At 34.4% G+C, this 57671-nt stretch carries 70 protein-coding genes; 26 read left to right on the forward strand and 44 right to left on the reverse strand.

Going from position 1 to position 57671, the window contains the following annotated elements; translation table 11 throughout:
• Positions 1-447: hypothetical protein (locus tag CO726_RS32600; protein WP_245916737.1), on the forward strand; the 447-nt coding region annotated here is incomplete at its 5' end.
• A gap of 103 nt (positions 448-550) precedes the next feature.
• Here CO726_RS32600 and CO726_RS24315 read toward each other — a convergent pair.
• Complete coding sequence (locus CO726_RS24315; RefSeq protein ID WP_245916739.1) at positions 551-1012, reverse strand: hypothetical protein; 462 nt, start codon at positions 1010-1012, stop codon at positions 551-553.
• Positions 1013-1241: 229 nt separating this feature from the next.
• Here CO726_RS24315 and CO726_RS31915 point away from each other — a divergent pair, with 229 nt between their 5' ends.
• Positions 1242-1415, forward strand: a complete 174-nt coding sequence (locus CO726_RS31915; RefSeq protein WP_169513073.1) for a hypothetical protein — start codon at positions 1242-1244, stop codon at positions 1413-1415.
• 118 nt (positions 1416-1533) lie between these two features.
• Entirely contained in the window at positions 1534-2238 is a 705-nt protein-coding gene (locus CO726_RS24320; protein ID WP_099685943.1) for a hypothetical protein, read from the forward strand.
• A 254-nt stretch (positions 2239-2492) separates the two neighbouring features.
• On the opposite strand, the gene CO726_RS24325 is transcribed toward CO726_RS24320, so the two are convergent.
• On the reverse strand, positions 2493-3407 hold the full coding sequence (locus CO726_RS24325) for an Rpn family recombination-promoting nuclease/putative transposase (protein ID WP_099685944.1): 915 nt from the start codon (positions 3405-3407) through the stop codon (positions 2493-2495).
• A gap of 545 nt (positions 3408-3952) precedes the next feature.
• Here CO726_RS24325 and CO726_RS24330 point away from each other — a divergent pair.
• Positions 3953-4819 (forward strand): TIR domain-containing protein, encoded by an 867-nt coding sequence (locus CO726_RS24330; protein WP_098502024.1) that lies wholly within the window; start codon positions 3953-3955, stop codon positions 4817-4819.
• A gap of 135 nt (positions 4820-4954) precedes the next feature.
• Positions 4955-5692, forward strand: coding sequence for a hypothetical protein (locus CO726_RS24335; RefSeq protein WP_099685945.1), 738 nt, complete (start codon positions 4955-4957; stop codon positions 5690-5692).
• Between the two features lie 719 nt (positions 5693-6411).
• Here CO726_RS24335 and CO726_RS24340 read toward each other — a convergent pair.
• The gene (locus CO726_RS24340) at positions 6412-6957 is read right to left on the reverse strand and encodes a hypothetical protein (RefSeq protein WP_099685946.1); all 546 of its coding nucleotides are present in this window, start codon (positions 6955-6957) and stop codon (positions 6412-6414) included.
• Between the two features lie 14 nt (positions 6958-6971).
• Positions 6972-9683 carry an S-layer homology domain-containing protein gene (locus CO726_RS24345; RefSeq protein ID WP_099685947.1) on the reverse strand — a complete coding sequence of 904 codons (2712 nt, stop codon included), beginning with the start codon at positions 9681-9683 and terminating at the stop codon, positions 6972-6974.
• Positions 9684-10305: 622 nt separating this feature from the next.
• Here CO726_RS24345 and CO726_RS24350 point away from each other — a divergent pair.
• From CO726_RS24350 to CO726_RS24375, 6 genes are all read left to right on the forward strand, one after another.
• The gene (locus tag CO726_RS24350) at positions 10306-10875 is read left to right on the forward strand and encodes a recombinase family protein (RefSeq protein ID WP_088667687.1); all 570 of its coding nucleotides are present in this window, start codon (positions 10306-10308) and stop codon (positions 10873-10875) included.
• Between the two features lie 46 nt (positions 10876-10921).
• The gene (locus tag CO726_RS24355) at positions 10922-11773 is read left to right on the forward strand and encodes a MerR family transcriptional regulator (protein ID WP_099685948.1); all 852 of its coding nucleotides are present in this window, start codon (positions 10922-10924) and stop codon (positions 11771-11773) included.
• Positions 11774-11866: 93 nt separating this feature from the next.
• Entirely contained in the window at positions 11867-12877 is a 1011-nt protein-coding gene (locus CO726_RS24360; protein ID WP_088667689.1) for a C45 family autoproteolytic acyltransferase/hydrolase, read from the forward strand.
• 29 nt (positions 12878-12906) lie between these two features.
• The gene (locus CO726_RS24365) at positions 12907-14016 is read left to right on the forward strand and encodes a C45 family autoproteolytic acyltransferase/hydrolase (protein ID WP_099685949.1); all 1110 of its coding nucleotides are present in this window, start codon (positions 12907-12909) and stop codon (positions 14014-14016) included.
• Positions 14017-14251: 235 nt separating this feature from the next.
• On the forward strand, positions 14252-14554 hold the full coding sequence (locus CO726_RS24370; protein WP_088667691.1) for a MazG-like family protein: 303 nt from the start codon (positions 14252-14254) through the stop codon (positions 14552-14554).
• Positions 14555-14716: 162 nt separating this feature from the next.
• Complete coding sequence (locus CO726_RS24375) at positions 14717-15289, forward strand: hypothetical protein (protein WP_245916741.1); 573 nt, start codon at positions 14717-14719, stop codon at positions 15287-15289.
• Positions 15290-15393: 104 nt separating this feature from the next.
• Here CO726_RS24375 and CO726_RS31920 read toward each other — a convergent pair whose 3' ends face one another.
• From CO726_RS31920 to CO726_RS24490, 23 genes are all read right to left on the reverse strand, one after another.
• Positions 15394-15537: a hypothetical protein gene (locus tag CO726_RS31920; protein WP_169513074.1), complete on the reverse strand. Its 144-nt coding sequence runs from the start codon at positions 15535-15537 to the stop codon at positions 15394-15396.
• 35 nt (positions 15538-15572) lie between these two features.
• Complete coding sequence (locus CO726_RS24380) at positions 15573-15785, reverse strand: hypothetical protein (RefSeq protein WP_099685950.1); 213 nt, start codon at positions 15783-15785, stop codon at positions 15573-15575.
• A 31-nt stretch (positions 15786-15816) separates the two neighbouring features.
• Positions 15817-16137, reverse strand: coding sequence for a hypothetical protein (locus CO726_RS24385; RefSeq protein ID WP_099685951.1), 321 nt, complete (start codon positions 16135-16137; stop codon positions 15817-15819).
• 127 nt (positions 16138-16264) lie between these two features.
• Positions 16265-16561, reverse strand: coding sequence for a hypothetical protein (locus CO726_RS24390; RefSeq protein ID WP_099685952.1), 297 nt, complete (start codon positions 16559-16561; stop codon positions 16265-16267).
• Positions 16562-16585: 24 nt separating this feature from the next.
• Entirely contained in the window at positions 16586-16906 is a 321-nt protein-coding gene (locus tag CO726_RS24395; protein WP_169513075.1) for a hypothetical protein, read from the reverse strand.
• Between the two features lie 18 nt (positions 16907-16924).
• The gene (locus CO726_RS24400) at positions 16925-17509 is read right to left on the reverse strand and encodes a hypothetical protein (RefSeq protein ID WP_099685954.1); all 585 of its coding nucleotides are present in this window, start codon (positions 17507-17509) and stop codon (positions 16925-16927) included.
• Positions 17510-17533: 24 nt separating this feature from the next.
• Entirely contained in the window at positions 17534-18661 is a 1128-nt protein-coding gene (locus CO726_RS24405) for a peptidoglycan DD-metalloendopeptidase family protein (protein WP_099685955.1), read from the reverse strand.
• A gap of 27 nt (positions 18662-18688) precedes the next feature.
• The gene (locus tag CO726_RS24410; RefSeq protein ID WP_099685956.1) at positions 18689-19087 is read right to left on the reverse strand and encodes a hypothetical protein; all 399 of its coding nucleotides are present in this window, start codon (positions 19085-19087) and stop codon (positions 18689-18691) included.
• A 56-nt stretch (positions 19088-19143) separates the two neighbouring features.
• Positions 19144-21864: a CD3337/EF1877 family mobilome membrane protein gene (locus CO726_RS24415; RefSeq protein ID WP_099685957.1), complete on the reverse strand. Its 2721-nt coding sequence runs from the start codon at positions 21862-21864 to the stop codon at positions 19144-19146.
• Positions 21861-22370: a hypothetical protein gene (locus tag CO726_RS24420; protein ID WP_000736220.1), complete on the reverse strand. Its 510-nt coding sequence runs from the start codon at positions 22368-22370 to the stop codon at positions 21861-21863. Before CO726_RS24420 ends, CO726_RS24415 begins: the two co-directional genes overlap by 4 nt.
• 58 nt (positions 22371-22428) lie before the next feature.
• Positions 22429-24999, reverse strand: a complete 2571-nt coding sequence (locus CO726_RS24425; protein WP_000920939.1) for an ATP-binding protein — start codon at positions 24997-24999, stop codon at positions 22429-22431.
• Positions 24959-25510 carry a TcpE family conjugal transfer membrane protein gene (locus CO726_RS24430; protein ID WP_000659660.1) on the reverse strand — a complete coding sequence of 184 codons (552 nt, stop codon included), beginning with the start codon at positions 25508-25510 and terminating at the stop codon, positions 24959-24961. The genes CO726_RS24425 and CO726_RS24430 overlap by 41 nt, the downstream gene beginning before the upstream one ends.
• 27 nt (positions 25511-25537) lie before the next feature.
• On the reverse strand, positions 25538-25789 hold the full coding sequence (locus CO726_RS24435; RefSeq protein WP_000281809.1) for a TcpD family membrane protein: 252 nt from the start codon (positions 25787-25789) through the stop codon (positions 25538-25540).
• A 9-nt stretch (positions 25790-25798) separates the two neighbouring features.
• Entirely contained in the window at positions 25799-26776 is a 978-nt protein-coding gene (locus CO726_RS24440) for a conjugal transfer protein (RefSeq protein ID WP_000939642.1), read from the reverse strand.
• A gap of 13 nt (positions 26777-26789) precedes the next feature.
• Positions 26790-27044, reverse strand: coding sequence for a hypothetical protein (locus CO726_RS24445; protein WP_099685958.1), 255 nt, complete (start codon positions 27042-27044; stop codon positions 26790-26792).
• A gap of 2 nt (positions 27045-27046) precedes the next feature.
• Positions 27047-27262 carry a hypothetical protein gene (locus tag CO726_RS24450; protein WP_000488222.1) on the reverse strand — a complete coding sequence of 72 codons (216 nt, stop codon included), beginning with the start codon at positions 27260-27262 and terminating at the stop codon, positions 27047-27049.
• A 4-nt stretch (positions 27263-27266) separates the two neighbouring features.
• Positions 27267-28109, reverse strand: coding sequence for a replication-relaxation family protein (locus CO726_RS24455; RefSeq protein WP_099685959.1), 843 nt, complete (start codon positions 28107-28109; stop codon positions 27267-27269).
• 5 nt (positions 28110-28114) lie between these two features.
• Positions 28115-30895, reverse strand: a complete 2781-nt coding sequence (locus CO726_RS24460; protein ID WP_000951348.1) for an ATP-binding protein — start codon at positions 30893-30895, stop codon at positions 28115-28117.
• A 32-nt stretch (positions 30896-30927) separates the two neighbouring features.
• Complete coding sequence (locus CO726_RS24465; protein ID WP_000517907.1) at positions 30928-31167, reverse strand: hypothetical protein; 240 nt, start codon at positions 31165-31167, stop codon at positions 30928-30930.
• Between the two features lie 59 nt (positions 31168-31226).
• Positions 31227-31409, reverse strand: coding sequence for a hypothetical protein (locus CO726_RS24470; protein WP_000802605.1), 183 nt, complete (start codon positions 31407-31409; stop codon positions 31227-31229).
• 77 nt (positions 31410-31486) lie between these two features.
• A complete protein-coding gene (locus CO726_RS24475; protein WP_000334852.1) occupies positions 31487-31672 on the reverse strand; it encodes a hypothetical protein in 186 nt (61 codons plus the stop codon).
• A gap of 34 nt (positions 31673-31706) precedes the next feature.
• A complete protein-coding gene (locus CO726_RS24485) occupies positions 31707-34268 on the reverse strand; it encodes a SpaA isopeptide-forming pilin-related protein (protein ID WP_000243349.1) in 2562 nt (853 codons plus the stop codon).
• A 165-nt stretch (positions 34269-34433) separates the two neighbouring features.
• Positions 34434-34670, reverse strand: coding sequence for a helix-turn-helix domain-containing protein (locus tag CO726_RS24490; RefSeq protein ID WP_000881199.1), 237 nt, complete (start codon positions 34668-34670; stop codon positions 34434-34436).
• Between the two features lie 123 nt (positions 34671-34793).
• Between CO726_RS24490 and CO726_RS24495 the strand changes: the two genes are divergently transcribed.
• Entirely contained in the window at positions 34794-35429 is a 636-nt protein-coding gene (locus CO726_RS24495; protein ID WP_000185547.1) for a helix-turn-helix domain-containing protein, read from the forward strand.
• A gap of 469 nt (positions 35430-35898) precedes the next feature.
• Here CO726_RS24495 and CO726_RS24500 read toward each other — a convergent pair whose 3' ends face one another.
• Positions 35899-37065: an AimR family lysis-lysogeny pheromone receptor gene (locus CO726_RS24500; protein WP_099685960.1), complete on the reverse strand. Its 1167-nt coding sequence runs from the start codon at positions 37063-37065 to the stop codon at positions 35899-35901.
• A gap of 443 nt (positions 37066-37508) precedes the next feature.
• Between CO726_RS24500 and CO726_RS24505 the strand changes: the two genes are divergently transcribed.
• From CO726_RS24505 to CO726_RS24545, 9 genes are all read left to right on the forward strand, one after another.
• The gene (locus CO726_RS24505) at positions 37509-38510 is read left to right on the forward strand and encodes a hypothetical protein (RefSeq protein ID WP_016123816.1); all 1002 of its coding nucleotides are present in this window, start codon (positions 37509-37511) and stop codon (positions 38508-38510) included.
• 1077 nt (positions 38511-39587) lie between these two features.
• Complete coding sequence (locus tag CO726_RS24510; RefSeq protein ID WP_099685961.1) at positions 39588-40514, forward strand: tyrosine-type recombinase/integrase; 927 nt, start codon at positions 39588-39590, stop codon at positions 40512-40514.
• Positions 40515-40590: 76 nt separating this feature from the next.
• Positions 40591-41238, forward strand: a complete 648-nt coding sequence (locus tag CO726_RS24515; RefSeq protein ID WP_099685962.1) for an AbiU2 domain-containing protein — start codon at positions 40591-40593, stop codon at positions 41236-41238.
• 184 nt (positions 41239-41422) lie between these two features.
• Positions 41423-41866 carry a molecular chaperone DnaJ gene (locus CO726_RS24520; RefSeq protein WP_099685963.1) on the forward strand — a complete coding sequence of 148 codons (444 nt, stop codon included), beginning with the start codon at positions 41423-41425 and terminating at the stop codon, positions 41864-41866.
• A gap of 45 nt (positions 41867-41911) precedes the next feature.
• Positions 41912-42337: a hypothetical protein gene (locus CO726_RS24525; RefSeq protein ID WP_099685964.1), complete on the forward strand. Its 426-nt coding sequence runs from the start codon at positions 41912-41914 to the stop codon at positions 42335-42337.
• Positions 42321-42602 (forward strand): helix-turn-helix domain-containing protein, encoded by a 282-nt coding sequence (locus tag CO726_RS24530; RefSeq protein ID WP_001189043.1) that lies wholly within the window; start codon positions 42321-42323, stop codon positions 42600-42602. The genes CO726_RS24525 and CO726_RS24530 overlap by 17 nt, the downstream gene beginning before the upstream one ends.
• A 229-nt stretch (positions 42603-42831) precedes the next feature.
• Entirely contained in the window at positions 42832-43992 is a 1161-nt protein-coding gene (locus tag CO726_RS24535) for a ParM/StbA family protein (protein WP_098164928.1), read from the forward strand.
• Positions 43992-44375, forward strand: a complete 384-nt coding sequence (locus tag CO726_RS24540) for a hypothetical protein (protein ID WP_073541895.1) — start codon at positions 43992-43994, stop codon at positions 44373-44375. Before CO726_RS24535 ends, CO726_RS24540 begins: the two co-directional genes overlap by 1 nt.
• 111 nt (positions 44376-44486) lie before the next feature.
• Entirely contained in the window at positions 44487-45044 is a 558-nt protein-coding gene (locus tag CO726_RS24545) for a MerR family transcriptional regulator (RefSeq protein WP_016123810.1), read from the forward strand.
• An 18-nt stretch (positions 45045-45062) separates the two neighbouring features.
• On the opposite strand, the gene CO726_RS24550 is transcribed toward CO726_RS24545, so the two are convergent.
• Positions 45063-45533, reverse strand: a complete 471-nt coding sequence (locus CO726_RS24550; RefSeq protein WP_016123807.1) for an endonuclease domain-containing protein — start codon at positions 45531-45533, stop codon at positions 45063-45065.
• A gap of 378 nt (positions 45534-45911) precedes the next feature.
• Between CO726_RS24550 and CO726_RS24555 the strand changes: the two genes are divergently transcribed.
• Positions 45912-46133: a helix-turn-helix domain-containing protein gene (locus tag CO726_RS24555; protein ID WP_000466107.1), complete on the forward strand. Its 222-nt coding sequence runs from the start codon at positions 45912-45914 to the stop codon at positions 46131-46133.
• A 28-nt stretch (positions 46134-46161) separates the two neighbouring features.
• Here CO726_RS24555 and CO726_RS24560 read toward each other — a convergent pair whose 3' ends face one another.
• The 4 genes from CO726_RS24560 to CO726_RS24575 are packed head-to-tail and all read right to left on the reverse strand — an operon-like array spanning position 46162 to position 48725.
• Positions 46162-46815, reverse strand: coding sequence for a replication-relaxation family protein (locus tag CO726_RS24560; protein ID WP_099685965.1), 654 nt, complete (start codon positions 46813-46815; stop codon positions 46162-46164).
• Entirely contained in the window at positions 46799-47962 is a 1164-nt protein-coding gene (locus CO726_RS24565) for an FtsK/SpoIIIE domain-containing protein (protein ID WP_099685966.1), read from the reverse strand. The genes CO726_RS24560 and CO726_RS24565 overlap by 17 nt, the downstream gene beginning before the upstream one ends.
• 12 nt (positions 47963-47974) lie before the next feature.
• Complete coding sequence (locus CO726_RS24570) at positions 47975-48298, reverse strand: hypothetical protein (RefSeq protein WP_099685967.1); 324 nt, start codon at positions 48296-48298, stop codon at positions 47975-47977.
• Between the two features lie 10 nt (positions 48299-48308).
• Positions 48309-48725: a hypothetical protein gene (locus tag CO726_RS24575; RefSeq protein WP_016123544.1), complete on the reverse strand. Its 417-nt coding sequence runs from the start codon at positions 48723-48725 to the stop codon at positions 48309-48311.
• Positions 48726-49065: 340 nt separating this feature from the next.
• Between CO726_RS24575 and CO726_RS24580 the strand changes: the two genes are divergently transcribed.
• The 4 genes from CO726_RS24580 to CO726_RS24590 all read left to right on the forward strand — a co-directional run bounded on the left by CO726_RS24580 (position 49066) and on the right by CO726_RS24590 (position 50835).
• Complete coding sequence (locus tag CO726_RS24580; RefSeq protein WP_099685968.1) at positions 49066-50136, forward strand: hypothetical protein; 1071 nt, start codon at positions 49066-49068, stop codon at positions 50134-50136.
• A complete protein-coding gene (locus CO726_RS32870) occupies positions 50117-50242 on the forward strand; it encodes a hypothetical protein (protein WP_281259853.1) in 126 nt (41 codons plus the stop codon). Before CO726_RS24580 ends, CO726_RS32870 begins: the two co-directional genes overlap by 20 nt.
• Positions 50242-50427, forward strand: a complete 186-nt coding sequence (gene hfq / locus CO726_RS24585; protein ID WP_072192572.1) for an RNA chaperone Hfq — start codon at positions 50242-50244, stop codon at positions 50425-50427. The genes CO726_RS32870 and hfq overlap by 1 nt, the downstream gene beginning before the upstream one ends.
• A 213-nt stretch (positions 50428-50640) precedes the next feature.
• Positions 50641-50835, forward strand: a complete 195-nt coding sequence (locus tag CO726_RS24590) for an aspartyl-phosphate phosphatase Spo0E family protein (protein ID WP_000367563.1) — start codon at positions 50641-50643, stop codon at positions 50833-50835.
• A 581-nt stretch (positions 50836-51416) separates the two neighbouring features.
• Here CO726_RS24590 and CO726_RS24595 read toward each other — a convergent pair.
• From CO726_RS24595 to CO726_RS24635, 11 genes are all read right to left on the reverse strand, one after another.
• Positions 51417-51773, reverse strand: a complete 357-nt coding sequence (locus tag CO726_RS24595; RefSeq protein ID WP_099685969.1) for a hypothetical protein — start codon at positions 51771-51773, stop codon at positions 51417-51419.
• 55 nt (positions 51774-51828) lie between these two features.
• Positions 51829-52332 carry a hypothetical protein gene (locus tag CO726_RS24600; RefSeq protein ID WP_099685976.1) on the reverse strand — a complete coding sequence of 168 codons (504 nt, stop codon included), beginning with the start codon at positions 52330-52332 and terminating at the stop codon, positions 51829-51831.
• A gap of 94 nt (positions 52333-52426) precedes the next feature.
• Positions 52427-52570, reverse strand: a complete 144-nt coding sequence (locus tag CO726_RS31925; RefSeq protein ID WP_000690452.1) for a hypothetical protein — start codon at positions 52568-52570, stop codon at positions 52427-52429.
• Between the two features lie 45 nt (positions 52571-52615).
• Positions 52616-52783, reverse strand: a complete 168-nt coding sequence (locus CO726_RS31930) for a hypothetical protein (RefSeq protein WP_169513076.1) — start codon at positions 52781-52783, stop codon at positions 52616-52618.
• A gap of 159 nt (positions 52784-52942) precedes the next feature.
• The gene (locus tag CO726_RS24605; protein WP_099685970.1) at positions 52943-53182 is read right to left on the reverse strand and encodes a DUF3961 domain-containing protein; all 240 of its coding nucleotides are present in this window, start codon (positions 53180-53182) and stop codon (positions 52943-52945) included.
• Positions 53183-53272: 90 nt separating this feature from the next.
• Positions 53273-53509 (reverse strand): helix-turn-helix domain-containing protein, encoded by a 237-nt coding sequence (locus CO726_RS24610; RefSeq protein ID WP_000643706.1) that lies wholly within the window; start codon positions 53507-53509, stop codon positions 53273-53275.
• 270 nt (positions 53510-53779) lie between these two features.
• Positions 53780-54214: a NucA/NucB deoxyribonuclease domain-containing protein gene (locus tag CO726_RS24615; protein WP_001009562.1), complete on the reverse strand. Its 435-nt coding sequence runs from the start codon at positions 54212-54214 to the stop codon at positions 53780-53782.
• A gap of 22 nt (positions 54215-54236) precedes the next feature.
• Positions 54237-54488 carry a YueH family protein gene (locus CO726_RS24620; RefSeq protein WP_099685971.1) on the reverse strand — a complete coding sequence of 84 codons (252 nt, stop codon included), beginning with the start codon at positions 54486-54488 and terminating at the stop codon, positions 54237-54239.
• Positions 54489-54505: 17 nt separating this feature from the next.
• Positions 54506-55078: a tyrosine-type recombinase/integrase gene (locus tag CO726_RS24625; protein ID WP_016123529.1), complete on the reverse strand. Its 573-nt coding sequence runs from the start codon at positions 55076-55078 to the stop codon at positions 54506-54508.
• Between the two features lie 479 nt (positions 55079-55557).
• On the reverse strand, positions 55558-56871 hold the full coding sequence (locus CO726_RS24630) for an SMODS domain-containing nucleotidyltransferase (RefSeq protein WP_099685972.1): 1314 nt from the start codon (positions 56869-56871) through the stop codon (positions 55558-55560).
• A complete protein-coding gene (locus CO726_RS24635) occupies positions 56871-57461 on the reverse strand; it encodes an SLATT domain-containing protein (protein ID WP_099685973.1) in 591 nt (196 codons plus the stop codon). The genes CO726_RS24630 and CO726_RS24635 overlap by 1 nt, the downstream gene beginning before the upstream one ends.
• Between the last annotated feature and the right edge of the window lie 210 nt (positions 57462-57671).

Below are 57671 nucleotides of genomic sequence, written 5' to 3' on the forward strand. Positions count from 1 at the left end.
AAAGGCTTATTTCCTTCATTACATACAATGGAGGACGCATCACAACGTTTTAATTCATTTCAATCAAGAGAGGAGTCACAACCTATGGGATTAGCGAAAGGCTTATTTCCTTCATTACATACAATGGGGGACGCATCACAACATTTTAATTCATTTCAATCAAGAGAGGAGTCACAACCTATGGGATTAGCGAAAGGCTTATTTCTTTCATTACATACAATGGAGGACGCATCACAACATTTTAATTCATTTCAATCAAGAGAGGAGTCACAACCTATGGGATTAGCGAAAGGCTTATTTCCTTCATTACATACAATGGAGGACGCATCACAACGTTTTAATTCATTCCAACAGCAAGAAAAAGAGAAGAATAATAACAGGGGAGATTTCATTAATAAAATCCTTAATAATTGTCACTATAGACACTCTACTTTTCATTTGAAGTGATTAGCAAATACATAATTATTAGCGAAACAAGTCTATAAAACATAAGGTACAAACTAAAGGGAAACACCTTTTGTCATAGTAAGGTGCTTCCCTTAAATTTAATTTATGATTTAGCATAATAACAGGGCTTACATTGCTTTCTCCAACGATTTTCGGCATTTAGCCACCTTTTTTTATGACAAGAAGGACATTCGATACGTACTTTATCTAATTCCCACTTTAAAGTATTTCCATTGAAGTTGTATTTTTCATTTTCATTTGAAGGATCGGGAATTTGATTTTTACCAACTTCCACTATACAATTTTGACAGTAAAGTTTATTATGTAATTTTTTTAATGTAACAAAAGAAATACCTTTGAGATCACCTTCTATTGCATTACAAGCACTACAAATACGACCATTTAATTTATTTTGATAAAGCTCTAAACTATTTTTACAAGCTTCTTCATCATAATCATCATAGTAGCGAACTCCTGGTATGACCGTTGAACAATGATAACAACTTAAATCTTTTGTTCCTCCTGGATGGGTAAATTCATAATCTCCTAGTCCTTTTCTACCCATCTTATATTCAGAGCTTCCCACTACTCTAAGTATATTTTCAAAACCGCAATGAGTACATACTACAGGAAATCGTTTTGTTCTACAGTCCGAACAATCACAGGGGCTACCCCAATCACAATTTGGCATAAAATATCAACTTCTTTCCTAATCAAATTTCTAGTATTTGTATAATTAAAATATACACCCCTTTGGTAAAATGTTCTATTATTAATACACAGGTGGAATTACAATGAAAAATAATAAAAAACAAACATCATATTATATAAGAGAATATACATTGCGGAATAAAAGTACAAAATCCATAAAAGTGGAACCCTGGCGCTCTTTTAAAGAGAAAATGAGGGTGCTTGGTATTACGGATAATGACATTTTTCAAATTCAACTGATAAAAAAACATATATAACTTTAGCATACAAAATTCGTAGAATGCTGGTTGCCCCCTATATAAAATTAGTCAATTACAATTCCTAATTGATACAATGGTTCTAATAAGGGTAAAAAATTATTTATAGGAGGTTACTATGTACGATTTAACAATAGGGCTAGAATATGACAGGGCTTTAGATTTAAGTCCGAGATACCGATATGATTTTGTAGGGATTGATTATCAAAACGATTATATTTATGGATTCATTTTCGCCTTTCGTACGATAAAAAAAGGGAACGGAACAGGTAATGTATTAATTGATTTAGTTCACAACTCTAACATCAATGCTCTCCAAGCTCATATACATGGCGATTGTCATTTCCATACCTTCGAATACAGAATGTCTATGAACAATGAATCAATTAAAATTACAGACCACATTTCTTTAGAGAAAGTAAAAAATACAACAAATGATGAATATTATGCACTTATAAAAGAACAAAAATATCGATTACTCAATAATGGTCTTAATAATCCAAAGCATAAAAATTTATCCTTAGTTAAACATCTACTATTTACAGAATATAATCAGCACGTAGCAAATGTAGATACTCTCGAATTAGCGCCAATTTTCAAGTTACAACAAGAGCATATATGGAATAACTCTAAGTATTCAGATTATATGAACGTGTCACAATTGGCTAAATTTGATAATACTCTAAAGCACTCCACAGAATGGAAACAAACTGAAAAAATTATCCAAGATAAAATGGAACATTTAAAAAAACAAAAGGAAGACATACTAACTAAGCTTTTAGAATGGAACGATTTAGAGAACTCTCGTTTGATTGAATCGTGAGAAAAACTACCTTACAAGAATTGTTTTTTTGTACTTTATTCACTATAAATCATGCAACAAGTTTGCGCTTTGCTATCCCTTATCAAAATCATTTTATGATATACTCTTACAGAGAACGTAACAGTGACAAGTCTCTTCTATGTGTAATATCTTGTCACTGATTTTTTCTCTTGTGTCTTCTTCTTGCATCGTAAAAAAAGAGCCACAATCCCAGCCATTGGGGATTGTGGCTCTTTTACTATCTTAATTGTTTATTATGAATTTCTTTTCAAAATAAGCTCAACTTCTTCTATGCTTAATTTACTTGCTTTTGCAATCGTTTCAATTGGTACACCAAGTTCATGCATACCTTTAATCATTTGTATTTTCCCTTGCTGAACCCCTTCTTGAATCCCTTCTTGAATTCCTTCTTTTTTCCCTTCATTACGAGCATGAGCAAACTTTGCAGCTTCATCCATCAACGCTTTCTCCCTTGCTTCATATGCTTGTCGGAAAGAAGAATCTTGACTCATACGTTCCCATTTATTCATCGCTTTTTGTAAAATTGGGTCTTGGTTCATCGCAATATCCTCCAATGTTTGGGTTAATTGTTCGTCCTCATTCGCTGGTAGTAATAACAACCAACGAACAAATGAATCTTCCCAGGGATTTACTTGTTCATTCCTCCACTGTTGCATGAGTTTTGGAATCTCTACGATGTGAACTTCAATATCACTACTTAATACCTTCTGTTGTTGCTGATTCCATAGGATTCCGGTTGTATGGAATGCCTCGTATTCAGGAAACATAACGAAATTTAACAAATTGATCGTAATTGTTTTATGAAGAGAGCTGTATGGCATCCCCTTTTGAAGTTGGGATGTGTATAGCCTTCCCCAGTAATATAAACTTCTCTTAATCATGTCATGATTGTTATTCAACTGTATTTCGACATTTACCTTTGTACCTGTATCTAATGTAGCAGAAATATCTAAAATCGATAATTTATCTTCTTCATGTTCTCGGTGCAAGTGTGGGTCTTCTAATTGCAAAGAAACAATAGGAGATTCTAAAGAACCTTGCAACATAGCGTTTAAAAATGCAATAAGTATATCTTCATTTCCACTTGTGCCAAATAATTGTTTAAAAGCAAAATCAATGCGTAAATTCACTAATTGTTGGTTGGACATGGGTTTTCCTCTCCCCATCTCATAAGATGTTTTTCTTTTATTGTACATAAAAGAGTGATGCGCATGCAAACAAGCTCTTTTGTGAATATACATAAAAGCCTGCTTATAGGGGTACGGCCACACGCCCATCAACTTAACGCGAATTTCGTACGCTAAGGAATTTTTCATTTAAAAAGCTTGGTTTTTCCGTACGTTAAGAAGGTTCTATAAACGGTATTTGATGTTTGTTATGATACTTTGTTTTTGGTAATAAGTTTTGGGACTGGATTTTAAACATACTTCAGTCGGTCTTGATAGATATAAATAATGTTCCTTAAACGGCCATTTTTGGTTATGTAGAAGTGAGTTTCTTATATTCCTAAAAAACCGAGGACATCTATAAAACAAAATTACTACATACGGTAGTCAATATACTTTTATATAGTATAGTAGAAGATAATTTAGTTTTTATTTAAAACAAGAGGTATAATGGTGAAAATAAGGAGATTAGGTATACAAGCCTGTCTGGCACGGTATCATCATTTTATATAGAAGGAGATAAAAAAGTGTCTGTCAATATTATTATGAGTCAAGTTAAACGTTTAGAGAGTGATGTGGCAAGCTTAAATAAAAAGTTATCCACTGAACGTGCTAAGGAAGCAAAGGCTATAGATAAAGCGGCGAAAGCACAAAAAAAATTAATAAGTTCTAAAAATGCAACAACTTTAAGAAGCGCTCAAAGAGATCTGCAAAGTGCCATGAGTGCAGAGCAAAAATCGAAGGAAGAACAAGCAAAGTTATCGAAGCAGATAGCAAATAAAACGAAGAGCCTATCTACAAAGCGGACTAGCTTAGCAAAGGAACAAACAAAACAACGTGAAAATCACCAAAAAGAGTTGGAAAAACTTCAGAAGGAATCAATTGCTATTCAGAAAGCTCAAATTAAAGAACAGTTAGAAGTTATAAATAGCTCTACATTTGAAGAAAAGGAATATGATGTCTTTATATCTCATGCATCTGAAGATAAAGAATCTTTCGTTAAACCTTTGACAATTGCATTAAAAAAAGCTGGAATTAAAACGTGGTATGATGCTGATCAAATAGGCTGGGGGCAAAGTATTCGACAGAGTATTGATAAAGGATTGATTAAGTCTAGATTTTGTATGATCATATTATCTCAAAATTTCTTAGATAAATATTGGACTAATTATGAACTTAACGGTATTTTTCAAAAGGATTCTAGCACACAAGACTCTATCATTTTACCAATTTGGCATAATGTTACACGAGATGAAATTCAAAAAAGAAATCTTACACTTACAGATAGATTAGCATTAAATACCGCCATTCATAGTACAGAGGATATTGTGAATGCCATGTTGAACTTACTTCAACCATTTCAAGAGGAAATAGAAATAATGGATTCTATATAGGATAAGTGACAAGGTAGCTGTCATAGACCGTAAATTACATTAGGAATTCTTGGTAATACATGAAGATAAACATAGAAAATCTGCTATGTTAACAAGCAGCTCTTCTATGTTAGATAAAGAAAAGAGGTATTCAGGATGATTAAAAAAATCATCAAAGTGATTATTAGTTTAGTGGTATTAATAGGGATAACATTTTTTTTATCTATAAAAGATCTTCAAGCGATTGAAACGACTTATATACCGACACTGTGGAAAAATATAACCTTTATATCTGGAATCATGTTTGCATTTTTACCGTTTCTATTATTGATATTGATGATTATCTTGTTTAGTACAAAAAAGTGGGCATTTCGTGTAGAGAAATTAACAATAGGTGGTTTCAATGTCCTTTTTGATAACCCAGAACATCTATTTAAACGACAAATAGGAACATTTTTAGATACAAAAAGAACCCTATTTAGAGTAGATTTACAATATGATAACTTTGATGAAATCCTAACATCTTATTTTGAAACTTATAAATTATTAAGAGATGAAATGAAAATTTTGGATGATACGAAGAAAAAGAAAAGAAAAAAGACCACGGAATCTATTACAGGTTATAATTTATCAAATGAAATAATAAAAGAATTAAACGATTTTTTAACAAAACATCAAAGTAATTATAGAAGATGGTATAAGTACATGGAACTGCATGAAGAGGAAGATTACTACACTATGCCAATTGGAGATTTACAAAAAAAATATTCTAATTATGAAGAATTATGTAGTGATTTTCAACGTGTAAATAGGTTCTTTGTAGAAAGAGTGGCACCTTATTTTAATCTCGACATAGAAAAATGGGGATGCGATATCTCTAAATCGCCAAAATAGTTAGACGAAAAATGTTGTATTTTTAATTTTTAAGTACCATTTATTGATACAACAGGAGAAGCTATTGACTATGCTTTAGGTTATCTAAATACGCCAAAGTGTATAGGGTGTAAACATTTTTCCTTCCGTGAATATACCCAACTTTCTCAGCAATCCCAAGATGTAAATGATAAAGAAAATGCATTAGATTAGTAATAAGTGATATATATGTTGCAATGCAATAAAAGCCACAATCTCTTAACGTTAGAATTGTGGCTTTTTTGACACCATACATAATTAACAGATTAGTTGCGTGTCATAGAAACTGAAAGATTACCTACTGTAAGAAAAACTCACGTTTAGTATACAAAATACGAACAAAAATTCCAATCCCTAAATTCATAAAATAAAAAGGGAAATTAGCTTAATTCATAAGAAAATTAAGTATTATGTCAAAAAGTATAGTTTTTAGTAACCTATTCACTTACTACTTTGCGGTCTACAACAAGAATTCTGTGACTAAGCTATGTAGGCTATTAAAAAAGTACATTCTTTTTTTTAGCACTACAGAAACAAATATATTTTAACCCCGTCCTAAAATTAGAACGGGGTTATGCTTGGTTTAGATGTTAAAATTTAATAACTTTATTGTCTTTTTACACAAAATGCATATTTGGCTTTAAGCTCCAAATATACTCCCCCTGTAAGGGCAATAGTATGAAATTAATATGTCTACTATATTATTCTGGACATAGATCAAGTACATCATGAAACATAGCATATTCTACAGTCACCTGAGGGCCAAAGAAAGTTACACCCTCTGGGAATTTAAGGTCCATTACAACTTCATTTACTTCCGCATAGGATAATTGTGTATAATTGTTCGATGTTAAAGATTGAATGACTTGTTGTTCGAATTCCAATTGTTGAATCGTATAGGCCTGTGTGCTTTCTCCATCTAAAGTAGACATGAGTGACGTATCATCAGGACAGTCAACTGAAAATTCATGCTGTAAGTAAAATACAGGTGCCAATTTTGAAATTAATACCGTACTACTATAGTTTATTTGTAAATTATCTTTTCTATAAGGTTCAAATTTAAATATAAATTTTTCCGATGGCCAAATATCATCATTATAGAAAGGTATTGTTTGAATACATGCATTATTAACAAATACAGTTAATTCTTTGGGTAATTCAATTCTGTTTTCACACGTAGATAAATATTCATTTTCGTCACCATTCACATAAAAATGTTGTATTGTTTTTTTAACTAACTCATTCATAAATGAATCCTTTCTTACCCCATTATCAAATCATGTCCCCCGGATTTGTCCGCAGGTTTTGTTGAGTTTAAATTGAAATCTACTTCCCCCTGGTGTTTTCCTTTTTTATTAAGTACTTCAAATCTTCCATGTTGTGTATCTACAGCATAAATATTTTTTGTTTTTGAATCAACATATACATCTCTTTTATTAAGTTTACTTAATTTACTGTTCTTTTCCCAACCGTTTTGCTTTGCAATGCCTTTTGAGGCTATTTTTATTTCAGCAGCTTTTTCATTTATATTCATTTTTGCGATTTTTTTATCAAAGGCTGCTACATCGAAAGAACCTTTAGATACATTTTTTGTTACATTACCAAGTTTCTGTGCATTTTTCTCAAGATCGCCTAGTGTACCAAATGTACGGCCAATTATTCTTGTTGTACCGCCAGTAACTGCAGCAAGCGTTCCTGTTACAAATTCACTTGGACCATATTTTTCATGAGTAAACATATCCTCGCCCGTAAAGAGCTGGATACCTTGTTTTAGTTCTCCAAATCCAGGAGTAATATCAAGCATGAATGAAGTTTGTTGAGCAGAACGTTTTTCTTCTTCTAAATACTCCTTCATTTTTTCAGGTGGCACACCAAAATCACGTAAAGTGTCTTTAAGTCCATCCATATTCCCCATTTTTTGTGCAGCTGCTGGTATATCAATCTTGTAACTTGCAATTTTATTAGCAGTACCTAAAAGATTATTCGTCGCGTCTATACCTGACATAATATCTGTGTGAAGTGTTGGGAAAGCTTGTTGTGCTTCTTTAATATGCGTAGAAACACTTCTTGTTAAATCTTCGGCCATCAATGCTTGCTTATGTAATGATTTAGCTGCTGTATCAACTGATTTAGCAAATTTATCTACACTTTTATTAAAAGTGTGTAAATCTTTAGCCATTGATTTGTATGCAGGTATTCTACCCTTAAAATCTTCACGCCAATCCTTTATCTCTGTAGCAGTATCTTTTAAACCGTTAGCTTGTTTTTTAAGCTCTTCTTGTGGTAAGGAATTCAAGAATTTTTCTATCGGTTCAATATATGCTTCTCCTACTTCTACTGGAAAACCATTATACATATTAAGTGACGCTGCAATTACATCCATGTATTCTGCACTGTATTCTGCTAATTGTTTTTTAGTTTCTGGTAACAGATTCTTGGCAGCCTGTACATTTTTAATAATATCCCCAGAGTCCTTATTGGCTTTATCTAAAACCATAATACTATCTTTTAATAGCATCAATTTATGTATTTTACTAAAATCATTTTCCATCATTTGCAGATTCGTTAGGATAGACTGATATTTTTCTTGCACATTTGGATCAGCTTCTTTTGCGTTTATGTTCTCAACAAAGCTCTTTATGTGTGATCCTTTTAATGTTGTCAGGAATTCATTCATGCTGTGTGCCAATTCACTTGATTCGAGTACAGCCGCATCAACATTTTTCGCCTGATTGGCATCAGCTAATCGTTTAGAGTGTATTTGAATTAATTCTAGACCAAATTTTAAATCGTCTACACCTTGACTAATCTCATCCATTTTATCTGATAAAGATTGGTCAAACACAACTACAAATAGTTTTTTTACAACGTATGTCTTCCCGTTGTAATTTACTCTAAACCATAAGGGACCATCTTCCCCCACTACTTCAAGAGTTTCATCGTCTCCAACTTGAATAGGATTATATCCTTTTAAAACTGTTCTTGAACCGTATATATTATGATCAAAAGAATTGATTTTCACCCATCCTTTGACCATTTTTCCTGTTCTATCGAATTGAAATTGTTTACCTTTGTAGGTTACATCACCTTTTTGAATTGCCCCATCATCATTTGCGAAGTACCAATGTGTTGCCTGCGGAAACCAGCCTTTCTGGGCAGCACCAGTTGTTCTATCAAAGTAATAGTCCTTCCCGTTTACAGTATTCCATCCCACTGCTAAATTACCATTTTGATCGAAGAGATATGTATCGTCTCCTGAACGCAATAATCCAGTATGTTTCACGCCTGGTTTGTCATAATAGTATTTCTTTTCTCCGTCTACAACCCAGCCAACCGCATCATTATTTTTTATATCTGATGTTGCCATGATTGTCCTATATAAGAACACAGAAAATTGCTCTCTTGTGACAAGTCCATTTGGATTAAAATTGCCATCACCAGTACCATTTGTGATTTTATTTCCAGCTAATATTTTGACATATTCGTTAGCCCAATGACCTTTCATATCCGTAAAGTCAAAATTCCCTTGCGGTTTTAAATCGAATGTTCTGACAAGCACTGCAGCCATTTCAGCACGCGTCATATTATTTTTCGGATTAAATTGTTTCTCTACATTTACGCTAAATATGCCCCGTGCAGTAAGTGCCAAAATTTCCTTTTTAAAATTGCTGTCACCAATATCAACAAATGGATTATTTGTACTATCTTGCGGTTTCAAATATCGATACAAGAAAGCAGCAAGATGTTCGCGAATAATAGGATCCGTAGCACCGAAATACCCATTTCCGTATCCTGTTATAATCTTATTCTCAGCCATATACATCATTTCTTTATATGCCCAGTGAGTTTTAGGAACGTCAATAAATGATGATAAATTTCCTTGATTATTTTGTTCTGCATACGCTGTTCCTACTGTACTGAATAATAAAATACATATCACAGAACTTAAAAATAATTTCTTAATTGTATTCATAATAGATCTCCTATTCAATTTTTAAAAATATAATTGCAAAATCAGCACTTATTTTATCCTTCATTTACGGCGTTTTATATAATTATTAAATTTCTATTCATACTGATATTTCGTATAAGGACAACCTAAGTCATTCTGTCTAAACAATAATTAATTCATAAGATGTTTCATTTTTTAAATGTAGTAGCCCGTTTATGGAACCTTCTTAATATACAGTAAAACCAAGTTTTTTAATTTGAAAATCCCTTAGTGTAAAATTCGCATTATGTTGACGAGATCCATAATAATACCAATCCCCTTTCTCTTTGACGCGGCCTATTTGATTTAAAACTTCGACTTCCTCTGTAAACATTGGTGCATAGGTAGAAAATAATTAAAATAATGATAATATAAGTCCTATGATTTTCTTCATACTCGCATCTCCTTATCAATTCGTAAAAAACCTTTTAATTATATATTAGGTTTCATTTGTATTTAAATAAAAAAATATAAATATGCATAATTACATATTACCTTCTCAATAGAGTGTACCCTATTGAGAAGAAATCATTTCCTTGATATTATTAGTCTCATAGACTCTCAATAACACTTATCAAAAATATGTACAAAAAGAGGGATGAAAATGGTCTATGGATACGCACGTGTAAGTGCACAAGATCAAAATTTAGATACACAAATTGAACAACTTATAAAATATGGAGTAGATAAAATCATAAAAGAGAAAATTAGTGGAGTAACAAAACAAAAGCCGGAGTTAGACACTTTACTTTCAAAATTAACTACTGGGGATACCTTAGTCGTAACTAGAATGGATCGTTTAGGTAGAAATACCATTCAACTGTTACAGTTAGTAGAACAATTTCGGGAAAAGGATGTTCACTTTGCAATTTTAAATTTAGGAATTGATACAAGAACTCCAACGGGTAAGTTCTTCTTAACTGTCATGGCTGCCTTTAGTGAATTAGATCGTGAAATGATTAAAGAAAAACAACATGCGGGAATAAAGCTAGCAAAACAAAAAGGAGTATATAGAGGAAGAGTGAAGAAATACACAGATAAACATCCTGGCATGAACCATGCCATTGAATTACGTCAAACTACCGATAAAACTATAAAAGAGATATGTACAATTACAGGGATCAGTCAGGCTGCGTTTTATCGTAGACTAAAGGAAATTGAACAAGATATTTAGATCCTGATTTATAATAAATATTTTATAATCGTAAAGGGAGAATATAATGTACTCTATAGGCAAATTTTCTGAAATATGTAATATTCCTGTTAAAACATTACGCTACTATAGCGACATTGGATTACTAAAACCTTCTTACATAGATCCTGTAACAAACTATCGGTATTATGACTACGAAAAAATTCAAATTATGAAAAAAATTATGCTTCTAAAAAGCTGTCAATTTCCCTTAACTACGATTAAGGAATTTATTGAAAACCCTGATCAAGTACAATGGAAAAGCATATTAGAGCATAAAATATATGAGCTTGAGGATCAAAAAGGACAAATCTCCAAACAAATAGAAGAGATGAATCGGTTAAAAATACAAATAGAAAAGAAAGCATCTATAATTCCTGGGCCGGTTATATCTAGCTGTTATATTGAAAATCGAGAGGGAATAACAGTTTATTCTGTTCGTGAGAAAATAAAGATAAAATTTATAGATAAGTTGGTTAAAAAATTATTTGATCGAGTTTATGCTTTTAATCTTGTGATAAATGGAAAACTAATGGCTATCTTTCATGATAGAGATTTGAATCAAAAGGAGGCAGACGTAGAACTTCTTCTTCCAGTAAAAGATACGAATAAAATAGACAATTGTAGGATTTTAGACAAAGGGATGTACGCATGTCTGACTGTTAAAGGTCCCTATTCAGAGTTGGATGTAGGATATGAAATATTGAAAAATTGGATACTAGAACAGAATCTAATCCAGAGCGGAAAAGCAATAGAGATTTATGAAAAAGGTATTGTTCCTTCTAATATTAATTTAAGAGACATACGACCAGATTTAAACAGACATCCATCAGAGTTTATTACGAAAATATGTATTCCAGTTATCAAGAACTATAGTTAAGTAACAGTTATTTATATCGAAACAGGGTAAACTCTCCACTTACTGGAGGGTTTATTCTATATATATACAAAAGTATAAACGGAGGGAGTTACTATGTATCATCCGAGATTAAAAGGAAATGTTTATCAGGCAGGAAAGCATTATGCAGAAATCCTTTATAAAAATGGGTTTCGATTTCCAAAAATAACAGAGAAAAAATTAAAATTTGGGGAGTTATGCAAACCTATTCTTACTGAATTTGACCCTTCTATTGTTAAGGAAATACAAGGATTTGCTGATGGCTGCCATTCTTCTTTTGAAGAAGTAAGTGCATTTCTATTAAGTATAGGTGTATTTGAATTGGCTGGTCAATGTAGCATCTTTTCAGCATTCAATGGAGGAGAAATGATTGTTGGACGCAATTATGATATGCTCTTAAATTTAAAGAAAATAACAGAGTCCTCATTAGTTTGTTTTGAAGGCAAAAATAAATATGTAGGTCATTCAGATTGTTTTATTGGAAAAGTTGATGGTATAAATCAACATGGTTTATTTGTAGGAATTACATCGGTTCCTCATGAGGAAATTAAGCCAGGATTGAATTTTTATTTTGCTGTTAAATATATTTTAGAAAACTGTTGTACCGTGGAAGAAGGAATAGAAGTGTTAAAAAGATTCCCAAGTTCGGTAGCTAATAACTACTTGTTAGCAGATCCATTAGGGAATATGGCTGTTGTAGAAGTTACCCCTAATGACTATCAAGTGCGTCTTCCCACCAATAATTATATTCATTGTACCAATCACCATGAAAGTACATCAGTATCTGAAAGCTGGAATTGGAGCAAATCAAAAGAACGTTTTGAAACATTAGATATACGTCTTAAAGAAAACGTCAATAAAATGACTCTTTCCATTGCGCAATCAATTATGTCAGAAACAAAGGGACATGTTTGTTTAAATTTAAAAGAACATAATTTTGGTACGCTCTTCTCTGTTGTAGCAAACTTAAATACATTAGATATAAACAGAGCTGAGGGACAACCAAACAGAGCAAAATATATATCGGATAGACGGTTGATAGATGTCGTTTCAATAGGGACACCTTATGTATTACCACGATATTAATCAATAAATTGGACTGGAGAGAGACAAATATGAAAGATTCAATTCAAGGTTATTTTTCTTTTCTTGAAGGCAACAGCCACGAGATTGGTAGAAGGCAAGGAGAAGAAATAAAAAAGATTCCTAATGTAATGAATGTAGTTTTATTATCCGAACCAATAGATGAGGCGAAATTTAAGGATATGGAAAAATTAATGAACCAGTATTGTCCCGGTTTAATCGAGGAATTACAAGGGTTTGCAGATTCACTAAATGTAAAGCCTAGTTATCTTAATTTCTTTGATGAAGCTTTGCTACAACCAGGTGGATGTAGTTTGGGTGCTGTTTTACCGTCTAAAACAAATGATAGTAAAACCTATGTCCTTAGAAACTACGACTTGTCACCAGCAATATCTGATATGAGACTCTGTACAACAAAAGTAAAGGGTAAATACAGTCATACCGGATTCTCCGTTTCTTATTTTGGTCGAAGTGAAGGCTTAAATGAAAAGGGGTTCTGTGTAGCTTTTGCCTCTTGCGGTATGCCAGTTGGAAAACATCTAGGAATGAAAAAGCCTATCATAAAAGGACTACAATTTATGGTAATAGTCAGAGCTTTACTTGAAAATTGTAAAGACGTTGAGGAAGGAATTTCTTATTTAGAGGATATGCCTATTGGAACAAATATGAATTTGCTTCTGGCAGATGCCAATGGTAACGCAGCTTTAATAGAAACTTATGATGGAAAAAAGGTTGTAGAAAGAGGCGATAAAAAATCAGGATTTTTTATTGCAACCAATCATGCTGTAATGCCAGAAATAATTAAGTTAGAAAGCGGAAAATTAGAACAATCTGAAATGCGTTATAATTTTTTGAAAGACAACTTAGAAAGTAATAATTTTATTACAAAGAATGAATTACAACAATTAATGTTAAAGGAATACCCTAAGGGTGTAACAGTACACAATTTTGAAGAAAATTTCGGAACTGTTCATTCTATACTATTTAATCTTAATGACAAACAATTAGATATTTCTTTCGGTTCCCCTATAAATAATAAAATCTATAAATTAAAAGTAGGGGAAACCTTGCCTTTTAACGAATTAGAAATTTTTATTAAGAACAATAACTATGGGCCAAACTTTTGGAAACTAGTCAAATAATACTTCCAATATCAGAAGTAATGGATAACTCTAAGCATCCTTTTCTAAATAACCTAATACTAATTAAAATAACAAACGATTCCTTTCAAATAAGAAAGCAGTTCTTTAGTGAATATTATAATATTTATAGGATGCGGAGAGATTATCAAGCCCTTTGTAACTAAGAAAGCATGTTCAAAAAAATTAGGGAATCTAGTTTTGGATTATAAAGAATCCTTGTGGAAGGAATTAAAAAATGAAAATATCTGAATTACAAAGAAATGTTAGAGAGTTTAGTAAAAATAAAGGTTTTGAGCATTCAACGATTGAAGAAAGAACCTTATTTTTGGTTACAGAAATAGGAGAAGTAGCTCAAGAAGTTTTAAAAATCTCTTCCAAACCTGATGCTGATAATATTAATGAACTAAAAGAACATTTGAGTTTTGAAATATACGATGCGGTATGGAATCTTTTTGATCTTGCCAACAAGCTCGATATTGATTTAGAAGAGGCGTTTAGAAAAAAGAGTGAGATAAATAAATATAGAAATTGGGATTAATAATTTTAAAAGTTTAAATGGAATCCGGTTTTCGTTTTGAAGGCCGGATAATTTACGAACATTTTCTTATCGTTGTAAATCCGCATTTTCCTGACGCTACCCCTTGTAGGGATTGATTATCAGAACGAATATATTTACGGATGTATTTTCGTTTTTCGTACGATGAAAAAAGGGAATGGAACAGGTAATGTATTAATTGATTTAGTTCACAACTCTAACATTAATGCTCTCCAAGCTCATATACATGGCGATTGCCATTTCCATACCTTCGAATACAGAATGTCTATGAGTAATGATCCAATTAAAATTACAGATCACATTTCTTTAGAGAAGGTCAAAAATACAACAAATGATGAATATTACGCACTTATAAAAGACCAAAAATATCGATTACTCAATAACGCTAGTAATCACCAGTCTAAAAATGTATCCTTTGTTAGACATCTACTATTTACAGAATATAATCAGCACATAGAAAATGTAGATACTCTCGAATTAGCTCCCATTTTCAAGTTACAACAAGAGCATATAGGGTGTAACTCTAGATATTTAGATTATATGAATGTGTCACAATTGACTAAATTTGATGATACTCTAAAACGCTCCATAGAATGGAATCAAGCCCAAAAAATTATCCAAGATAAAATGGAACATTTGAAAAAAGAAAAGAATGAAATACTAACTAAACTTTTAGAATGGAACGATTTAGAGAACTCTCGTTTGATTGAATCGTAAGACAAAACATTTTATGATGAACGGAATAATCAATAACAGTTATTTACATAAAAGAAAAAAGAGAAAGTCCTGCTATAAAAGCAGGACTTTTCGATTTATTACTTTCAATAAGGAAGAGGGCTTACTTCTTCATTTTCATGTCGATGATCGCATTTTCTGCAAAAAAGAATCCAATTTGGATATTCGTCATACATCGGGATCATTTCAACTTCCTTTTCTTCTCTTTGGACACATACTGGACATAGCATATTCATTTCCTCCTTTTTATGCACGATATTGATTTTCACTTTTGTAAGACTGTATATTGAACTCCCTCTGAAACAAATAAACTTGCGGAATTCACTTTTATAGTACATTTTCCTAATCGCCGCTTTACCTCTGATTGCAATTTCTCACTTGCTTCCTCTAAGGATTGTGCTGGAATAATCGTAGATTGTGAGTCTGTTACCTTACCACTATACATCACTGAAAAATTCAATTCGTATTGATGTATCAAGATTTCTCCACTCCCTTTCTCCTAGATTTCCTCACAGATCATTCTTATTTGTTGCTTGCTCCTGTAGTTTTTGAAGACGGATACGCATTTGCGGTACATACCAACTTTTTCTTAATCGGATAATCGTAATTCCTGCAATTAAAATCAAAAAGGCTTGTAGTAAAGTATCTTGTGTTTCCCACATCGTACACAAATAAAGAAGACTTCCAGAACAAACATAATACATGGCCAATAACAAATTTATATTCGCGATTTTGATTTGTTTCTTTACAATCGCGGCTATTCCTGCCAAAACAAGCGTACAAACTCCTATACTTATCAAAATATATGCAATAACTTTAAAAAGAATCATCCTAACACCCCTTTTTCTCTAAAAACTCATTTAAACCACTTAAAAGACCGAATAAAAGACGTAACCTCATTCGATACCAAATGTATTAATAACTTCTTCAAAATCAATTACAAGCGAATCTGAAACGTCATTTTTTCTGAAAGGGAAACTTTTTGTGTTGAAAATCATATATACTTTGTTTTCCGACACATCCAACTGAAAAGCCTGTAAAAAAAGTTGCACCAATGATTTTCAATCCCCATTGCCACGTGTTTTCTTGTAAAAAATGATGCGATACATAGAGGCATACCCCTGTACAAATAATGATCCAAATTCCATATTCATCATATTTTCTTTGTTCTAATTTTTGCTCGTGGAACGGATACACCTGGATAAACAAAAAGGCTATCAGCAAAACTGACAGCCCAATTCCCAATACAATCATTCTTATCGCCCCATTTCCACTCGATTAAACCTCTTTATAACGCTTCTGTAACAATTGCTGTACACGCGCCGCATACATTCTAAAATAGGGAATATTTTGTGCGGCAACCTTTCCAAAATCCATTTGCATTAATGTTTCTTCTAACAGTTTGAACTCAAATTCTAGGAATTTATCATGTTGTTTCTGAATCGAATACGGGATATTATGCAAGGCATCCGCAATTTCTCGCACATATGTCACACTGGATTCATCTTGGTTTGAATAGGAAAATACATTTCGAATCAATACAAACGTTTCTTGCAATATTTCATACCCGATATGATGCAACACATTTTGATTCACCAACTCACCTCATTCCTTTCCCTATGGTCCTTCAATTCCTGTATTGATTTGGAACTCATAATTTTCTACAAACCATTTGTCACCTTCTAATACTAAATTTAATTTCATTGTGTGTTTTTCTTGTTGTTCTGTTCCATCAACCGTTACAAGATAATCATATTTAACCGTTACATCCGCTTTATTATCAGCGGTTTTAATGTAGTACATATCTGTTATCTTCGCTTTCGTTTGAATATGCATAGAGCCATCATCTTGTATATGGTTATGTCCATCATCTGGCGCGTTTAATAATTTATTTCGTGCTTCTCCTGTTATCATTTCTTTGATTTTCTCAAATCCTGGCTTTTCTTTTTGTTTGTTATCATTCTGTATTAACAACTCTACAAATTGTTTTGCTACTTCTTGCCCTTTATCTTGAGTATTTTCTGTTAAAACTGTCACGCGCTTTTCCAATGCTCGATTCTCTGTTTTCAGCTCTTTTACCTGTTCCGTCCATTTCTTTTCCGTTTGCTCGACTTTATGCTGTAAAGTGCGATTTTGATTCCATAACCATACACTGATACCCACTAATACAAGTATGACAAAACCAACGATTCCCTGTTTCATCCCTAATCCTCCCTTTTTTTCTGCTTATTTCGGCAAATAAGGTGCTGGGTCCACTTGCCCGAATTTAAAGGCTGTTTTAATTTCGAAATGCAAGTGTGGCCCTGTTACTTGCCCTGTTCTACCACAAACGCCTACCTGTTGACCGACTCCAATGTTTTGCCCTTTCTGTACGGTAATGGATGACATATGACCGTATAGACTCCAATATCCATTCCCATGATTGATTACAACTACGTTTCCATACCCCCCGAAGCCACTCCCGCCTGCGCCAAATTCCGCCAACTCTACAACGCCACCTTTCGACGCGGCAATTGCGGTGACACCGTCCTGGCAAGAATAATCGATGCCTTTATGAATAGTGCCCCAGCGTGGCCCAAACGGGCTTGTAATCGTTGTTTGAGCGATAGGACGAATAAATCCTTGTGAGCTTGCTGATCCCGTATCTACAACGCCGCCTGGCTTTCCCGCTTCACAATTAAAAGTAAGGCCGCCCATTTGCGCCACAAACTTTGTTACTAATACAGGCCATAAACCATTTGTACCATGTGGATCATTTGCGGCTCCTGGCGGTGCGTATTTTGCTCCTATTGCTTCTATAGTTGTTATCCCCATACCGATATAATTTTTATATAGGTTTCGCGCCATAGCGTTGATTCCTTCCTCCAAAGTGGCGAACTTCATGAATCCTTTCATTTGTGAACTACTAGGGTCCATAAGGCCACCAGGGTTGTTATAGTTCTTTACTGCATTAGAAGTACCATTACCCGTTTCCAATCTTGCAATGGCCGCTAGTAAAACGGGATCAATTTGGTTTTGTGTTCCTGCATTTAAAAAGGCTTGTGCTTTCCCTGTAAAAACGCCGCCCAGGTGGGGTTGTAGTTCTTCTGGTGACACTGTTTTTCCACCTGGACGACAAACCGTCATTCCATTACTTGGGATGGTTGCTGGTGCTTCCTCTTCTTTTTTACCAATGCCTTGCCCCAAAACAATAAATAAAAGAAATCCAATACAGACGAACAATCCTATCGTGAAAGTAGAACTCCCAAAAAGAAATGTCAGTAACCAGGATTTCTTTTTCTTCTTCTTTTTTTGTTCTTGTGTAATCTCTTCTTGTACCGTTTTATCTACAACTTCTTTTATTTCTGGTCTCATATCATCCCTCCCCCCTTACGCCATGTATCAAGATTGATTGGAATATTTTCGAACAATCAGCCCATATGTAAGGGCCAACAGAATAGGTATAATCGCAAAAACATGAAATAGTAACGTTAAAACAGTAGATTGCTGGTCTTGTATAAAATGTAGTAATCCAAAATGACCGATTCCTACAAACCAAATGAAAAAGGCTAGTTTCGCTCTATCATCAATACGGAAACGTAACTCATTATGGATAATTTGAAGAGTTAGAAGAATGAGCGCGTACCAGATAAGTAACCCTAAACCAATCCATCCCAATAAATCTGTCGGCCATTCTCTCTGTATGAAAAGAATGATTATGTTCATCCATCCGAAACACCCGATACAAAGAAAAATACTGATACTCACCATTTTCAAACACGTTAATCCCCAGTGTTTCATAGCTATATCGCTCCTTTTTTCGTAAAAAAATAGTAAAGTCCTAAAAGTCTAGGACTCTACTCATCTTTTTTTGGTGGCTCCAAATCATCTAAGTTATCTAAGTTTTGCGGATCAGTAGAAGGCATCCAGTTTTCACTTCCAGCGGCTACAGCTCCATATTGTATATCTGGTGTATCGATTGTTTCCGCTTCTCCTTGAATCGGTTCATTTTTACTTACTTCTTTCTCATTTACTCGTGTTAAATCAGAAGAGGAAACGGATTCCGTCGGGATAAATACGTCAGAAGGATTTGTTACTTGTACAGTTGACTCGACATCTATATTGGGATTTTTTGCAACAATTTCCCCCGCTTCGGTTACTTCGGCAGGTATAGCATCTGGAATTTCTGCGCTTGTTGTTTCTGGTGTGTGAGGTACAATAACACCTTCTTCATTTACATCTGCTCGAATTGTATCTGGTATTAAAGGTTCATTTGCCTCTGTTTCAATTGGTGTTGAGATTTCTTGTTGTGGAATATGTGTTGAAGTTTCCTGTTCTGGTTGTATTTCTTCTCTTGAAATGTCCATCGGAATTTCTTCTGTTGGAATGTCTTGTTGTGGGATATCGGATGGTATTTCTTCAAATGTTTCATGATCTGGTGACACTTCCTCTAATGGAAGTTCTTGTGTTGGCACTTCTGTTTGAATCTCTTCATATGCCTCCATATCGCTTGAAACCTCTTCTAGTGGTATTTCTTGTTCTGGCACCTCTGTTTGGATTTCTTCATATGCTTCCATATCAGTTGAAACCTCTTCTAATGGCACCTCTTGTTCTGGTACTTCGGGATGTACCTCTTCATATACTTCTATATCAGTCGGAATATCTTCTAATGGTACCTCTTGTTCTGGTACTTCTGGTTGAATTTCTTCATATCCCTCTATATCAGTTGGCATTTCTTCTCCTGTTGGAATTTCCTCGTCTTGTAAAGATACTAGCTCTGGTTGAACCTCCATTTCTGATTCTTCTACTTCTGTTCCTTCTTGTTGTCCTTCTACTTCTTGTTCTAATGCTTCTTTATCTAAGCTGATAAGGTCTTGTTGCATTGGTACTTCTTCTTCACCTGGTGTTGGTTGTTCTTTTCCTTCCTCTTCTTGCTGTGGTAAATTCCCCTGTTTATCACGATCCTGTAAAGAAATAAGTTTTCCTTTCTTTTGATTCTCTTCTTTTCCTTGTTCTGTTTGATTATTTGGTAAATCATTCGGTATATTGGCTTGCATTAACGGGTTGGCTTTTGTCTTTTCATCGTCTGTCCCTGCATTTTCTAACTGGCCGCCTGCCGCCGCCAATTCAGCCGCGTTGTTAAAATGCATTCCCATTTTGTCTCCAATATAAGACATGGTATTTCCAGCGTACTCTTTTCCTTTATCTACAAAGTTTTCAGTCATAAGAGATATATTTGTGACCGTTTCATACACGCCGCGCGCTCGACTAAAGGCCGCAACAATATTTCCTCTAAACAGGTAGCAAAGAACGAAAACAAGAATTTGGAAAATCATTGTAGACACATATCCTGCAACGCCCGCTTCTGGTAACACATATAGTAATTCTGCTATCGTAAAGATGATGACCAGCATAACAGACATAAATATTTTTAATGCTAATGGGCGAATCCATTGTGAAGCCCAACTTTCAATAACTCTACGATGTCCTGGCAATAGGGCCACCGCCATGACGATTGGTGAGATAATACTCATGACAAGGAACCATAATTGGAATGCTACAATCAGTAAACAAAAGGCGATTACTGGAACACCTGCGAATGTATTTACCACATAATACATGACTGTAAACACCAGACGTTCTCCCACCGATGAAAGAACCATCATTTGGTTTCCTTTTTTCACTTCTTTTCCAACTATTTCATTTCGTTCTTTCCCTGGTGATTTTGCCAACAATTCATCTACCCGTTGAGCACCCAATTTTTCTTTTGAGTCTTCTCCATACTGTAAAAATAAATATGGACGTTCAACTAACAAATCCCAAATCTGCTTTTTCACTGAAAAGATTGCGTCTGCTTTGGAGCGTCCTGGATCACCCGCAACCGTTCCCGTTGCTTTCGCTAATACTGTTACGCTAATTTCAGAACTAATTGTATTTGCACTCTTTAAGATTGTACTTGCGTTCCCAATGTACGTAACAATAAAAGCAATAACCAATACCGTTTTTACTAACTCACTTAAACCTTTTGAGGGCTGACGTTTAATAAAGAAGATATAACCCGCATAACAAGCCGATAACACACACGCAATACCGATAATTGCTGGGAATAGTCCAGAAGATAAAAATCCGCCTTTTCCAATACCAGCAATATTTTGCATAGCCGCCCCTAATTTATCCGCAACCGCATCTACAATATCTAGGTTCAACGCTTGATCGACTAAGAAGATGGTTAATTGTCCAAGAATCACATTTAATTGAAAGGCCATATTCGCAAACCATTGACAGGTTGTATACAGCATCCTTTGTAAATCTTTTCCCATACTATCATCACCAAATAAATACCCCCACCCTTTTTCAAACACGTTCTTATCTTCTTCTTTCGGCTGGTACGTATCAATTTCATAATACTTATCTTTGTAAATGCCATCTGTATACCCACTAAATAGATTTTCCGATATTCGCGCTCCTTTTTGTTCTTGTTTTTCTTCTGTTTTTGTATCTTCCGCTAGGGCTACATGAGACCCTAGCGGAAGTAAGAAAAATACAAGAATCATAAAAATAGAGAAAAGTCTTTTCATTCTTTTTGCCCCCATTTATGGACATGTACAGGTTTCACACTTCCAACAATTGAATTAAGGCTATTATTAGAATCCCATGCCCACTCGTAATTTTTCCATTTATCATCTTTTTTATCTTTTACCATTCGAAGGTATAACCCCATTTGAGCCTTTTCTACAGGATCATAAAATTTTATTCTGTAATAAAATTCATCTTCTCCTTCTTGTAAATCATATCTATATAAATCGTATCGTTCCTTCATTTCTTTGCTAATTCCTGGATGCATTATCTCATCTTTTCCTAAATCAAATTTCTTATATAACAAATCATTAATCTTATTTGAATCCATTTCAATATAAGCCTTTAAATACTCAACTGCGGCTTTATCCGCTTCTTTCATGTCACGTTCTTTCTGACTCTCTTGTTGATTTGCATTACTTTTCGTTTCATTTGAGCAACCCGCAATCCCCGTTACCATCAACATTCCTGCTACACATAATCCCGATAACATACGTAATTTTTTCATTGTTCCATCCTCCATATACAGATAATTTAGAATACTCTTATCTGTATTGTAATACGAATTACGCCAATTGTTGTGCGCGTTCTTCGTCTGTTTTCGTAGAGGAATCAAATGCAGTCTTTAATTCTTGGAAAACAGGATCAATTTCTACAACCGCTGTTCGGCCGAAAATATCCTGGAACAACGCTTCGCCGCGTCGTAATTGGCGTAACATCAAGATATTTTCTTCTGTAACTGGCAAGTTATAGTAACGCAACATTTCTTCCGCTTCCTTATCGTATTTCAATGCAAAACAGAACTTCATACCCACATTTGCAACCTCTTTATTTTCAGATTGATAATCGGATGCATTTTGTGTTCCTAAATACAAGCCGATATTGTGATAACGTCCTTCTCGAATGATTTTGTCAGAAGACGCCGCACCCTCTTTGTTTTTCAGAATACTAGATGCTTCATCTTGTAGGTATACTTTGAAAATACTACGGTCGGAATGCATTAAGGATTTACCAAATGCCGCTAATGCAATTAAGATACTACGAGATAATTTGTCTGTAACACTCTCATTCTTTTCTTCTGATTTCGGAATACGTAAATGTTGAATTTGTAATACTTGTAACGGACGTTCTAGGCTTAATACACGGTAATCTTGACCTTGTTTACCAAACAATAAATCTCCTAACTGGATACCTTCTAAGGTTGCCAAACGATTTGTAAGAGCGTTTAACTTTTCTAATTCAGTTGGCAATAAGTTAGGTTCTTTCTTCATCTCCACTAGCTCTTTACGAACCAAAGTTAAACATGCATCTTCTTTTTCCGCCACTCGTTCAATCGCCTTATATAAATAGTCATATCGGATATCCTCTAAACCTACATCCGATAGGAACGTTAAAATTTCAAGTGCTAAACTTTTCGCATCTTCTATCGTTGCGCTGATTCGGAATGGGTCTAAACAACCCGCATCCTCTTTATTCTTTCCAAGCGTCCATACTTGCAAGGTATCCTCGTTAAACCCTGGTAATAATTCAGGCCACCTTGTGCGATCGCCCTTAGGGTCTATAATAAATGCCCTTCCGCCACTCATCACAATCCAGAAGGCGAGTAAATTCATTAAGAAAGATTTCCCTTTCCCTGTTTGCCCCGCAAACATAACCGATAAACTTTCAAACGCTGTTACAATGTTATCTAGTGCTTTCGCCGCCAAGTCTGGACGAACAAAAACAGGACGATTTAATTTCTTTGTCTTTCCAATGTAAAACCCTTGATTATCGCCAATTTGTGTCGTGGCCCCAAACATGCCCTGTGCGAGCACACCTGGCTCCACAAACAATTTGAAATCCGTATTATAACGTTTAGAGCCTGGTAAGAACTCATAGAAGTATGCAAGCTGTTCTCCATATGGATTAACTAACTCGATTTTCATTTTGCGATATTCTGTAATGAGCGTATTTACGCGCGATCTTAATGTTTTGTCATCTTCGGCGTACACGCAAAATAGTACACTTAGTTCATATCCAGGTGCTCCCGTTGTTTCAAATCGATCTTTTACAATTTTGACGCCCCTTGCTTTACGATCAATTGTTAAATCTGTTGTGCGACCACCTACCATCGCTTGTTGGCGTTGATCGTTTAATTCCAGTTCACTATTCGAGAGTTTTTGTGTGACCATCTGGTTTTCTAAGTGATACGCTCGAATACTCATTTCAACAGGAAACTTTAACGAATGAGATTGAATGCGATAAATCCACTCTCCACCAGGAAAAGCCGATATTTCGGGCATATCTTTCACCGCAAGAAAAGCAACATGAGAGGTTTCAATTTCCCCTTCTTCATTTTGCCTTTCGAGTATAAGAGAACGCCCTGGGCTTTCATCAATCACCGTATCCGTTAATTGGACCATTTCTTGTAAATCTGGGCGGCGTACTTTTACTGCCTTTCCTTCTTCATTTTGCAAGGTAACTGTAGAACCTACCTTCCAGTTTTGATCCCGATTCAGTTCTTTCATGCCACGTTTGAAGTTATGATGGAATAAAAAGCGCGTTGTAGACGGTTTCGCACGTCTTGTATTATGAAATGCCCCTCTAACCTGGCTAAATAACACGTCTTCTACTTCTAAATAATTTTCGATTTCCTCTTCTAAAATATCCGTCACATTCATGCCCGATATGTTTTGGGCTGTCTCTGCAAATCCTTCTCTAACCTTCTTCATAAACTTCCATGTTTCTACGACAGGGTTACGAATTTGTCTTTCTTTCTGTTCCATATTCAGTTGTACTAAAACGAAAAAGCGATATTCCATGTTCTCTTTCGCAATGGCCGCATTTCGTAAGTATTCTTTTACCTTTTTAAAAAGAAAGCGTCCTGTTGGGGCCATTGGCCCTTTTAAAGTGGAAATATGTTCATCCAGAATTTCATCTGAATTTGTTGTACGAGGAATCACAAGTAAGTGGATATCATATTCTTGATGGGTAAAAAGAGCGAGTTGATTGCGATAATATACTTTTTTGGTGCTTTCATCTTGATGATCGTATTCGAATCCGTCTACTTCATATACTGCGGATACTTTTCCGTCTATACTAAACGCTAAATTCTTTTCAACGTGCTTTAATGGTGGTCTGTTCATCGTTTTCAACATATTCAATTTCCTCCTTTTGGGGTAAAAATGTTACATCATAAGCGTGTATGTCGTTCTCTTCTTCTTCACTGGATACATGTACGATTGGTAAATCTTTGACGTCATGTTGTACACATACATGACCATAAAACACATGTTTTTTAAATTTCGGTAAGGTTACTAATCGGCTACTTTGATGTTTACGTAAACGAAATGTAACCCAGGACCGAACAAAAGAGAAAAGTGATTTTCCATCTGTTTTATATTTATCTGCGCCCCATACGAGGAAAAGAGGAATCACACCATAATACATGAGCCAAACTTGATCGATCATATCCCCAAATATCCATTTAAAGGGAGGAAGGAAGCGGAAGGCTACAAGCCCCGCTTCTACCGCCGCAAAATAACCAAGTGCCCTCCATGTAACCGCACGCGGAAGACGATACCCCATAATTTCGTACTGTCTTCGCATATAGTTCATATAGCTTCCGAAACAATAGACAATGATAGATTTTGATTCTTTTTCCTTCATGTAGCTCCCTTCCTTTCCATCCCTTACTTAGACGCCAAACAATCCGCCTAACCACGTTCCGATTGTTTTTAATGCATCTGGTTTGTTAATGAAGAATACAACAATCCCGCCGCCAACAATTAACGTAATCGCTTTTCCCCATGCGCGCTTTGCCGCTACGATCAAGATTACAATGATAAACGCACAATATAACGCGTATGTTCCTTGTGTCTTCATCATTTCGAAAAATCCTTCTAACCCGATTCCTAACACAAAATGATTTATATTGAACATATACATGCCCCTCTCCTATTTTGTTTTTAAGTCTTTTACAACCCATTGCTTTCCATCTTGTTTGACAAACAACGTATAACCTGTTTTCATTTTCGTTTCAGAATGTGGATCAATCATAGATACCTCTGTTTGTACCTCATATGTGCCTTTTGTTTTTCCTGGATAAATCTTAGAGGAAAGTATATTTTCAAATTTCATGGCTCCTTCTAACCCTTTAATATCTGTATTGGCTAAAACATACGCGAGTTCTTTTGGTGTTGCGGTCGTATAGGATTTAAAAAAGGTTGGTAAAAATTCTCGAATGTCTTCTTTTACAGTGATTTCATGAATTTCCTCTCGTTCTTTCCCTGCTTTTTCTTCTGGTACTTCTGCTTTTTCATTCACCTTGACGATTTGAGGGAATCCACTAATCACAAAAGCCTTTCCATCTGATTGAACAGGAACCGACACTTGCTGGATCACCTCCTTATCCTCTGGCCCGCTATTATCTGCTTTCATGCGGCTTAATTTGTATTTCACTTTAAAAATTACATTTGCTTCTTTATCTGTGACCTCATCTACTTTTAATACAGTTGCGTATAGAAAATTGGAATCCCATTGTATACTTGCAAAATCCAAACCAACTTGTGGGTCAAGTGCTTTCGGTATATAGAGTTGTAAGCGCTCTGAACGCTTCTTCTTGCCTTCATCCCCTCTTTGCCATGTAAAGTATTCTTTTGCAAATCCGCGCGCAAATTCAATCGCTTCTGGACGCGAGGCAAGGTTTTGTTTTTGCGTAACTTCTTTTGGAATGGTACTGGCTTTTGCTTGTGTATCTCCCTTTCCTTTTACTACGGTTGTGATGGATACAATCAGCATCCAACAAAACAGGAGCCAAAAGGCCCATTTCCCAATTAAGCGGCCTTTATAGGAAGGAATCCTTGTGGCTTTCCTTGCCTTCCCTTGTTTACTTTCAAATGTTTTTGCAAACCACTGTTTCACCTTTTGAAGCATATTCATCCCCCTTTCAATTTCTGTACTGGCGTAAAGATCGTTCGTAGCAATCACAAGCGAATGAAGCCATACCAACCGCGGTTGATTCATCTTGTATTTCATTTCTTGCATAATTGATAAAATTGTTGAGTTTCGTTTGACTGCCTGTGATATAGGGAAATCGAGCATGAACCACATACCGTTTGTCTTCATCTCTCCCCACTTCAAAGGACGCTCCATCTGTAGCCCGAAACGCCCTTACAAACTCTAAGCCTTCCAATATATCCATATTTATCCCCCCTTATGATCTACCATCTTCCATATCCCCACTACGACCAGGAAGAAAAGCAAGACACCTTCCCATCCTTGCGTATAGTAAATTTCCACCACTTTACTTTTTACCGCTTCCCAGGCTTCTCTTGATCCTGGTACTCTTTCAAATAACCAATCTGAAAAGACAACTAACAGAAAAATACTGGCGCTTATCGATAAAATAAACCGAAACACATTTTTACAGCCTCACTTTCTTATCAGGATTCTGAATATTGCGATAAATGTTACCGAATGGGTCCTGCAATATATCTTGAAACAGTGTGATAAACACTGGTATTTCTGGACTACTTACCCCTTTTAAATAGCGAATCAATTCTTTTTCTCTACTTTCACTACCCGCGATAAATACCAGGCGCCATTGTAATATTTCATAACCCATACCAATATGCATCCGATACTCTGCCGCTTTTCCTTCTTGTGCCATAAAATCGTTATAACGGATAATCTTTTTTTCTAATACTTCTTTTGATCCGTAAGAACGTTCCATTTCCATAAATACACCAATGTTTTTATCGATCTCTTCTTTTAACCCAATCACCGCAATTCCATCTGGGCGTATGACACGACTTTTTCCTTTTGCATATTGAAATGTGGCCCGCGGTTCGTTGATCCATTCCTTTAGTTCCAATCTTTCTTCTTGCTTCGATATTAGTGTCATGGCACATTCAATTTTCGCTAACATTAAACTGTGATATACAAAGGATGCCGAACGTTTGGACCAACTATTTTTCCAATGCACTTCCCCTCGAAATCCACAAACCATTTCAACTCCTTTTGGCGTTAAGGTATAAATGCGTTGAGGTTTCGCAACTTTTCGTTTCTGATTTCTCGATGATGTAACAGGTAAATACTCGTAACGGATATAGCCCGCTTGCTCTAGCTTATACAAACGATTTGTAACAGATTTTTTTGTATAATCCACATACACTTTTTGATGAATGTACTCAATATCCAAGTAGATGTGTGTATGCAAGCTCATGAGTAGTTGTTCATCTGCAATTTGAAATAAAATGTTTCCCATGCCCCTTACTCCTTTTCCCAACTATCGAAAATGCTCACTTCTTCTTGCGGTGTATCCTCTTTTATTTCTACATTTTCTATTTCGATTGTTGTAACAGGCTCTTTTACTGGCTTATCTTCTTTCTTTACTTCTATTGTTGTCGTAGCTTGTTTTCGGAATGGGATAATTTGCGCTTGGTGTGCGGGTTCGACAGGCTCTGTTTCTAAAACAGGTTCTTTCACCTCTTCATTAGAAGATAATTTCTTTTCTAACTCATCAAACCCCGATGTCACAACAGGTTCTTCTTTTGTTAAATTGACTTTTTCGGCTTGTTGATACTTGCCTTTTCCATATAGGAACTCATCAATTTCCTTGTCAATTTCTAATCCTGCTTTCCCATTTTGTTGCTCTAAAGAATGAATCTTTGCTCTGGTCCATTCATTTGATGCATGAATTTCTTTTTCGTTTTTGTAATTGGCCGCTTTTCCATTTGGTAAATAGCGGTCTAATGGTGGAACACGTATGGTACACCACACATTTTTTGCTTCACCTCTGATATAATCTTGTGTTTGTATGGCTACAACTAAGTTAGGAAGGTTTTGCAAATACTCTGTACGGAATTGCTTTTGCATAATACCCTCTAACGTTTTCGCGGAATTATGACCTTGCCTACATACAAAGTAATTTCCGCCCGCTTCTGTTAACATGTCTGTTAGCTCTCTGTCTAACTGTCCCGAAACTTGCTGGGTAATCACCCATAATCCAAATCCATGCTTCCGATCCTTCGCAATAATTTTCGGAAGAACAGGTACTGGCACGTCATGGGCTTCATCTATTACGCCTAAATGTAGTTTGGAACCATGCGGCCGCTGTTGGGCGATACGGTGATATTGGTTACAAATGTAACCGACTGTAAGCAATGTATCTTCTTTTCCCATGCCCGCTAAATCGTAAAAGATAAGGTGGCCTTCATCCATCCACTTCCGAATTTCTAAGGAAAAGCCTGTTTGCCCATACATACGCTTTAAATACAACGTATTACGGAAGATATCTAATCGGTTTAAAATCGCTTGTGTGCTGTCTTCTAATGCGCTTCCTACTTCATATTTCCAAAAATGAGAGTAATATTTTTGTTCTGGCCCTTGTAAATTGGCGATTACATTTGCTCGAAACAGTTCATCACTTATGAATAGTGGGATACTTAAAATCGTATGAATTTGACTCTTATCACAAAGCAACGTTCCAATAATCGCCCTTAGTAATCGTTCTGTTTGTTGGGCTTGCCCTTGAATCATTAACTTAATCATTTCCATAATGGATTCAACCACTGTTTGGATATCTTCATTTGGAAAACGATGAAACAAATTCAAAGCTGGCGGATGATCGGTGTTTCGAAAACGGATAAAGTGAACCTTGCTCCAATCCACCTGTTTCCCGTCCTTTTCCGCTTTTAACAGTCGATTCATTGCTACATATGCCAAATCTTCTGTCGGATCAAATAAGGACAATCCGCCCGCTTCATTCGGATTTTCTAGCCATTTATCAATGACACTTTGCATCAACCTCATGGCAATGGTACTTTTACCAGACCCAACTTTCCCCGTAATGTAGCCATGATTCTTGAAGAAATCTTCTCGAATTTTTACTAATCGGTCCTTAATATAGGGATGCATCACATGACCAATTGAAATGCCTTCGGCCAATAAATCATTTGGTATCATGTTTTCACCTTTATCTAGATACAAAATGTGTCGCTCTGTCTTACTGTTTTTATCCCCTGTTACGTTAGGAAGATGGAACAAGTTTAATAGTTCTGATCCCGTCCATATCATTTTTCCATATACGGGATGTGGTACAGCTGGCATACTGCGTCTAAACCTTCTGTATCTCAGCTCATTCACATCGGCCATAATACTTGCTACCATATGCCCTAAATTCTTAATAACAGGTACACCAGGATAATAGTCACTTGCAAATGAAACAGATACTTGAAATGCCACTTCATTTTTTGCAAAACGTTTATTCAATGCGCGAATTTCTTCCTTTTCAAAGGCATCTAACCCATGCTTTTTCTTCTTTCGAATGGCCTTTTCTGCTTTTCGAATCCCTTTTGTCAGCTGATACCCGTTATCTGGTGTAAAAGCAATATCAACCCATGTCTTTTCTTCCATTGCACTTCCTAACATCGGTAATACATCACGTGTATAGCGTGCTAGTGATAATGTGGCATCTAGCCGCTTTCTTTTTAATACCATCCGTCCCCCTACCGCTTTTCTTGTTGGAAATGGCATTTCTTTCTTTGGGACGGTATAAATTTCACTGTGGGTATAGGCGCTTTGTATCGCTTGCACAACCTGTTTGATTTTATCTTCTGGACCACCTACATAAAAGCGAACACGCTCATTTTCTCCCTCTGGACGATACATCGTCATACGGTACCAATCGCGCCCTTTCAACAGACGTTCTAAAGGCTTTCGACCCGAACCATGTACATGCCGAATCATTTGCCCTAGCTTATCTGGTGTGACTTCATCATCTATGTGCGGAATGAATAATACGTATCGATACCGCTTCTTTTCTAGATATAAATAGATGCCATGTAAGACAATCCGTATGATAATTCCTAACAGGATCAATAAAGCGATCCCACGAAACACACCGACTACAGTTGGCACCAGCTTCATTAATTCTGTAAGGATTTTTTCTTTAGAAAACCAGACAAATGCGACAGCTCCTACACCTAAAAGCATTTTCCAGTTCTTTTCTATGAAGTTTTCAATTTCTTTGTCGAGCTTGCTGTGCGCCACTTCTTCACTTCCTTTCTATCCTTGAAATGGCCTTATGCAAGGGCTACTAGTTTTTCATGATGCTTTTGTGTTCGTTCTTCTGCGGCTAGTTGAATCAGAATTTGAGGTTGCATGTTCCTGTTTTGAGGTTGATTAATTTGATCTAAGAGTGTTTTATAGTTGAAGAGTTCTTGCTTTACTTGTTCGATATCTAATTCACCATTTACCGTTACTTGTTCTTTCCAGAACGTTTCCCAGCATTCTTGACGATTTCGATACGCTTGTTTTCCCATCTTGCTTCCTCCTTTTAAGTTGGGAGGATATTCAGTGAAAGAATGTCCCCCCATGAACACTATGATTTACGCGCTTTTTTGTAAGGGTCTAGTGTGACTAGGAGAGAAGAGAAAATCATGCTTTTTCCCATTCTTCCCGTCCATTCTTCTGTACGCTTATTTGTTGAAGGTGTATGAGTTGTATGTGGAACTCGCCCAATGTAAAACCCGCGTTTACTTCGCATATGCTTGATTGGTTTCATAAGAAATCCTCCTGTATTGTTTTATCATTCTATATCGCTAAATAGAAATATTCTGTACATCTAAGAGGTTTCATTCATTATGAAGCTACTAAATCTAATTCCTCTAAATCTGTAGAAAGGATCGTAATTTCTTGTTGGTGCTCTTTGAATAGAACATGTTGGATATTTTTTCGCAACTGAAACCCATCTTCCACCAATGCAAGTAAATATGATTTCGTATATTTCCTATCATTGATTTGATAATGTACATCAAATATGCACATTTGATCCCGCCCTCCCTTATCAGTTGAGAGTGTTTTACACTTCTTGATTCTTACGTTTTCTAAATGCGTAAACAGCTAGGATGCTTCCAAGAACGACAAATGTAACGCCAATCCATTTCCAATATGGATTTTCAGCTTTGCCGCCTGTTGTTGGTAAATGGCTTTCTACTTTCTTAGGTTGTTCTTTCATCGGTTGTGGTTGTTTTACAATGTGTTGTGGTTTCTCTGGTGTTGGTACAGGTTTTTCAATGACCTGTGGTGTTTGTGGCTTCTCTGGTTGTGGTTTTGGTTGTTCTGGCTGTGGTTGTTCCGGTTGCTCTGGTTGTGGTTTTGGTTGTTCTGGTTGTGGCGTTTCTGGTGTTGGTGGAACTTCTTTTTTCTGATTTGCTACAACATGTTTGATAATCTCACCATCTGTTTTAATTTCAAAGGAGAATGTTTCTTCATTGATTACATATCCCTCTGGTGCGAATGTCTCTTTATATGTGTATTTACCAGCTGGTAATTTCTCAAACTTTGCAATGCCTTCTTCGTTTGTTTTTCCTTTTACAACTTCCTGGCCTTGCTCGTTATAGATTGTAAACTCTGCTCCTGGTAACTTGTTGTTTCCATCGGCTACGTCTACTTTTGTAATTTCTAAGCTACCTTCAATCTTTTTGTTTTTTACGGTGTGTTTAATCACTTCACCATCCGTTTTAATTTCAAAAGAGAATGTTTCTTCATGTGACACATAACCTTGTGGTGCAAGTGTTTCTTTGTATGTGTACTTTCCTGCTGGTAGTTTATCGAACTTCGCAACGCCTTGTTCGTTCGTTTTCCCTTTCACGACTTCCTGGCCTTGCTCGTTATAGATCGTAAACTCTGCACCTGGTAACTTGTTGTTTCCATCGGCTACGTCTACTTTTGTAATTTCAATTGATCCTCTAATCTTCGTATTCTTTGCAACCAGCTCAATTGTTTTCCCGTTTTCAGTGATGCTAAACGGAATCGGCTCTTTTACCAGTACATAGCCCGCTGGTGATGTCTTTTCAATGAATTGGTACTTTCCGAATGGGATATTATCAATTTTGATTAACCCGTTTTTGTCTGTCTTATGCTCACTGATCTTCTTACCTTTTTCATCAGCTAGGATAAAAACAGCACCTTCTAATTTCGTTTTTCCGTCTTCATCTACTTTTAAGAGCTGTACATTTCCTTTTACTTGATCGTTTTTCACTTCAAACGTAAGTGTTTGATTATGCTCTTTTACTTCAAATGGATACTTTGTTTGATTTAATAAGTAACCTTCTAATCCTTTCGTTTCCTGGAAGTAATACTTTCCAAACGGAAGAGAATGTACTTTCGCAATCCCTTCTTGATCTGTTGTTACTTTTGTGACTGTCTTTCCTTCTGGCGTAAATACTGTAAATTCAACGCCTGGGAGAATCTTGCCTGTGTCACTGATCTTTTTAATTTCAATATTTCCTTTGATTTGTACATTTTTCATTTCTACAACAGCAACTTCACCTGTTTTTACTTCAAAAGGCTTTGGTGTAGCGTCTAACACATATCCAACAGGTGCTTTCACTTCTTTTACAGTGTATGTGCCAAGTTCTAAGTTACCCATTTCAGCGATACCGTTTTTATCAGCTGTAATCGTTCCCATAACTTGTTGATTACTGTTTGCGATTTCAAATACTGCGCCTTGTAGCGGCTTTTTGTTTTCATCCACTTTCATGACTTTTAAGGCACCATTTGCTTTCCAGAATACTTGTAACTCTGTGCTTACTTGTTCTGTACTACGCTCTAATAATACAGTTGCATCTTGAATCGTACTTGTTCCTTTATACACAACTGCATGAATATTTGTTAGATTTGAAACGACTTTTAGAGATAGTTCACTACTCTTAGAGGATTTTGGTACTTGAATACGGAACTTTTCTCCTAGTTGGAACGTTTCTTTTACTTCACCTTGTTCTGTCACAATACGTGTGCCTTGTGGTGCATTGTTCATTTCTACGTGGAATGTACCTTTTTTTGCATTTGTTTGAACGCTGTATGTTGTTGTTTCAAAATATTCACCGTTTAATTGTGCTTCTTGTTTATCCGTTGGGATGACATTCATCCAGACATCTTGTGTATCCTGGCTTTGATTTGCCGCATGAATAATGTTCTTTGCCGCTTTTTCAACAGCCGCATTCTTGAACTGTAATTCATCAACAGAAATCTGGCCCAGTGCATTCCAAAGAGCTAATTGTGTCGCGTAATGGGCTTCTTGCCAATTAGAAACACCTAAACTTTCTGGTGTTTTCTGTGGGTATCCATTCATTAAAACACGATAGGATACATCATCTGTTTTGCCCGCTTCGGGTAAATCCTCTCCATTTGGGGATTTTAAACCGTATACCAGACAATACGCAATTTGACCACTCGCGTTCTTTAGAAGCTCTGTACGAACATCTTTTCCATACTGCGGACTATAGGCCCAATCCATCTGATACCTTTCTCGATTGATTACCTCCGCACTGGCTTGATTCAGTGGAATCAAGAAGCTCATAACGAATAAAAGTACACTCGTAAAGAGTAGTAGTGTTTGATGCGATCGTTTCAAAACCATTTTTTACAGCTCCTTTAGGATTATTCAGTTTTCAAAGGACAGAATATTTAGAATTTTAATTTTCTAAATATAGAACAATATACTTTAGTCATAATTATTTCGTCTTTTAGCCGAATTTCATTTACAATACACTTAGATAGATGTAATCAATAACATGATTTTTATTCATTCTGTGATGGGTATTGCACGATAATATGTTGGTCTGAAAAGTTTCTCGATCGGAACTTCAAGGAAATCAGCTATTTTTTTAGCTTTATTGTCTTTCAGACTCCTTCTTCCAATTTCAACATCATATAATGTGCCGATCGGAATTTTAGCGCCTTTGGAAACTTCCTTAATACTTAAACCTTTGGATTCCCTATATTCTCGTACAACGGTTTTGTTTTCATGTGACGCTAGCATTTTTTCACCCTCCCTTCCCTTAATTACATTGTATTCGGCTTAAAGCCGAAAGTCAACACAAAACGAATAATTTTTATTCAAAAACGCAATTTTGTTTTAAAATCCATGCAAAGGAGTTTAATTATGACCAATACATTTCTAGGACAAAACCTTAAACATCTCAGAAACTCACAAAAGCTAACTCAAAAAGAGCTAGCTTCCAAAATTAATATCTCTTATTATGCTTATAACAATTGGGAAAATGATTTAAGGGAACCCGATTTGCTATCTTTAAAAAAGTTTTCTATTTACTATGACCTTCTTATTGATGAATTAGTTAATACACAAATAATTTCATCAGATTCTATAGAGATACAAAATCAAAAACTAGATATGATAAAAAATCTAGAAAAAAAAGATATACTAAAACCACTTGAAGAAAACTTAAAAAGACTAAGATCATTAAAGGGACTAAGTCGCAAAAAAATCGCCGAAGAATTAAATACTCCCTATAGTACCTATGCTGGCTGGGAAAATGGGTTTAGAGAACCTGATATTTCCACGCTCAATAATATAGCTTCTTACTATAAAGTAAGTATAAATGATTTATTGAATCCAGAAGCGGCCGTTAGGGATGAAGATACATTAAAGCTCATTTCGCGCTTATCTAAAAATTTATTTGAAACATACATAAGTGTTCCAGATGAGCATAGAGCTGAATTAGAGAAAAAATTGATCGCCTATATGAATGAATTTAAATCTCAAAAAAAGATCAAATAAGTTTAGTTAAAATAATTATGTTTAAATTATCCTGTCTTTTCTATATTTTCCCTTGTACTTTCTTGTTTACATATTTGGATTAAATCCATATATAGGTTGAAAATAGTGTATACATCAGTTGTACAACAATTATTCTTAACATTTTGCTCTAACCAATGAATATTTAATTCCATGACAATGCCACGTCCTTTTCTTATAATTTAAGAATCAGCGTCAAGGTGGTGTATTTTTTTTACAGAATCAAAAATCGCACCACCCCCTAAAAAGTACGAAAGACGCTACAATAAGTAGCGTCTAATCATTTCAAAATTCAGTTTTTTAAATTTAAACTCAACCAGTCCCAGGGTCTACCATCATATAAGATGTAGTTAAAGAGGGATTATCTTGAACCTTAGCAAACTTTTGAACAGGTTCGTCATGTAAAGAAGTTACTGAAATCCCTAAGATAAGTAACATGCACATTAAATATTTAGTCAACTAAATTCACCTCGCTTTTCAATAGCGCTTGTTTCACACCTCTAGCATAAAACAAGTTTCCAGATCTTTCAAAAGATATTAATGCCTCTTTTAAACCTTGTATGTCTCCAACTACTTTTGAATAAGAATATAATTGATGTGCACTAAATCCATTTTGTTCCAAAATTTTATACATTGCAAGTCCTTTTTCTCGATCTCCATGTAAACATTCATAATGAGCGCGTTCACCAATATGAATATAATCAAAATCAATCTTATGAAGATTAAAATTATTTTCGATATACAGATGTGCCAATGTTGTTTTAAAAGCAAAATATTTTTGAGACTTTCTAGGGACATGGATATTATCAAGAAGCTCCAAAGCTGATTCCATGTGCATTTCTGCCCTCAAAGGGTCCTCATATATGTAACTCTCTCCTAAACACCCTTTTGCAACAGCCTTAATCATCGGAATTTCTAAGTCTGATTTTATGATCGATTCACAGACTTCTCTACATTTATCAATTTTGTCACTCAACAAATATATATAAGCAAGCCGTTCTCTATATTGCATATATAAATGATCTTTTATATATGTCTGTTTAATGTCTTTTATAAATTTTTCTGCGTCTTTTGCAAAGGGAGCAACCGCATTTGATTCATCCTCATCATACATAGCCACAGTATAAAGCAAATTTGCTAACGCTTGACACTCTGCGTTAGAAGAAAGTTTTAAAGTTTTAATTTCATCAACTATTTTTTGCCCTTTAATTTCATTTTTATTTCTTCGATTAAATAAATCATAAATTAATAGGTACTGACTCACACTATCGGTATTAATATGTTTTTTTATTAATCCATCTATAATCTCATAATCACCAGAAACATGCGAATAACACAAGGCTTTCCTAATGTTCAAAGGGCTTTTCACTAAGAGTATAAAGGTATTAATTTTTTGACGCCTTACTTCTAAATTGTCATATAAAATACTAACCAATTTTAAAAAGCTGTCTAATTTCATTTCATATTTATTTTTACACTCAATTGCCCTAGTTATTTTCTCTCTACTTACTCCCGATAATTTAGCTATTTTACGTAATGTATATTTTTCGTTTATTTTTTGCGATATTTCATCCATAAGATGTTTCATTGTAAATTCTTTTGTAATGATCTCGTTCATAGTGACAATTCCTCCTCACTAAACCCTATTAGCCCTTTACAAAATTTTAACATATCTTCATGTTTTTTATTTTAGAATATTACGAATCTTTGTCAATTCAGTTGAAAAATTAAATACAGAAAATTCTGAAAATTTTTATTGGAATTTCGAATAGGTTTTATTCATCTTTTATTGATATTTTACGAGGAACGTTTTACAATACAAATATAACAACAAAAAAAAAATAAACCCACCTCGAGCTTTTATCTGGCTGAAGTTTGGCGACGACACCAGATAAAAGCTCCCTAACAGGGTTCATTCACATAAAAAATTTATATGATTTTTTTTAGTATCATACTTGATACTGAAATTATACCATATTGTATATGTAATGTGAATATAGAACCTCTGTTTTTCCAGCATTTTTCTGTTTATTTTAGGTGGGAAAAATAGGAGGTTTTTTTATGCTACTAAATAACTTTTTGCTAAGTACAGCAAAACGAGAATTAAGTCCACACCTGGTTCATGTTCCACGAGGTGCTATCAATAAAACAGTACAAAAAGTAATTAAAAATATTGATATTATTCTGTTCGATTGTGAAGGTAAAACCACTAAAGAATACTTCGTACAAACACCACGCCGCTATCAGGCGTTGGAAGTTGTTTTATCTTACCTCGTACAAGAAGGCTTCTCTCAAATGCGACAAGATCAAATCAGTAAAAAATCGGGTATCTCTGTACCAATTATCAACTTTATCCTGAATTGGTTAGAGGACCTTCAAGTATGCCATCAAATCAAAACAAGACGTCATGGTAAGAAGGCACCATCTATTTACATATTAAGCCTCAATACCAATTATTTAAAAATCATTGAATACTTTAAGCAAAAATGGGCGTTTTCAATTGATATGTTTTCTACATTTACAAAGTTTCTATCTAAAAAACTAAGTAAAAAACAGGAGCAATCTACAGAACAAGCCGAAAAACCAACTGTGCCTACATGCCAGGGAATAGACATATTAGATTCTGTTGCTCCTTCAAATGAAGAAGTAGAAGAAAAACAGCCAATAAATGCCCCTGATTTGGGTGAAAAGTTAGAACTACGATTCCGCGAAATGGATGAGTTTATGAGTAAAGATCAAAAGAAACTTTATATGTATATCATAAGTAAAGATACAAATATTACTGAAAAAGATGCTTATACAATCGCATTGCGTATGCCGCCAGACGTAGATTGGGAAGCACGAAAGACTTTTGAGGATTGTGTACAGTTTTTTGAGATAAACAAATCACAAGAAAGTACGCCTGCACATTTCATAACAATCTATACAAAACAGTTAACTGCAAATAGGAAGCGTAGACAGCAACAAGCGAAAGAAAACATAAGAAATATAGGATTGAGAAAATCAAATAAGAGTAAAATCCCGTTTGATTTATTCAAAAAGATGCTCGATCCAAACGCTTAAATCGTATTTTTCACAAAAAAATAATTGTTTTATAGCCTTGTTCAAAAAAATCCCCCCTAACAAGGCTTTTTGTCATGCCATTCTTTATTTTAATAGATTAAACATATTATCAATCTATTATATTTTTATAAATTAAGGACGTTTTTCACAACAAATCCACTATGAATTTAAACCCGAATTGAACCTGCTTTTAAATTAGTAATTAAATAAGAAAAATTTTCTAATCCCTTGTGAGAGTAAGGCTTATTGGGCAAAAATAAATCCTAATGTATTTAATTGTTTTAATTTTTTTTAAAACAAGATTTAGTAATAAAAAGTATCCTATATTGGGAGTTTCTTTTTTTATAAACTTCTACATATCATTCCTAAATTGATCTATATACGAAAATAAAATCCTCATTTTCTCTTAATATGCAAATCTACAATATTTTAGTTACTCAACATATTTCCGAACAAACACACTATTTATGAGTAGCTTTATTCGTTTATTTTCCTACATATCATGATGATCTTTTATCTATTATCATTTCTAATCCTATCTAAACATACAGCAAAAATACTGATGCCTATGTTATGCCAAAGTGATGCAAATATGATTCCTATGTAGTGTATACATGATGAAAGGCGGCATCATTTCGGCATGAGTACAAAGTCAGTTTGATATATGTAAACTCTAGCTTTTTTCTACTTACATAAAGAAAAAGAAAAACGAAGCTCTCCTGTTAAGGGTATCTTGATTCAGCTATGAATCAGATTCCGTTGACAGGCAGATTTTCAAAAAACTACGTAGGCGGGGCGGCGGCCATTCCCATTCCTCGCCTATCGTCCTCCCTCAACATCGGTCCATCATTCGCCTTCCACTCATCTCAATACATCTATATATCCCCCTATATCACAACCACACGCCCTGTCTAGCCAGGCCCATATGTCTCCGCATAGCCTCGCAAAGTCTCAGCTATGGCATCCCACACAAGCCCTTTGGAAAAACACCACGCCCTAGAATCCCCTATTGCCTGTTTGTATGGTTTTCGCTTATAATTGCGGTACACAATTTTTAGGACAAAGGAGTATATAAAGATGACATGGGAACTTTCTGTTGATGTTTTCCTTTCTGATTTGTTAAAACATGGTCGTAAATCCTCCACCGTTAAACAATATCGCTACGATCTCACGCTTTTTATATCTTGGATTCAGAAACACGTCAAATCGCCCCCAGAATCGTTTTTTCGTTCTTTTGATGTAAATGTATTAGACAGATACTTAAAAGCGTTTAGAAAGGAACGTGGGGCGTCAATTTCTAACATCAAACGTGTACGAGGTATTTTAATTAACTTTTTAAAGTTTCATGGCGCGGCCCAGGAATTAAAAAGTAATGTCACCCCTCCTGGACTAACTTCCAAACACTTTGCATCGGATCAAGAAATTACAAAGCTATTCCGCGTCATGCGTAGTTATAACGGATTAACCGACTACCAGGCGTCAGGAAGAAAGTTTATTCTGGAACGAAACCTTTTATTGATTCATTTCATGTTAGACTATGGGCTATCTATCCAGGACATTTTAACGTTATCCATGCATGATATACACTTTGGAACGAATACCATTACCCCAGGAGGACTACACGCCTACAAGCGATCTATTACCCTTTCAAAAGAGCATGTAAAACTTGCCTTATCCTATTACAATCAGATTCCTAATCTTGTAAGGCCACGCCAACAAACAGGCGATCCCTTCTTTGTAGCATTTGATTTCGGCCCGCAGACTTTCCGCTGGGACTATGAAAACGATCAGCCCGCCGCTTTAACTCGAATCGCTGTACAACGCATGTTACAGAAAGAAGCGAAACGCGCTGAAATCCATATTACGCCTACTATGCTTCGGAACCGTTTTATATTAAATGCGCTACAGAATGGCATGAAACCCATTGAAATTAAAGCCTTTTTGGGATTAAAAAGCGTTGAGGCCCTGCATAGGTACGTTCAATTCTGGAATAAACAGCAATAACATGGGGGCTACCTCATAATGGAACGATTTTAAATTGTGATATAATGAACAAAAAGATAGATATAGAGGGGACATTATGACAGAAGAGCAGTTATTAGAGCTTGCGGAAGAAATTTACCAACAATCATTTGAAGCGAATAACTTTTACGAAATAATGATGCAAATAGAAAGAGAAAAAGTGGAATTTTTTGATGAAATAAGAGTTTCCTCTGCTTTTTATTCTTACATTTATAATTCATTAGTAGTTTCAACGTTTGCAGTCGTGTCTAAATTGTATGATAACACTGAACACAGAAATGCAATTAGCGTTAAAAAATTTCTTGATCGATGTATGGAGTATAAAAATTTTTCAACTGAATTGATAGTAAGCGGGCCAACACCAGAAGCCTTTTTTAAATTAAAAAAACAAGAATATGAACAATTCGAAAAAAATAACAACTTAAACTGGTTGTATACTCAAAGGAATAATATATATAGTCATAATACTAAAAAGGCTATGAAAAACATGGATAAATTAATTGAAGATAACCCTTTAAGAAAAGAGCATATAAAACAATTTATTGATTTTTCACTTGAACTAAGTCAAGCTGTCATTGTTTATTTGACAGGCGAATTAAGAGCTTCATTACCAAAAAATATTTCTGATTTAAAAAATACATTGATGTTAGTTCGTATAGGGAATGAATATGAAGAGGCTTATTTTAGTGAAAAATTAGGTGAATAAATCGATAAAAAGCCCTGGTGCAAGCAAAACCAGGGCTTTTGTTATGCTATTTGTTAACCCTAAATAATTTCTAAAAAATTCAAAATAAGTAAAATAATGCTTGTTTTGTGCGCTAGCGCATGATAAAATGAAATTAAGAAATGCGCTAGCGCATTAAGACAATAAAAAAAAGGAGCTGTTGACCATGAAATTCTTTCAAAGCGTCACTACCTTAGAGGAACTGAAAAAGCAATATAAAAAACTAGCAAAGAAACACCATCCTGATTGTGGCGGGAAACATGAAGATTTTATCGCATTAAAGAAAGAGTATGACAGACTTTTTGAACAACTACATAGTAACTCTGGAACACAAAACAATGGAGCATACCAAAACATCATAGACGAACTTATCAAATACGATATTGAAATTGAGATCATCGGGACTTGGATTTGGGTAACAGGAAACACTTATTCTTTGAAAACTGAATTAAAAGAGTTAGGGTTTAAATGGGCATCTAAGAAAAAGGCTTGGTACTGGTACGAAGGAGAGTATAAGAAGTTTCATAACAAAGACTTCTCACTCGATGAAATTCGTACAATGCACGAAGTGAAACGTATCAAGAAAAACAAGCCAAAACTTGAAGCATAAGAGGGGATTTCCCCTCTTAATCTTTCCAAAAAAGGAGATGCCCACATGTATGTAAATGCAAATTGTGAAAAATTCAAACACATTTTTGATATGAAAAGATTGAAGAGTTATAGTGACACGGTTGATCGGGATATAGAAAAATTAGAGGAAATAATAAACAAACTTAAAAATTATCAAATGGCTATATATGAACATGCTCAAACTGTTGCAAATACTGAATTTAAAAGCGTTGTGACACTCGTTAGAAGAAGAGATTATTCTACAAATCATGTGAAATATCATGTACAACTAGAAATGCGACCAAACGTCAGTACAGATTATATAGAAAATGAACGGGTGTACGGTTTTTACAGACATGAAAAAATGTTTACAGGTAGAGAACGTCACCTGGCTTTAAAATATGCGGATCAGCTTGCAAAGCAATATCATTGCGAAATTGAAAGGAAGGGATTTTATGCAAAGAAAATTTAGGCTTCCAGACGATGTCTGGGAGCAATTTCTACAAAAAACAAGTGCCCCAGGCGAAACATTACGTTTATTAGTGATTAATTACAATAATGATGATAGCGACCCATTAGAAGAAGTCATGGGCGTTGAAGAAGCCGCCGAAAAGTGGGATATGCCACCAGGGACAATTAAAAATTTATGTGCCGCGGGAGAAGTAAAAGCAAAAAAAATAGGTAACAGGTGGATTATTTCAAAAAGACAGTCGGCCCCACGATCTAAAAACAATTAAATTATGTAAAAATCAATAAAAGTCAATACAAATGAATACAAGTAAATACGAATCAATACGGAAAACACTTGTATTTTAATGATTTTTATAGATTTTCACTAATAATTTTGTATTGACTTGTATTAAATTGTATTAATTTGTGTGTAATTGTATTGACTTTTTGAAAGGGTTTAGCATATAATGGAATTAAGTTAATCGATAAAAAATAATCTTTAGGAGGTTTTTATATATGGCAATTCTTAAAGCTGGTGCGGATGCGGGAAACAGTGGTTTAAAGTTAAATGTATTAGGTCTTGATCCTTTATTCATACCAAGTATTTATTCACATCACATTGGAGAAGCAACAAACATTTTGAGTGATGAGGATATTTCTGTTGAAGATTTAGAAAACAACATTGATGTTACAATTTCATCACCTACCTTAAAAGCAAACAATCTGCGTTACATTATTGGTCAAAAAGTGATTGATGAAAACATTAAAGGTATTGAAATGGAAAAGAAATCGGATAAATCGAAAGATGATCTTGTGCTACTTGTTACATTAGCTGGTTTAGCAATTACAGCTATGAAAAAACAACCAAATAAAGATAAAATTGATGTTACTTATGATCTTTCTGTTGCATTACCTGTCGCAACAATCACGCCTCAAACAGCACAAGAATTTGTAGAACGTTATATGAATCATCATACAGTGAAATTCCACCACCCAAGCGGACGTGAAGTAGTAGTTAATATCCAAATTGAATTTTGCAAGTGTTTACCAGAAGGCGCGGCGGGATCATGGGGAATCGTTTATGATGAAAAAGGTAAAACCATCAAAAGAAAAGTAGAGGCTACAGAAGGCAAAACAACAGAAATAGACTTTGTTGACAAAACAATATTATCTTTCGATATTGGCGCTGGTACGACAGAAGAAGTTGTTTCTCATGGCGTTAGCTTTAAACATAAAATGAGTCGTGGTTTACCATATGGAGTGAAAGAAACTTTACTTGATATTATCAAGGTTTGGAACTTAAACAATAAACAAAAGACAATAGACAGTATTGCTGAATTTAATGCAATTTATCTTGATTCTGAACATCCTCGTCATATTCGTTTAAAAGAAGCGTCACGCGGCGCATTATTAGGTTTAGCGAATCGAATTGCAACTGATATTATTAATAAAATTGATGATATGAAAGATGATCCGTATGTATTCATTTATGGTGGCGGTGCCGCAATCGTAAAAGAAAGCCTACAGCAAATTTTAGAGCAAAAAGGACGTTTAACAAATGTTATTTTCTTAAAAGACCCACTTTTCGTAAATGCACGCGGATTACTTGTGTACACATGCTCTCCAAGATTTGAAGAATTAAAAGAAAAAGCGCTTGCTCCTGTCGGTGAAAAATAATGGCTCGTAAAATATACAAAGCTGGTGATAGAGCAAATGTCTATATTAAGAAAGACATTTCACCAGACATGATCGATTTTATTAACAAACAAAGTGATCTTACAATGTTCTTTTTGTATGCGGCGCAACAACTTCATAAACAAATTGGTAATACAGATGTAGCGGAAATTTTACCGCGTAAATACACATTTACATTAGATAACGAAACACAACCTTTACCAATCAAACACGATGAAGGTTCAAAAACTGTTCATACACCTATTTCGGATCAAACTCATATCGAAACAAGTCAAGAGATAACGAATCCTGGGGAATCCAATGATAAAGAAGAAAATACATCATGGAATAAACTGAATGATTTAGAAGATGATCCATATGCATAATACAATCAAAAAGAGTTGTTCTTTTATAAAAGAACAACTCTTTTTTTATTAAATACACAAGGATTCTATTAAAAAGTGTATAATATTATCCGAAAAGGAGGTGTATGTGACGTGTCACATGACGCCGTAACAGATATTCAAAATGTTTACTGGACCCGCGAGGTTGCTGAATTATTAGGAGTAAAGGAAGGAACTATACGTAAGTATGCCCGTTTATTAGAAGACCGCGGCTATAACTTCCACCGTAACGACCATGACCAACGCGGTTTTTTTGACAAGGACGTTATAATTCTAAGAAAAATACAAGAATTAAGTAAAAGTAAGTCTATGACGCTAGATGATGCCGCAAATGCTATTATATCAATGAATCCTCCCAATAATTTAGCACCCATTACGCCCCCCGTCACAGACGAAAATGAGCATTATATAACGCGTTATGAAAATGTAATGAGCGTATTACAAGGTTTAACACAAGAAAATAGTGAGTTAAAGCAAATGTTAGGTGTCATTTCAGATGAAATGATTGAGCAAAAAAAACTATTACAAGAGCAATCCAAACAAATTGAGCAATTACATGTAGAGCTAAAAGAAAGTAAACAAGCTCTTAATGCGCCAAAAGAAAAACAAGGATTCTGGTCTAAGCTCTTTTCAAAAAATGAAGACGTATGATGAAGTTATCATACGTCTTCATTTTTCTTCTAACAAAACAAGATTTGATTCTTTAGAAGGTTCTATCCCAAATTCATTTAATGTTGCCACCAGCAAAAGTATTTGTTTTTCAAATCCATTTTTTAAAGAAATATCAGTAATACGAATCACTTTCCAACCATTTGTTTTCATAAATTTATCTCTTCTTCTGTCTCGTTTGGTTCCTTCTGGTGTTCGATGAAAAGGTCCATCAATTTCTACATCTATTTTTAAACCATTTGGAGAAAAAAACGCAAAATCTAACTTAAAACGTTTATTCGGTACTTTATATTGCACAATTGGATAATAACCCTTAAAGCGCAATGCATCATATACTCTCTTCTCTAATTTATTAGAGCATTTCGCCCTCTGTGTATCATCGTTTGGATTATAGGTAGATGGTGGAGTGAAAATTTGTGCCACAAGAAAAAATACAAGTGTGCATCCCAATACAACTAATAAACCGATCATCCCTTCACGCCCTAATACAAATTTGAGTTAATACTCAAACTGTAATATGTCCAAACTCTTTCTATTTATCCATTTTTCAATTACTTACCTTATACGAGTAAAACAAAAGTGTCCTTATTCATGTTTTCTTAGAATAGACGGATTTGATTTTTTTTGGAAAGCGCCTTGCAAAGATTTGTTGTATGATGCGTAAGTCAAATCTTTGCATTGTATGTATACCTCATTCGAAGTGAAATTATCAATAAATCGTTCGTGTGAATGATTTATAAATCGAACCTTTTTACACTCTAATTTACCTTAGGGTAAATTGGAATGTATGTAAGTTCTCATTCCTGTCCATAATTGTAAATAAAAATTATAGCTATGGGAGTGAGAGGAATGTTTTTCCGCAAAAATAGGACCAAACTAAAAAAGTGGTTAGATCGGCAAGGAATTGAACAACAAGAGCTAGCAAAAAAATCTAAAGTGTCTACAAAAACAATTAGTAAAGCATGTAGAGACACAGATTATATCCCCAAACCTGAAATCATGAAAAAACTATTACATACTATCAGAAAAATTGATCCTCACGCTAGAATTAATGATTTTTGGGACATGTAAAAAGCACAAGAAACAGTATCTTGTGCTTTCATAATTTCGCTTTGACTGAACCTATTTGAACTGAAATGTCTTTAGGTTGCTGTACTTGTGTAAGAAAATGCTGAATAGATGGTGCTTGAAAAATACGGAAATTAGAACTGGAGATTGGATATTTGAAATCAGTAAGGATTAAAAGTGAGGGGAATACCATATTATGTTTCGGTTGCCAAAACTCTTTTTTCCATTCCATGCTACGAAAATACGATTCATAACGTTTTATTTTCGTTTGGATTGTAGCCTTATTGTAAATGGAGTTCTGGACTTCTATAAAAAATGGACTTTTACGCCAAATGGTAAATATATCGGGTTCCATATAACCTTTCTTATACTTAGGTTCTACTTGAAATATCTTGGGTCTTTCGGTTCGTAATAACTGCTTATATACATCTACAATCGCTAAAAAATGACGTATCTTTTGGCTTCCTTTACGAATGGTATTTGGATAAGGAAAATACACATATGGACGTTGTGATGTATCTACATCAATATATCCTTCGCGGCTTAATCGCTTTGTAACAGTATTACAGCATGTTACTGCATTTTTTACATTTCTAAAATGAAGATCAATAATATCATCACGCGACATACATCTAAATTGCTGTAAATGACCTATAATTTGTTTATCTCTATTCGTTAGCATCATCTAACACCCCAAAGATTTTATCTTCTTGATGCTCCTGTTCTTCTTTCTTTACACTTTGCTCTTTAGATAGACGATACGGTTCTATTATTTCTTTTGCCTGGTCCAATGCTAAAAAAGGAGCCTGCACCTTTTTTAAACCATCTAATTTTAAAATCATTTGGCCCGATTGACTTAAATTTTCTGATCCAGGTGTCCCCACAATGTTACTATTAATTAAATCCGCACATTTAAATCCCATTCTTACCGTCAAATTGAGCTTTAACTTACCATCAAGTATTTTTGCATCTGGACGTTGCATACTTAGCATGAGGAAGATACCAAGCGATCTGCCGACAGCTGATATTTTTTCTATTATGGTGACACATTCTTTTTCGTCCTGTAGCATTGCTACTTCATCAATGGCAATAAAAATATAGGGTAAGGGTTTATCTTTTGTGATTTGATTGTATTCATCAATATGACCCAATTCATATTCTTCCATTACCTTTCTTCTATGCAATACCTCTTTCCATAATTTTGATAACATATTTGTCATTTCATGTTCTTCCATGCAAACATACTTCACGTGCTTCACTCTTCTTAAAAAATGAAACTCTGAATTTTTCAAGTCCCCCAGGTACAAATGTAAATGATCTGGTGACATATGTTGGATTAATGTAGCTAAAATTACGCGCACCATACTACTTTTTCCGCTTCCTGTTTCTCCCGCAATCAGTAAATGCGGTGTATTTGAATCAACCATATCATACACAATTGCATTTCCGAATTGGTCCCGTCCTACTACAACAGGAAGACGATATGGTTTCAATAATGGTTGCCATTGTTTATAACTGTAATCGTAAGGTTGTAAACTTGCATTAGAATGAAATACATGGAGTACGAACTTTTTAATAGTACCTTCCATCATAAGATTTTCGCCTAGTATTTGCTGAAAACAAAACCATTTCTTATGAATTTGAGCTGGATCAACGCCATTAGGTAGTGTAAAAGTGTACCGTACACTTTCCTTTCCTTCGTAAACATCATGAATCGTAGGGTAAATGGGGACCTTTCCACCTCGTGTAATGTGCTCATCATATAGTTTCGCTTTCTTAAATACTTCTTCTAACTGATATTTATATTTTTTCTTTTTTAACCATCTTTTCATTGGTAATCCTCCTTATAACATGAGTAAAATGCGAATAAATGCATAACCAATGAACCCAATTCCTCCAATTCTTACACCGTAATACAGACCATTTGAAAGGAGATTGGATGCAAAAACATAATCATTTCGTACTAAGTATTTTTCCAACAAAACAGCTCCAATTGTAAGGCCGCCTATTATTCCCAGAGCTACATACGTATGAACAAGCGGTGATGACATATGAAAAAATGTGAACGGACTAATAGGGCCAATACTATATATTTTTGTTTGCTTTTTCTTCTTATAAGATTGGTCCATAAAGGCTTGAAAAGGAATTGTTTCTTTTCGCTTTAGCATGTTCCCCCTCCTAAAAAAAGAATATCGTTAACAAATTTGGTATCCAGTCCAATACAAAGCATATACAATCTAACACCATATGAGAGGCATTCTTAATGAGTTCAAATGTATCAAAAGGTACATGGGTTATAAAACTGGCAAGTTCATCTGGTAATTTACGTATTTCTTGTGCTGTACTGTCTAACGGTTCTGTCACATACCAACTAATCCACCTATATAAGAAATCTGTTGTATCCGTTACACTCATTGCATTTTGATTGAGCGCATCCCACCCACACATAATTTCATTTGTTGAACTTCCACACCATTCTGTAATTTCTTTCACACTTCGAAATTGCGGACTAGGTATGTTGTTCCATCCCCTTGTTGGATCATCCCTCAAATAATATTTAATTTGATTACCGATAATTTCATAAGAATTATTCATCGTTCCCCCTCCTTTTTCTCATGCCATTCCTCCTACTATAAACAAAACTCAAAATCCCCTAAAAACATGTGATAATCGAAGATTTCTTTTGATAGTGCTATCATGATAGGTTCTTTGGTTATAAGGTTGATATCCACTTTGATAATTACTTTGGTAAATAATATTCATCACTGATTGTCTGATATACGTTGTCATCTGTTGTCTACAAAAAAATAGAAGCAACCCTTTGAAAAAAACATGCTCTTTATATCCTATAAAAAAACTTGTATAAGAAAGTACCAAGAAACCATTAAGTGGTAAAATGAAATAGAAAATTATAAAAATATAGGGGGGCAATACGATGGAAATTTTACTAGATGGAAAAAGAATATTTGAAGTGGAAAATCCTAATTATGAATATGTGGTATTTCCTGCTGAAAAGATTCAAACATATATACAATTAAATGGCTATCTTATTAAAAAAGGTGACTTACAATACCCTGAAAAATGGATTAACATGGAAGATGCATCAGACATGGATCGTTTGGTACTTGAAAGTTCTTTTAATCCAGATGAGTATGAATGCTTGTTTTTTGATGATTTAGGATTAAAAGAAGCAATCCAAAAAATTCTATCGCCTTATAATATCCAAATTGATAATGACATCAAAAAGTTATTATCAATAAATGAGCTACCATTAAAAGCGGCCCTAGAATTAAAAGAATTATTCACTTCAGAAAAATACGCCAATGACTATTCTAATCCTTTAGATTTCGCACGTTATGAAGGATATGAATTTGAGTGTAATGGTAAAATAAAAAAGTGGTTTATAGGGGAAGAAGAACTTCCTTGTACACCAATTACATATGATACTACAAGACGCTTTGTAAACATGTGTATTGTAGAAACATACTACAAAGAAACAAAAAACCATACTGAACACGTATTCAAAACACATACCGGTGAATGGTACCGATATTATGCTGGTGACATTAAAAATAACTTTTGGATTATGGAAGACATCGAAGGAGAAGAATTAGTCTCATTCCCATTCTATTTGTATACACTTCAAGAAACGATTCCAAGACAGATACCTGAAAAAGAAAAAGAAATTAAAATTGATTGGTCCAAATTCATTGAAAAAGAGACAGCATACGATTTTTATTACTCTGAAAAAGAGTTTACACTTCGAATATTGCACAACAAAACCTGGAATGATTTGGTATACATTGACGGTGAATGGAAGCGGTTTACTAAAAAAGTTTCAAAAGGCGAGAAACCTTTTGAATCCTGGGATATCAATTGTGATGATGAAATATTTATTGGTTCCGCAACATTTGGAGATATAAAAGAAGAAGAATTTACAGAACAACAATTGGATCAACTTTGCGCTGAAATTAGAGAACGCTCGTATGATAGGGCTTCCAAATAATATACTTGAATATTGTCCAACAGTTGAACTAACAGTAAAAGAATCTGTATTCTTAGAAGCTATGAACCGTTCCAAAACAGGAGAGGAGTTGCAACCATCTAAATGATGCATACACAAGAAAAATTTTATGAGAAGTTAGTAGAAGAGAAGAAAGAAGTAACGATTTTTCTAATAAATGGTGTGAGAGTACCTGGAAAAATTATCGCTGTTGATAAATTTTCGGTACTAGTTTTAAGCAATGGAAAGCAACAGTTCCTTTATAAGCAAGCAATTTCGACTGTTTCTTTATAAAATACAATTAATATAAAAATCTCACAATTATAACATTTTTATCCTTTAGTGAATGTATCTCACTTCAAAAAATTCCATACATAATGTACTCTTAGATATAAGAGTTAGATTTTTTCCTTTGGGGCAAGGCTGGTTTCAGCCTTGTTTTTTGTTTGCGATTTTTTGGATACAATTTTTTCGAGATTCTATATATAAAGGAGTTTAAAAGAAAAGGTGGATATGAGATTACTACATGACATGATCGAGGATCAAAAAAAAGAATTGAGCTATCTTGTAAAAAAATATGGATTTAGCCATCAAAAAGTAATTGCTTATAGTCAAAAGTTAGACCTTTTAATTTATGAAGCAATGGGAAAATATCGATTAGATCAAAAAATGAGGATAAAAAAAGAATCCTTAATTCAATAAGGATTCATAACAGGAAGACAAGAGACAGATATAGAAATAAAAAGAATTAAGTATATTATAATTGAAAAATATGAAAAGGAATATTGAGAAAAAATAACAAAATTGAATTTTCTGATTAATTGTTTTAAAATAAAAACGAGTTGTAGTAACAAACTATCATTAAACCCCTTACGCCAAAAAGATTGGCAAATATCCAATCTTTTTTTATGTAGATAGGCTCTCTTGCTTTTCTTGCATGAGAGCCTATCTACATTCGGGAACTACCTCTCATTATTATAAAAAAATAATCCATATAAAACCAATAGGTTTTTTGATAGTAAAACGCTACATTTTTTATATTCTATGTTAAAATTAGTGATTGAGGGTATAATTTTTCAAGAGAAAAAGGCAAACAATATAAATACTTTCTGAAAGTGTTCAATTCAAGTTCAACAAAAAGCATTTGTTATTCTATAGCAAATGCTTTTTGACAAATTACATTCTTTTTTATAACATAAAAAAAGGAATTGAGTGGGCGAGACTCAATCCTTCGGTAAATTTCATTCACTTCAAAAAAATCCTACTTTAATAGTGGGGTTTTTTTATTTTGTTTTGAGCATGAAATGTAATACTGTATATGCCATTTTTCTTGCCGAACATCCTCGTTTGAGTGCCAATTGTTGTAATAGTTTTTGCTGAAATGGTGATAATTCAATTTCTACAAAATGCTGAAAAGCATGAGATTGCCTTACAGGTATATCCTCCATATAGATATAGTCTAAGCCTTCTGTTACTAGCTCCGATGCAATTTGATCCAAATTTTCGTTATACAATGCGAACTCTTCCAGTCTTTCATGCAAATGTGGTTCTAATGAAATTAATAACTTCTTATTAGTTTTTCGGAATTTCTGTTTTTGGCCTTTCCAGTAATTTTGCTCTTGTATAACTGCATGTAACATTTTAATTCCCCCTATTTATAATTTAAATTTGTATTTCTCCCTTAAAATCAAATTCCTACTTATTGTTTCTTACAGTATCAACAGCGGCTAAACAGGCGGCTATCCCTAGACGTTTTTCACTATATATTTTCTTGTTCACTGTTAGGTACCAGCACCCATTTTCTTTTACGCTCAATAGATCGTCATATTGCCGCCCTAATTTTTCTAGAATAAAAATGGATTCCTCAACAGGATTGAAATATTCAATCGGCATTCTAATAAATGGTGTACGATTCCTCCCCCAATATGTACCGCATTTTTCTAGCCCCAAAAACTCTTTTGCAATGACATAATCTAGCCTTTCTGTTGCAACAGATAAATCATGATACGGTATCCACCAATTAGAATCACTCATGGCTACAAACTCTTTTGCAATACTGTTGTATAGGATTTGACAAATACTAATACCCTCAAAATCATCTTGTGTGACAACAAAATCAGACTGTCTTAATTTGTACCCGTTTTTATCCGTTGTACCAATTTCAAATTCTTCACTTTTCAATAATTGAACTGTTTTCATCACATGAAATTCCCCCTTTATTTCCTAAATGAACATGCTAAAATATTTTTGAAGGCATCTTATTTCTTGTGCCCTTCACCAATACGATCACTCATCACACTTCCCCTTTCTGTTGCTTTATAACAATGGAAAGGGATTGTTTTGTAAAGCGGCTTTTACTCTCTTGCATAGCATTTTGAAGCAATTTCAACTTTGTTTCTTTGCAAAGAACTCTCCATACAGATACACCGATTTTCATTTTTCATTTCTCCTTTTCTTTATTTATTCAATGCCTCTCAAAGCTCTACTTAGCTTTTATATGCCCTAAAATTACTCTGACATGATATATTAACTGCTCACGATCCATCTTCGTATAACCTTTTATCTTGTTGTGCCGACAAACGGATTTAAGGTCTCTTAATGTCCATTCTTCAACTGGTGAGATTTCAATAACAATAGGTTTTGTATTCATTCTTTTCCCCTCCAAAATAACGATGTTACACAATTCTTATATTTACTTAATTTGTTAAACTTATAGCAATCAACGCACCAATTAAAACCAAGCCAATAAATTGCATGGTGCTCTTTAATGATTGAATCAATGTTATCGCTCCTTTCTAAAGGGATTGTTTTAAAATCCAAATAGAATACCAGAAAATAAATAAGTAAACAGCATCATAAAAATTGAGATTACAAAGAAACCATAAAACCAAATCTGATCGGAAACATTTTCTTCAATACCAAAATAACGATTTGAATTTTTGTAATTTTCTGAAATGTATAGGTAAATTTTTTTGAGGAATTTAAATTTAAGGTGAGGTTGTGTTAAAATAAGCTCACCAGACGTAATTTTATTAAGGATTTGTTTCATAGCCATTCTTCCTTTCTTAAATTATGATTCTGTATTAGAGAAAGATGTTTTTTGAGCTGGCAGGCTAGGGAACATCTTTCTTTTAAAATATTAGTTTTTTCGTTCTCCAAACCAATTTATCATTGCTTCAGAAGTAATAATCCATTCTTTTCTCTTTCCATTCGGCTTAATAAAGCATTTGATTAATCCCTGTTGAATCATAACTTCTCTTTCCTGATCCGCTTTTTTAGAAATTCCCTCTTGTAACTTGTTCCTTAAAGTTGAATCTGGTATCTTCCAATAGAATGCGGCTTCACTAGGTGTCATGTAGTTATCAATTGCTTTCATAGTTATTTTCCCTCCACAATACTTTTGCTATAATGTTTGTAGAAGGATTGAAGGGAGTTCCTAGGTTCCCCATGATAAATCCTAATATTATTCCATAGCCATTTATCACATTGATAATGGCTTATTTTATTTTTTATCCTCCTTCTTTAAGTTTTTTCTATAACCTAATTATAGGACTTATAAGTCCTATAATCAATTATTTTTTGTTTTTTTATTTCGTATTTTTTCGACAAATTAAAAAAGCTATGTAGATACATAGCTCCATACCCGTTATTTCACAACAATTTTCACTTTTGCTCCGTTTGGTAATTTCTCAACTTTATTACCTATATACGAACCAGCACCACGATTATCAGCTGGTTTTATGTGTCTTATATCTGCACCTTTTCCACCTTCACGACACATAGCCATAGGGTATTCATCACGATCATATCCTTTTTTCGTTGGAACATTTGCTAAAGACTGTTTTCTCCTTTCTGCGGCTCCATCCCGATCAATTGTACAAATATCTGTCTTGCCATTTGCAATCGCATCTTTAATATGTGCCGCGGTTTCTGGATACTTATTTGATGGAAACTCTATAACTTGTGCAATCTCTTGTGTTCCACTTGTTTGTTTTGCAGGATTTGAATTCTGAATTGCTGAACATCCCGAAAATAGTAACCCCATTACTAAAAAACTACTTACCGCCCCTTTAAAATTCATTATGCTCCCCCTTATGAAAATCTTAATCGTATTGGCTAAACACGTAATCATAAAATGCATCTGCAACATTCTCCACAAGATGATAAGAAACATACTTCTCCAATGCTTTCATTAACATAGGCTTTTCATCGATAAAATTAATCGTGTAATCCATTAAGAAACTCCAATTCCAGGATGGAATTGCAATCAAACAACTATGTTTCATCTCATGTTCACAAAAATAAACCGTTGGTGATCCACATTGCTTTAATACTTCAAACTCAACACACTCCATTTGTTATCCTCCTTACTCTATAGTGTGAAATCCTCCATTGTTTTACGGATTTCATCAGCTTCTACACCAATGTATTGTAGTGTTTGTCTTTGCGTCGCATGACCAAATAACTTCATTAAATAATACACATCTTTCATTTTTTTATAATACTGATATCCGAACGTTTTCCGCATACTATGTGTTCCCCAATGCTCTGAATCAATCCCACAAGCCTGTGCCGCTTTATGCAAAAACGTATGAGCCATTTGTCTTGTGATTGGCTTATCTCCTTGACGACTTGGGAATAACCAATCGGAATCTGCCATGTTACTTGTATATTTCGCAATCTCTTGTTGTAAAACCGTATTGAAATATACTTCTACAGTTGTATCTGTTTTTTCCATTTTAATTTTTATAACATGCTTCCCTCGAACATCTTTCACACGCAATCGTAAAATGTCACTAATGCGTAAACCTGTGTTAATTCCAAAATAAAATAAAAAGTAATTTCGATATGAGGAATTTTGCAAAAGCCAATCTTTCATTTCTTCAATTTTTTCTATTGAACGAATTGGCTCTTTTGCCCCAGGTTTTCGTCCCCCTTTCGTCATAAAACATGACCTCCTAAAACTCTGTTGTAAGCTATAATATGTAAAACTTAGTTTAACTATAACTATAATTTGTTAAACTGACAATCTTTTTCTTTTCATTTTATAGAGAAAAAAACCAGTAATACCATAGAAAAGCGCATGATATCACTGGTTTTTATGAGTTTAACATTTTGTATGTTTTGTAAAACTAATTTTCGATTTACAAATATTAAATATGCTCTAAAAGGTGTACCTTTTGAAACCGATGCATATATTTTCTTATTCAATTCTGAAATTAATTTTTGGAATACCCCTAACCTTTTGGATTACAGCATAACGTATTGTATATAAAATAAGTCCCAAAAACTTTACTTTTTGAGACACTCCTACGACGACTAACATATTTTCAAAACAAATGCCTACAGCTCAGCTGTAGGCATTTGACTTTTTTTATTTTCATTTCACTATCTTAAAGAACTTTATCTATTTGTAATATCTTTTTAAGCAATAGCAATGGGCACCTTAATTCTATCTTTAGCTACACAAACTTCATTATGAATAATATAACAATCAACATAATGGCTACCTCTAAAATCTGTAGTTTCTGTTATTTGCTCGTTTCCTGTATCTTGAGAGATTTCGCCGCGAATCATGTTTCTTTTAACGGCTTCTATTCCAACATTCCGTACTTTCCAGTAAACTGTGTAAGGTAATTCAAGCTCAGCTACTTCATTTTGTTCAATATAGAATTTTAATTGCTTTTTTGTCTTGAGAGGGAATCGCTTCATTATAAAGTCTGATAAACTCCCCTCACGAAAACCATCCTGTAATACATTAGCATTTATCGATAAACTATATCGAATATCTACAGGGAACAACTTCTCAATGAATTGCTCAGTTTTACTGTATTCGTAAGATGCAAATGCACTCTTGGTAACCTCTTGTACTCCTTCAGGAGCTGGAAATCCTTGACCAAATAACTCTTGGAGAATATCATATATTTCTTCACTTTCTTCTGATAATAATTCTAACTTGCCATGAGCTTTCTTTGCCTTTTTAATAAAAGTTTTCTTTTTGTCATATACTTGTTGATTACTTCCCAATGCAAGCCAATACTTTCTAGTCTCACTCTGATTCTTCAAGTAAGCAAACAAGTCCTTAAGTATCGGCAAATAATCTTCAAAACTGCATTCTTTATAGTCTGCGTATTCTTCAAAAAAGTCATATACTAAAGTATCAATTAACAATCCCCCGAATTTGAAACCCGCTTCATTTTTCCAAGCGCGCATCATATTGCATATATAACGGTAATGCGTATCCGTATCTACTGTCATAGCGAGACTCTCTCTAATTTCTGGCATCGGGTCTGTTTTTTTCCATTTCCCACCGTTATTTGAATCAGGATACGTAAAACTGCCATCATTTTCTGAAAAGCAAGGGCAAACTTCTATTTGATAGTTAGAAAAACTAACAACTACAACTTGTCCATCGCCGCGGACAATGGTTCTAGGATATGTTGCCTTTATTACTTCTTTTACTCGTTGTAATAACTTAGATTGACCATTCCCCTCATGATTATTATATTGCGTATACAATGCATCAGGAAGGATGAATAACATATCTAGGTCGCTGATACCTTTAATAGCAGTGCCTCTTCCTAGTGATCCGACTTTATGTGCATGTTCTTCATCACTTTCTAAATCCCAAAACGATTGATTTAATTTTTTTGTTATCCGTTTATACTTCTTATCAATATCCTCTAAATTATCTACTTCCAAACCTTCTACATATTCTGAGAATGAATCTGATAACATCAAAGTCCCCCTGTAAATGCTACTTTTAAAAGTAGGAATATTACTATATACATTAAAATGGAAAATACAAGTGATTTAGGTATTTTATCTTTGTACCATTTAAATTTTTTTTGCTCATCTATCCAATCAATCTGCATTTGACAAAAAAACTTGTAGTGTGCAAACCAATCGCTCCCATAAATTTGTTTTGACATACTAACTGCGTAAAATTCATTCATGATTTCCCTCATCTGAGTTTCTTCTTCTTGAAAATTATCTGCTGAGGAAATTTGGACTTTCCAATACAATGCTCTTAATTGATTGAATAATTTTGTAGTCTTAACACCAGCTTCTTCATACTTCTCTTTATCCTGACTATAAGGCGAAATATAAAAAGCAAATGCGCTGATAATAACTAAAATCAGAGAAATAAATTGAGCATAAGGAGCATTAGGATAGGCTAGCTGCCCAAGCCCTACCATGAAGGTTATAACGGATATGATAACGGGAATTTTTTCGACAATATCATAGGTAGCAAAGTGTTTCTTTGCTCCAAAGCCAACATTATATCCATTTGTGGCTAACTCTTTTAATAAGGCATCTTTATTCAATACACATCAGCCCCTATCTCGTTTGTTTATATATGATTTATTAAATATATATTAACACCATTCCTAATTTCTGTCTCTTATTAGCTACCTATTGACAGGGTTCCTACCCTAGTCCGCAATAAAATCTCCATATTAGTAATCTATAAAAAGTAAAACTAAGTTTATCCCCCTTCATAATTTGTGAAAAATAAATTCGTAAATCTTTTCTTT

The organism is Bacillus fungorum (assembly GCF_002746455.1).
Classification (GTDB): Bacteria; Bacillota; Bacilli; order Bacillales; family Bacillaceae_G; genus Bacillus_A; species Bacillus_A fungorum.

Excerpts from the sequence above, each read along its gene's own strand:
- CO726_RS24315 (WP_245916739.1), bottom strand. The coding sequence starts at position 1,012 with ATGGGTAGAAAAGGACTAGGAGATTATGAATTTACCCATCCAGGAGGA.
- CO726_RS31915 (WP_169513073.1), top strand. The coding sequence starts at position 1,242 with ATGAAAAATAATAAAAAACAAACATCATATTATATAAGAGAATATACA.
- CO726_RS24320 (WP_099685943.1), top strand. The coding sequence starts at position 1,534 with ATGTACGATTTAACAATAGGGCTAGAATATGACAGGGCTTTAGATTTA.
- CO726_RS24325 (WP_099685944.1), bottom strand. The coding sequence starts at position 3,407 with ATGTCCAACCAACAATTAGTGAATTTACGCATTGATTTTGCTTTTAAA.
- CO726_RS24335 (WP_099685945.1), top strand. The coding sequence starts at position 4,955 with ATGATTAAAAAAATCATCAAAGTGATTATTAGTTTAGTGGTATTAATA.
- CO726_RS24340 (WP_099685946.1), bottom strand. The coding sequence starts at position 6,957 with ATGAATGAGTTAGTTAAAAAAACAATACAACATTTTTATGTGAATGGT.
- CO726_RS24345 (WP_099685947.1), bottom strand. The coding sequence starts at position 9,683 with ATGAATACAATTAAGAAATTATTTTTAAGTTCTGTGATATGTATTTTA.
- CO726_RS24350 (WP_088667687.1), top strand. The coding sequence starts at position 10,306 with ATGGTCTATGGATACGCACGTGTAAGTGCACAAGATCAAAATTTAGAT.
- CO726_RS24355 (WP_099685948.1), top strand. The coding sequence starts at position 10,922 with ATGTACTCTATAGGCAAATTTTCTGAAATATGTAATATTCCTGTTAAA.
- CO726_RS24360 (WP_088667689.1), top strand. The coding sequence starts at position 11,867 with ATGTATCATCCGAGATTAAAAGGAAATGTTTATCAGGCAGGAAAGCAT.
- CO726_RS24365 (WP_099685949.1), top strand. The coding sequence starts at position 12,907 with ATGAAAGATTCAATTCAAGGTTATTTTTCTTTTCTTGAAGGCAACAGC.
- CO726_RS24370 (WP_088667691.1), top strand. The coding sequence starts at position 14,252 with ATGAAAATATCTGAATTACAAAGAAATGTTAGAGAGTTTAGTAAAAAT.
- CO726_RS24375 (WP_245916741.1), top strand. The coding sequence starts at position 14,717 with ATGAAAAAAGGGAATGGAACAGGTAATGTATTAATTGATTTAGTTCAC.
- CO726_RS31920 (WP_169513074.1), bottom strand. The coding sequence starts at position 15,537 with ATGCTATGTCCAGTATGTGTCCAAAGAGAAGAAAAGGAAGTTGAAATG.
- CO726_RS24385 (WP_099685951.1), bottom strand. The coding sequence starts at position 16,137 with ATGATTCTTTTTAAAGTTATTGCATATATTTTGATAAGTATAGGAGTT.
- CO726_RS24390 (WP_099685952.1), bottom strand. The coding sequence starts at position 16,561 with ATGATTGTATTGGGAATTGGGCTGTCAGTTTTGCTGATAGCCTTTTTG.
- CO726_RS24400 (WP_099685954.1), bottom strand. The coding sequence starts at position 17,509 with ATGAAACAGGGAATCGTTGGTTTTGTCATACTTGTATTAGTGGGTATC.
- CO726_RS24405 (WP_099685955.1), bottom strand. The coding sequence starts at position 18,661 with ATGAGACCAGAAATAAAAGAAGTTGTAGATAAAACGGTACAAGAAGAG.
- CO726_RS24410 (WP_099685956.1), bottom strand. The coding sequence starts at position 19,087 with ATGAAACACTGGGGATTAACGTGTTTGAAAATGGTGAGTATCAGTATT.
- CO726_RS24415 (WP_099685957.1), bottom strand. The coding sequence starts at position 21,864 with ATGAAAAGACTTTTCTCTATTTTTATGATTCTTGTATTTTTCTTACTT.
- CO726_RS24420 (WP_000736220.1), bottom strand. The coding sequence starts at position 22,370 with ATGAAAAAATTACGTATGTTATCGGGATTATGTGTAGCAGGAATGTTG.
- CO726_RS24425 (WP_000920939.1), bottom strand. The coding sequence starts at position 24,999 with ATGTTGAAAACGATGAACAGACCACCATTAAAGCACGTTGAAAAGAAT.
- CO726_RS24430 (WP_000659660.1), bottom strand. The coding sequence starts at position 25,510 with ATGAAGGAAAAAGAATCAAAATCTATCATTGTCTATTGTTTCGGAAGC.
- CO726_RS24435 (WP_000281809.1), bottom strand. The coding sequence starts at position 25,789 with ATGTATATGTTCAATATAAATCATTTTGTGTTAGGAATCGGGTTAGAA.
- CO726_RS24440 (WP_000939642.1), bottom strand. The coding sequence starts at position 26,776 with ATGCTTCAAAAGGTGAAACAGTGGTTTGCAAAAACATTTGAAAGTAAA.
- CO726_RS24445 (WP_099685958.1), bottom strand. The coding sequence starts at position 27,044 with ATGGATATATTGGAAGGCTTAGAGTTTGTAAGGGCGTTTCGGGCTACA.
- CO726_RS24455 (WP_099685959.1), bottom strand. The coding sequence starts at position 28,109 with ATGGGAAACATTTTATTTCAAATTGCAGATGAACAACTACTCATGAGC.
- CO726_RS24465 (WP_000517907.1), bottom strand. The coding sequence starts at position 31,167 with ATGGGAAAACAAGCGTATCGAAATCGTCAAGAATGCTGGGAAACGTTC.
- CO726_RS24470 (WP_000802605.1), bottom strand. The coding sequence starts at position 31,409 with ATGAAACCAATCAAGCATATGCGAAGTAAACGCGGGTTTTACATTGGG.
- CO726_RS24475 (WP_000334852.1), bottom strand. The coding sequence starts at position 31,672 with ATGTGCATATTTGATGTACATTATCAAATCAATGATAGGAAATATACG.
- CO726_RS24485 (WP_000243349.1), bottom strand. The coding sequence starts at position 34,268 with ATGGTTTTGAAACGATCGCATCAAACACTACTACTCTTTACGAGTGTA.
- CO726_RS24490 (WP_000881199.1), bottom strand. The coding sequence starts at position 34,670 with ATGCTAGCGTCACATGAAAACAAAACCGTTGTACGAGAATATAGGGAA.
- CO726_RS24495 (WP_000185547.1), top strand. The coding sequence starts at position 34,794 with ATGACCAATACATTTCTAGGACAAAACCTTAAACATCTCAGAAACTCA.
- CO726_RS24500 (WP_099685960.1), bottom strand. The coding sequence starts at position 37,065 with ATGAACGAGATCATTACAAAAGAATTTACAATGAAACATCTTATGGAT.
- CO726_RS24505 (WP_016123816.1), top strand. The coding sequence starts at position 37,509 with ATGCTACTAAATAACTTTTTGCTAAGTACAGCAAAACGAGAATTAAGT.
- CO726_RS24510 (WP_099685961.1), top strand. The coding sequence starts at position 39,588 with ATGACATGGGAACTTTCTGTTGATGTTTTCCTTTCTGATTTGTTAAAA.
- CO726_RS24515 (WP_099685962.1), top strand. The coding sequence starts at position 40,591 with ATGACAGAAGAGCAGTTATTAGAGCTTGCGGAAGAAATTTACCAACAA.
- CO726_RS24520 (WP_099685963.1), top strand. The coding sequence starts at position 41,423 with ATGAAATTCTTTCAAAGCGTCACTACCTTAGAGGAACTGAAAAAGCAA.
- CO726_RS24525 (WP_099685964.1), top strand. The coding sequence starts at position 41,912 with ATGTATGTAAATGCAAATTGTGAAAAATTCAAACACATTTTTGATATG.
- CO726_RS24530 (WP_001189043.1), top strand. The coding sequence starts at position 42,321 with ATGCAAAGAAAATTTAGGCTTCCAGACGATGTCTGGGAGCAATTTCTA.
- CO726_RS24535 (WP_098164928.1), top strand. The coding sequence starts at position 42,832 with ATGGCAATTCTTAAAGCTGGTGCGGATGCGGGAAACAGTGGTTTAAAG.
- CO726_RS24540 (WP_073541895.1), top strand. The coding sequence starts at position 43,992 with ATGGCTCGTAAAATATACAAAGCTGGTGATAGAGCAAATGTCTATATT.
- CO726_RS24550 (WP_016123807.1), bottom strand. The coding sequence starts at position 45,533 with ATGATCGGTTTATTAGTTGTATTGGGATGCACACTTGTATTTTTTCTT.
- CO726_RS24555 (WP_000466107.1), top strand. The coding sequence starts at position 45,912 with ATGTTTTTCCGCAAAAATAGGACCAAACTAAAAAAGTGGTTAGATCGG.
- CO726_RS24560 (WP_099685965.1), bottom strand. The coding sequence starts at position 46,815 with ATGATGCTAACGAATAGAGATAAACAAATTATAGGTCATTTACAGCAA.
- CO726_RS24565 (WP_099685966.1), bottom strand. The coding sequence starts at position 47,962 with ATGAAAAGATGGTTAAAAAAGAAAAAATATAAATATCAGTTAGAAGAA.
- CO726_RS24570 (WP_099685967.1), bottom strand. The coding sequence starts at position 48,298 with ATGCTAAAGCGAAAAGAAACAATTCCTTTTCAAGCCTTTATGGACCAA.
- CO726_RS24575 (WP_016123544.1), bottom strand. The coding sequence starts at position 48,725 with ATGAATAATTCTTATGAAATTATCGGTAATCAAATTAAATATTATTTG.
- CO726_RS24580 (WP_099685968.1), top strand. The coding sequence starts at position 49,066 with ATGGAAATTTTACTAGATGGAAAAAGAATATTTGAAGTGGAAAATCCT.
- CO726_RS32870 (WP_281259853.1), top strand. The coding sequence starts at position 50,117 with ATGATAGGGCTTCCAAATAATATACTTGAATATTGTCCAACAGTTGAA.
- hfq (WP_072192572.1), top strand. The coding sequence starts at position 50,242 with ATGCATACACAAGAAAAATTTTATGAGAAGTTAGTAGAAGAGAAGAAA.
- CO726_RS24595 (WP_099685969.1), bottom strand. The coding sequence starts at position 51,773 with ATGTTACATGCAGTTATACAAGAGCAAAATTACTGGAAAGGCCAAAAA.
- CO726_RS24600 (WP_099685976.1), bottom strand. The coding sequence starts at position 52,332 with ATGAAAACAGTTCAATTATTGAAAAGTGAAGAATTTGAAATTGGTACA.
- CO726_RS31925 (WP_000690452.1), bottom strand. The coding sequence starts at position 52,570 with ATGAAAATCGGTGTATCTGTATGGAGAGTTCTTTGCAAAGAAACAAAG.
- CO726_RS31930 (WP_169513076.1), bottom strand. The coding sequence starts at position 52,783 with ATGAATACAAAACCTATTGTTATTGAAATCTCACCAGTTGAAGAATGG.
- CO726_RS24605 (WP_099685970.1), bottom strand. The coding sequence starts at position 53,182 with ATGAAACAAATCCTTAATAAAATTACGTCTGGTGAGCTTATTTTAACA.
- CO726_RS24610 (WP_000643706.1), bottom strand. The coding sequence starts at position 53,509 with ATGAAAGCAATTGATAACTACATGACACCTAGTGAAGCCGCATTCTAT.
- CO726_RS24615 (WP_001009562.1), bottom strand. The coding sequence starts at position 54,214 with ATGAATTTTAAAGGGGCGGTAAGTAGTTTTTTAGTAATGGGGTTACTA.
- CO726_RS24620 (WP_099685971.1), bottom strand. The coding sequence starts at position 54,488 with ATGGAGTGTGTTGAGTTTGAAGTATTAAAGCAATGTGGATCACCAACG.
- CO726_RS24625 (WP_016123529.1), bottom strand. The coding sequence starts at position 55,078 with ATGACGAAAGGGGGACGAAAACCTGGGGCAAAAGAGCCAATTCGTTCA.
- CO726_RS24630 (WP_099685972.1), bottom strand. The coding sequence starts at position 56,871 with ATGTTATCAGATTCATTCTCAGAATATGTAGAAGGTTTGGAAGTAGAT.